Here is a 49720-nt window from a genome sequence, read left to right as displayed (position 1 = left end):
GTTCGCTTTCGTCCGGCCCAGCTCCCCGGCGAAACGCGCCACCGCCCAGCCGAGCTGGGCCGGGCCTTCCAGGCCGAACTCAGGGCGGCCCTGCTGGCGGCCCGCGAGGGCGATGTCTCCTGATCATCAAAAACACGAAAAAATTATCTTTGCCTGCATCCGTTTGTGCTCCTGGCGGGTAGTACAAGGGTGGCACCTGTTGCCGCGCCCGATACGACCGTCATAAGGAGACATGACATGCAAAAGCTTCACCGCAAGATGATCCCGGTACTGGCCCCGGCCCTGCTGCTCGGCCTCGCCTCCGCCGCCCACGCCATGGTGCCCGAGAGCATACAGGTGCCGGCAGGCCACCAGGTGGCCTGGGAAACCGTTGGCGTCGGTGAGATCGCCTACGAATGCCGCGACAAGCCCGACGCCCCCGGCGAACTGGGCTGGGTGTTCATGGGGCCGGATGCGGTGCTCAACGATCGCGCCGGCGCCGAGGTGGGCCGCTACTATGGCCCGCCCGCCACCTGGGAAGCGGCGGACGGCTCCAGGGTCACCGCCACCCAGCTGGCCGTGGCCCCGGCCGGCGAGGGCAATATCCCCTACCAGCTGGTGCAGGCCAACCCCGCCATGGGCGAGGGTGCCATGACCGGCGTCACCTATATCCAGCGACTGGACACCCAGGGCGGAGTGGCGCCGGCCACGGCCTGTGGCGAGGCAAACAAGGGCGAGCGCCAGATAGTCCGCTATCAGGCCGACTATATCTTCTGGAAAGCCGGCTAGAGCACCGATCAGTTTAAAAGGTGAGCAGTGCGATATCTCACCTGTAGGCGCCCGTTTACGCGGCGCAAACCGGCCAACGGCCTGGGGCGTGGATATTGGGCACCGGTTTGTGCCGGCTAAAGCGGTACCTACAGCGACGGCTACAGCGGTACAAACCGGCAGCTACGCAGAGCCGGGCTGCCTGATTTTTAAACTATATGGCGTTCTAGAGGGAGAGGGCGCCATCCGCCCAGATGTGGTCTACGCTTGAGTCTTATTAAGGGTTCGTTTGGCTACTTCGCGGATGGCGCCTCGCTTATGACAACACCGACACCAGATACGGATTACCAGGCCCTGCTGGCGGCCTGCGCCCGGGGAGAGCGCAGTGCCCTGCACCGCCTTTATGAGCGGGAAGGCTCCCGCCTGCTCGGGGTGGTGATGCGCATCGTGCGCGACCACGCCCTGGCGGAAGACATAGTGCACGACGCCTTGATCAACATCTGGCTGCGTGCCGACAGTTTCGATCCGCGCCGGGGCTCCGCCCGGGGCTGGATTTACAGCGTGGTCCGCCACCTGGCCCTGAATACGGTACGCAACCGGGGACGGGAACTGCTGCTGGATCAGGAACTGGCCGACAGTCTGGATGCCCGCCGCTCGTTCGAACACTGGCGGCAACGCCAGGACGATGCCACCTGGGCGGAATACGGCGGGCGCATCGAGCATTGCCTGGAGCAGCTCGAGCCCGAACGACGCAGCTGCCTACTCCACGCCTATGTGGACGGCTGCACCCATCATGAAATTGCCGGCCGCATGGGGGCCCCGCTGGGGACCGTCAAGGCCTGGATCAGGCGCAGCCTGGCGGCATTGCGGGAGTGCATGGCATGAGCGAGTTGCAGCGGCAGGATCCCGAACGCCATGCCCTGGCCGGCGAGTATGTGCTGGGCACCCTGTCCGCCGACGAGCGGAAAGGTCTGGAGCAGCGGCTGGAGAGCGACGAGCGCCTGCAACAGGCGGTGGCGGAATGGGAGGAGCGGTTGCATCCCCTGATCGCCCTGGCCGAGCCGCAATCGCCTTCCCCCCGGTTGTGGCCCCGGGTAGAGCGTACCCTGGATGCCCTGGGCCGCTGGCGCCCGCCTGTCCGCCCCCGGCACTGGTGGCAGCGGTTGGGCTGGTGGCGGGGACTGACCGCCGCCGGCCTGGCCATGAGCCTGTTACTGGCGGCCGTGCTGATCTTGCGGCCCCTGCCCGAGCCACGCTATGTGGTGGTGCTGGTGGCACCGGAAGAGAAGACGCCGGGCTGGCTGGTGCAGGCCCGGGATCCGCGGGAGGTCCAGTTGATCCCGCTGGCCGCGGTGGAGGTGCCGGCGGACAAGGTGCTGGAATTCTGGACCAAGGGCGACGACTGGAACCAGCCCGTCTCCCTGGGCCTGGTGGCGCCGGGTGAGCGGCTGCGCATCACCATGGATGAGCTGCCTCCCCTGGCGCCCAACCAGCTGTTCGAGCTGACCCTGGAGCAGACCGGCGGCTCGCCCACCGGCCTGCCCACCGGGCCCATCCAGTTTATCGGCCGGGCGGTCGAACTCTAGTCGCCGGCGGCACGGTGTTCGGTTCCGGCCTGGTCGCTCAGCCGGGCATGCCAGTGCCGGGTGCTGTCCGGCTTGCCGAACCAGTAGCCCTGAAAGGCGGTGCAGCCCAGCTCCTGCAGCCGGCTTGCCTGCTCGGCGGTTTCCACTCCCTCGGCGATCACCTGCAGGTCCAGGCTGCGGCCCAGGGCGATGATGGTGCGCACTATGGCTTCGTCGTTGGGATCCCTGAGCAGGTCGCGGACGAAGGACTGATCGATCTTCAGCTGGCTGAGCGGCAACCGCTTGAGGTAGCCGAGAGAGGCATAGCCGGTGCCGAAGTCGTCCAGGGAGAAACGCAGCCCCAGCCGGCGCAGTTGTTCCATCCGGCCGATGGTCTGCTCGATATCGTCGATCAGCAGGCTTTCGGTGATCTCCAGCTCCAGCCTGGCCGGGTCGACGCCGCTGTCCTGCAACAGGCGTTGCAGGCCGGCCACGAAATCCGGATGGCGGAACTGGCGTGGGCTGATATTGACCGCCAGGCCGAGCCGGGCCATGGCCGGCTCCCGGCGCCATTCGGCCAGCAGCCGGCAGGCCTGGGCCAGCACCCAGTCGCCCAGGGGGATGATGAGCCCGCTGCTTTCCGCCAGGGGAATGAAGTCGGCGGGAGAAATCCGGCCCAGCTCAGGGTGCTGCCAGCGCAGCAGGGCCTCCATGCCGGTGATCCGCTCGCCGGCGTCGACCTGGGGCTGCAGGTGCAGCTCCAGCTCGTCCCGTTCCAGGGCCAGGCGCAGATCGTGTTCCAGCCGGCTACGGCGATTGGCGTCGTCCTGCATCGCCTGGTTGAAGAAGTGCAGGGTATTGCGGCCATCGGCCTTGGCGGCAAACATCGCCAGATCGGCGGCCTTGAGCAGCTCGTCGATATTGCCCTGGGCGTCCGAAAACATGGCGATGCCGATGCTGGCGGAGCAACGGTGCTCCTTGCCCGCTATCTCGTAAGGCACGGCCAGCCGCTCGAGCAACTGCCGGACCCGGTCGCGGACCTGCATGACGGCGTCTTCCTGCCGGGGGCTCAGATCCTCCATGATCAGCACGAACTCGTCGGAGCCCAGGCGACCGGCGGTGTCGGTGCCGGCCAGGCTGTGCCGCAGGCGAGCGGCGGTCTGTTGCAGCAACTGGTCGCCGCAGTCGTGGCCCCGGGTGTCGTTGATGTCCTTGAAATTGTCGAGGTCGATCAGCACCAGGGCGCCCTGGTAGCCGGTGGCCTGGCTGCCGGCCAGGGCGTGGCGCAGCCGGTCCAGCAGCAGCCGGCGGTTGGCCAGGCCGGTGAGGGAGTCGAAAAAGGCCAGTTGATGCAGCTCTTCCTGCAGCCGGCGGTATTCGGTGATGTCGGTGGAAATGCCGCACAGGGCGTGGATACGGCCGTCGGGCCGGCGCAGGGGCAGCTTAACCGAGAGAAAGGTGCGCCGCTCCCCGTTGCGGCTCAGGCCGTTGACCTCCTCTCCGGCCACCCGCTCGCCCTGCTGCAGCACCCGCAAGTCGTTCTGTTGCAGTAGGGCGCAGGTTTCGGCGTCGAAAAAGCGCTCATCGCTCTGGCCGAGGATCTGCGCCGGCGTGACGCCGAACAATTCGCACACCCTGCGGTTGGCGTACTGGTAACGCAGCTGTTCGTCCTTGATGTAGATGCAGGCCTCCACACTGTCGAGGATGGTGTTGAGCCGGTGTTCGCTGGCCTGCAGGCTCAGGGTACGCTCGGCGACCTTGCGCCGCAGCAGCAGGTTGAAGCAGATGGCCAGCAGCAGGGCCGAGAGCAGCAGCCCCAGGCTCCACCACAGGGCCGGCGGCAGGGGGTGAGCCGGCCGGCCGCTCCAGCGCGTGAGTATGTCGAAATAGCGGGAGTCGTTGTCCGACTGCCAGCGCTGCAGATGGTGGTCGATGCGCGCCAGCAGGGCCGGATTGGTGCCGGCCGGCACGGCAAAGTAGAGCTTGCTCGGCTGGAACAGGATGGGGGAGGCCACCAGATCCCGGCTGGCCGCCTGCTGGTTGCCGATGAAGTGGTTGGCCGCGGCGGCGTCCGCCCGGCCGCTGGCCACGGCGTCGAACACCTGATCCAGGCCATCGACCGGCAGCCATTCCACCCGCAGGCCGAAGCTGTCGACCAGTTGGCCGAGGAACTGTTGCTGCACCGAGCCGCGCAGCACCGCCAGCCGCTTGCCGTCCAGCTCCAGCAGGCTGGCCAGGCGGCGGTGGGAGAGGGTATAGATCTGCGACCAGCTCAGCAGGGCCGGGGTGCGGTGAAAGTCGAAGCGGGTCGCCCGCTCTTCGGTAAAGGCCACGTCGGGCATCAGGTCGATGCGTCCCTCCGCCAGCCATTCCAGGCACTGTTGCCACTGGCAGGGTACCGGCTCCAGTTGCCAGCCTTCTTCCCTTGCGATTTCGCCGATCAGATCGCCGAAGATGCCGCTGGGTTGCCCCTGGGCGTCGGCCATGATCTTGGGGGAATTATGGTAGAGACCGAGGCGTACGGGCTGGGCCTGGGCCGGGGACAGCAGCAGCAACAGCAGCCATGGCAACAGCCGTTTCAGCGGGGTGTGCGGGAACATGATGCTCAAGGGTATCCCTATCCTCGTGCCGGTTATTTTTTGTGGGGGGGATTGGCTCCATTTATAACAGATCCTACGACTTTGGTCGGATATTTCGTCATGAAATGCGCGCTTTGTCCTAGGATATTTATCGTGGCCAGCCGGATCGCTGGCTCAGGCCGGGCCGCCCAGCCGGGCCTTCAGGGCCGGCTCCAACTGGGCCAGCCGTTGTTCCACCAACGGCAGTTGCCCGGCCGCCGCTTCCAGCTCGCCGTTGCGGGCCAGGGTTTCCAGCGCCAGGGCGGCCTCGCCCAGGGCACGGCCACCCACTACCTGGGCCGAGCCCTTGAGGGTGTGGGCCGCCCGGCGCAGCTCGGCGGCATCCTGCCGGGCGAGGGCCTCGGTCATGGCCCGCAGCAGGCCGGGCGCCTCCTGCAGGAAGAGCCCGGCCATCTCCGCCAGCAGGGCGGTGTTGCCCTCCAGCCGGGAGAGGGCGTCGTCCCAGTCCAGGATGGCGCCGGTATCCGGGGTTTCTGCTATTTCTGGCGCCTTGGCCGCCGCCACCGGGGCTTGGGGCGGCCCGCTCCGCCCTGCGGCCATGGCCGCCTTCTGCTCCACCGCGGCGTAGAGTTCGGCGGCGCGGAACGGCTTGGTGACGTAGTCGTCCATGCCGGCGGCCAGGCAGCGCTCCCGGTCTTCCTTGGTGGCGCTGGCGGTCATGGCGATGATGGGCACATGACCGCCCTGTTCGGCCTCCCGGACGCGGATGGCCCGGGTGGCGGCCAGGCCGTCCATCACCGGCATGTGGATGTCCATCAGCACCACGTCGAAGTTGTCCTGGGCCACGGCCGCAATCGCTTCTTCCCCGTTCTCGGCGAGCTTCACCTGGTGGCCCCGCTGGTGCAGCAGATCCATGGCCACCCGCTGGTTGGTGAGGCCGTCCTCCACCAGCAGCACCCGGCACGCCTGCGGCAGGGCCACCGGCTCGCCGGGTGGCGGCGGGGCCTCGGCCAGCACGGTACCCAGTGCCTCGCCCACGGCGTTGAGCAGTTCCGACTGTTTCACCGGCTTCATCAATTGGCGGGAGATGCGCAACTGCCGGCGCAGGGCGGTGTCGCCCGAGTAGCCCCCCGAGGACAGCATCAGGATGCGCAGCCCGGCCAGGGCCGGCCGCTCGCGGATGCGGGCGGCCAGCTCGAAGCCATCCATACCCGGCATCATGACGTCGAGCAGGGCCAGGGGGAAGGGGTCGTCCCCGCTCTGGTCGAGCAGGGCCAGGGCCTGCACGGCGCTGTGGGCCAGCACCGGCCGCATGCCCCAGTGTTGCAGTATTTCCTCGAGGATCATGCGGTTGGTGCTGTTGTCGTCCACCACCAGCACCCTGAGCCCGTGCAGGCCGGCGGGGGCGCTCAGGGGTTCGCTGCGCTCCGCCGCCAGGCCGAAGTCGGCATCGAAGGCGAAACGGCTGCCGCGGCCGCCGGGGCCACTGTCTACCCGGATTTGGCCGCCCATCATGCCCACCAGCTGGGCGGCGATGGACAGGCCCAGCCCGGTGCCGCCGCTCTGGCGGGTGGTGGAGCCGTCGGCCTGGGCGAAGGCCTCGAAGATGCGACGGCGCTGATTTTCGGGGATGCCGATGCCGGTGTCGCGCACTTCGAAGTGCAGACGGATACGGGTCTTCTGCCGCTTTTTCAGCTGCAGATCCACCACGATTTCGCCACTTTCGGTGAACTTGATGGCGTTGCCCACCAGGTTGACCACCACCTGGCGCAGTCGCACCGGATCGCCCACCAGCCGGTCCGGGATCTCGGCAGGGATGTGCACCGCCAGCTCCAGGCCCTTCTCGTCGGCACGCAGGGCCAGGGTCTGCAGGGTGTCGCCCAGGGTGTCGCGCAGCAGGAAGGGGAGGGCGTCGAGTTCAAGCCGGCCCGCCTCTATCTTGGAGAAGTCGAGGATGTCGTTGATAAGGCCAAGCAGGGTGTCCGCCGACTTCTCGATGATGGCCAGGTATTCGCTCTGCTGCTCGGTCAGCTCGGTGCGGGCCAGCAGCTCGGCCACGCCGATCACCCCGTTCATGGGGGTGCGGATCTCATGGCTCATGTTGGCCAGGAATTCGCTCTTGGCCAGGCTGGCCTGCTCCGCCAGATCCCGGGCCCGCTGCAGCTCCGCCTGGGAGCGGCGCAACTGCTCGGTGGTGGCCTGCAGCTCCTGGGTGCGCTCGGCCACCAGCTCCTCCAGGTGGTGGCGGTGGCGCTCCAGCTCGGTGACGTCGGTGTACACCGCCACATAGCCGCCGTCGCCGGTGCGGTGTTCGCTCACCTGGACGGCGAGGCCGTCGCTGCGGGTGAAGAAGTAGGGCCCCCGGGGGTGTCGGTGCCGTTCGAGTCGTTCGGCTATCCACTGCTCACCCGAGGCGTAGCCCAGCGGCAGGTGACCCCGCTTGACCACGTCGTGCAGCAGCGCCTCGAATTCCATGCCCACCGCCACCAGATCGTTGGGCAGGGCAAAATGCTCCTTGAAGCGGGAATTGAACAGCACCAGACGATCGTCGGCGTCGTACAGGGTAAAGCCCTCGGCGATGGACTCGATGGCCTCGGTCAGCTGATCCCGGGCCGACTCGGCCCGGCGCTGGGCCTCTTCGGTCAGCCGCACCTGCCGCTCGAGATCCTCGCGCTGCTCTTCCAGCTCGGTGATGTCGGTGTAGATGGCGACCACGCCGCCGTCTTTGGTGCGGCGCTCGCTGACCCGCAGCTGCAGGCCGCCGACCCGTTTGAGCTTGAATGGCGGCCCCGGATGGCGCCGTTGCGCCAGGCGCCATTCGAACCATTGCCGGCCGTCGTCCTCGCCGAACTCGAGCAGGTGGCGGTCCACCACCGCCTGGATCAGATCCCGGAAGGGCATGCCCACCCGCACTATGTCGGGCGCGGCCGAATAGTCGTCGCGAAAACGGGAGTTGAAGGCCACCAGGCGGTCGTCGGCATCGTACAGGGTAAAGCCCTCGGAGATGGACTCGATGGCCTCGATCAACTGCTGGTGGGCGGCCTCGGCCCTGGCCTGCAGCCGGCGGGTTTCCTGGTACTGCTGGGCCAGCTCCAGCTCGGCCTGGCGGCGGGCGGTGATGTCGGTGATAAAGCCTTCCAGCAGTTGCAGCCGACCGGCCTCGTCGAACACCCCGCAGCCCTGCTCCCACACCCATTTCTCCTCGCCGCCGCGGCTATGGATGCGGTATTCGAACTGGTAGGGTCGCTTGTTCTGAATGGCCTCCTGCACCTGTTGCCACAGGGTGGCGCGATCCTCGGGGTGGACCAGCTCGGCATAGTGGGGGCGGCCGGCGGTGACCTCTTCCGGCGCATAGCCGGTCAGGGCCCGGCAGCCCTGGCTGAGAAAGGTCATGGTCCACTGGGGGTCGTTCAGACCCCGGTAGGCGATGCCGGGCAGGTTGGCCATCAGGGTGGCCAGCCGGCGCCGGCTTTCCTGCAGCTCGCGGGCGGCGCCTTCCCGCTCCATCACCCGGCCCAGTTGGGTACCGATCTGGGCCATCAGTTCGAGCAACGGCGGATCGGGCTCCTGCACCCGGTCGGAGAAGAACTCCAGCACCGCCATGACCTGGCTGCCGGACAGCACCGGAAAGGCGGCGCCGGCCCGTACCCCGGTGTCCTGCCCCTGGTGGGCACGCTGGAAGTCCGGGTCCCGGGTTACGTCCGGGATCCAGGCGGGCTCGCCGCTTGCCAGCACCCGTTCCGGCAGGCCCATGCTGGAGCCATAGCGACTGGCCTCGGTGAGATTCTTGAACAGGCGGAAGCGCTCGCCGTCGCCCAGGTGCCAGAGCCGGGTCGACACCAGGCCGTCCCCGTCCGCGGAGGGATACCAGGCGTGCCCCAGGGGCCAGCCGGTGTGGGCGCAGACCAGATCGAGGGCGGTCTGCATCGCTTCGTCGACGCTGCGGGCCTCGTTGGCGGCGCGGGTGATGAGCTGGTTGAGGCGCAGCAGGGTGCTTTGGGTGCGGCGGTGGGCCATGATGTCGTCCCTCAGGGGAAGACGCCGCGCAGCAGCTTGGCCTCGGTCACCCGGGAGACCCCCTCGATCAGGGCCGCGGTGCGCATGTCGATGTGGTTGTCACCGGCCCGCTTGAGGGTGCGGTGGAAGGCGTCCAGCAGTATGGTCTGCAGCCGGGCGTTGATCTCTTCCAGGGTCCAGGTCAGGTTCTGTATGCCCTGCACCCATTCGAAGTAGGACACGGTCACGCCGCCGGCATTGCCGAGGATGTCGGGCAGCACGAAGATGCCCCGCTCGAACAGGATGTCGTCGGCCTCCAGCATGGTGGGACCGTTGGCCCCTTCCGCCAGCAGCCGGCACTTGAGCCTGTCGGCATTTTCCACCGTCACCTGGTTCTGCAGCGCCGCCAGCGCCAGCACGTCGCAGTCGAGTTCGAGCAGCTCCTGGTTGCTGATGGCTTCGGCATCCGGGAAGCCGGCCAGCACCCGGTGCTCGGCCACATGGGCGAGCAGGGCGTCCACCGACAGGCCATTGGGATTGAACAGGCCGGTGGAGACGTCGCTGACCCCGACCAGTTTGACCCCGGCCTCGGCCAGGAAGCGGGCGGTGTAACTGCCCACGTTACCGAAGCCCTGTACCACGGCGCTGGCCCGGGACAGATCCAGCCCCAGGTGCTCGGCCGAGGCCTTGATCAGGTAGACCAGGCCGCGGCCGGTGGCTTCCTTGCGGCCCAGGGAGCCGCCCAGCACCACCGGCTTGCCGGTCACCACCGCCGGCACCGCATGGCCCACCTGCTGGCTGTAGGTGTCCATCAGCCAGGCCATCACCTGCTCGTCGGTGCCCATGTCCGGCGCGGGGATGTCCCTGTCGGGGCCGATGATGTCGATGATCTCGGCGGTATAGCGCCGGGTCAGGCGCTGCAGCTCGCGCTTGCTCAGGCTGGTGGGATCGACCCGCACCCCGCCCTTGGCGCCGCCGAAGGGCAGCTTCATCAGGGCGCACTTCCAGGTCATCCACATGGCCAGCGCCGCCACCTCGCCCAGGTCCACGTCCTGGTGGTAGCGGATACCGCCCTTGGTGGGGCCCATGGACAGCACGTGCTGCACCCGGTAGCCGAACACCGTCTCGACCTGGCTGCGATCATCGCGGAAAAAGGGGAAGGACACTACCTGGGTGCGCTGGGGAAACAGCAGCCGCTGGCGGATATTGTCGTCCAGATCCATGTACTGGGCGGCCTTGAGGAACTGTTGCTGGGCCAGGCGGAACATGGGCGAGTCCCACTCGCCGCCCCGGGCCCGCGCCCGGGACAGGGTATAGCGGATGGAGCGGCTGAGGGCGGTGCTCTTGAGGTTGGACTTGACCAGGTAGTCGTAGGCGCCGGACTCCACCGCCCGCGCCGCCAGCTTGACGTCGTCCAGGCTGGTGAGGATCACTACCGGCACCTGGGGCGCGGCAAGGCGCACCCGCAGCAGGGTTTCTAACTCCTGGCTGTCGGGCAGCACCAGATCAAGCAGTACCAGGTCCACGTCGTTGCGGGCCAGGCGGGCGAGGCCGTCGGCCAGCCGCTCCACCGCCTCCACCTCGCACTGCAGCTGGGGATCGGCCGTGAGCAGTTGCTGGATCAGCCGGCGATGGAGCGGGTTGTCTTCGATCAGCAGCAGACGAACGGGCAAGTCGAGCATGGGGCGCCTCGCAACGCTAGCGGACGGGCGGGGCCCGGAGCCGGTGTCGTATAGGTTTAAGCGTAGGCCAGCATCGGCGGCAGCGCCGGATCCAGCTCCTCGCGACGCCAGTCCAGCGCCTCGAGCACCCGTTCCAGCCAGCGGGGCGGTACCGCCTTTTGCTCCGGCTCGACCGAGGTCAGCGCCGCCAGCCACTGCTCGCCGTCCCGGAACACCTCGACCGGCACCTCGCCCACCGCCGTCTGCAGCCGGTAGCGGCCGGCGCCCGCCGTCTGGCCCAGCACCACACCGGCGGCGATGGTGGCGTGGCCGCAAAAGCTGATCTCCCGGAGCGGGCTGTAATAGCGGATATGGCGCTCGGTTCCGTCGAGCGGCGCCACGAAGGCGGTTTCCGAATAGCCGACCTCGGCGGCGATGCGCTGCATGGGGGCGGCGTCGGGCAGGGCCTCGCCCAGCCAGACGCCGGCGGGATTGCCGCCGGCCGGGCTGGTGCTGAAGGCCGCCAGGCGATAAAGCTGCTCGTTCATCGATCATTCTCCTGTGGTGGTGACAGGCGCATTTTGACATTAGCCATCCTTAAGACAACTGCTATATTCTAGCCCTAAGACTTAGCTGAGCTTACCCTTAAAGATGCCCGTATCCCCGCCCCTCAACACCCTGCGCGCCTTCGAGGCCGCGGCCCGGCTCAACAGCTTCAGCGCCGCGGCGGGTGAGCTCCACCTGACCGCCGCCGCCATCAGCCACCGCATCAAGGAACTGGAGCAGGCCCTGGGCGTGCCGCTGTTCATCCGCCAGGCGCGGGGCGTGCGTCTGACCGAGGCCGGACGCCGCTACCAGGCCAGGATCGCCGACGCCTTCGGCATCATCGCCAGTGCCACCACCGAGCTGAGCCAGCCCCCGCTGGCCGGCCCCCTGGTGCTCTCCCTGCCCCACGGCTTCTGCCGGCACTGGCTGTTGCCGCGCCTGGCCGGGCTGCTCGCGCGTCATCCCGGACTGAGACTGACCCTGCAGGCCGAAGACCGGCTGGCGGATCTGCGCACCGGCCAGGCGGATCTGGCCATCCGCTTCGGCGCCGGTGACTACCCGGGGCTGCCAAGACGGGCGTTGGCGGGCGACTGCGTTACCGTGGCGCGCCGCCCGGCCCTGTACCGTATGCTGACCTGGTGCGCAACGAGACTGCGCGGCCTGATGCCGAAGAAACTGGGCCCCTGGACCCGCTGCCGCACCGCCCCCCAACCCGCCGCCAGAACCCTGCGCGAGCTTATGGCCGAGAGGAACAAGTAATGTCGAACGCCCGTCACGCCATTCTCGACCGGCTGCGCCAGGCCCAGGCCCAGCCGCTGCCGGTAAACGACCCGGACTATCCCATCTGGAACCAGAGCGGGCAGGCAGAGATGCTGGCCCGCCTGACCGAGCTGCTGGAGCAGAACCACGCCGAGGTGCGCCACCTGCCCCGGGCCGAACTGGTCGCCACCCTGAAAACCCATGTGGAACAGGCCGGTCTCCAGCGCGTCGCCACCGGCACCGGCGGCGACTTCTTCGGGGAAATAAGCCAGGCCCTGGCCGGCACCGCCGAACAGCTACTGTTCGACCGCCCTCTGGAAGCCTGGAAGGACGAGCTGTTCAACCGGGTGGACGCGGGCATCACCGGCTGCCACGGCGCCATCGCCGCCACCGGCAGCCTGGTGCTGTGGCCAGGCCCGGACGAGCCGCGCACCCTGTCGCTGGTGCCGCCGCGCCATATCGCCATCCTCAAGGCCTCCACCCTGCACCCCAACCTGCCGGCCATGATGGCCGCCCAGGGCTGGCACCAGGGCATGCCCACCAACCTGCTGCTGGTGTCCGGCCCGTCCAAGACCGCCGATATCCAGCAGACCCTGGCCTACGGCGCCCACGGGCCCAAGGAACTGCTGGTGCTGATCCTGGAGGACGCATAATGACCGCGCTCATACCCCAACAGACCCTGGCCTATGGCGCCCACGGGCCCAAGGAACTGCTGGTGCTGATCCTGGAGGACGCCTGATGGAGCCCCGTTACCAACAACTGGCCGAAGCGCTGGCCGGCTTCCTGCCCGCCGGGCGCATCATCCAGGACCCGTCCCTCTGTCTGGCCTACGGCACCGACGCCAGCTTCTACCGGCTGGTCCCCAAGATGGTGCTGCGCCTGGCAAGCACCGACGAAGTGGCGCGGGTGCTCGAACTGTGCCGCCAGCACCGCATTCACTGCACCTTCCGCGCCGCCGGCACCAGCCTGTCGGGCCAGGCGGTGTCCGACTCGGTGCTGATCACCCTCACCGACGACTGGCGCAGGCACAAAATTATTGATAACGGCCACCAGATCGCCCTGCAACCCGGGGTGATCGGGGCCGACGCCAACCGCTACCTGGCCCCCTTCGGGCGCAAGATAGGGCCGGATCCGGCGTCCATCAACAGCTGCAAGATCGGCGGCATCGCCGCCAACAACGCCTCCGGCATGTGCTGCGGCACCGCCCAGAATTCCTACCAGACCCTGCACGGCCTCAGCCTGGTGCTGGCGGACGGCACCCGGCTCGACACCCGGGACCCGGCAAGCCGGGCCCGCTTCGCCGGGCAGAAGCCCGAACTGCTGGCCGGTCTCCAACGACTGAGCGAGGAGGTCAGGGCCAACCGGGAGCTCTGCGAACGCATCCGCCACAAATACCGGCTGAAGAACACCACCGGCTACAGCCTGAACGCCCTGGTAGACTTCGAGGATCCCTTCGACATCCTGGCCCACCTGATGATCGGCTCCGAAGGCACCCTCGGCTTTATGGCCGAGGTCAGTTATCACACCGTGCCGGATCACCCCTTCAAGGCCTCCTGCCTGCTGGTGTACCCGGAGATCGAAACCACCTGCCGGGCGGTGACCGCCCTGGCCGGCACCGAAGTGGCAGCGGTGGAGCTGATGGACGGCCGGGCGCTGAAATCCATCGCCGACAAGGCGGGCATGCCCGGCTTTATCCGCGAGCTGGATCTGGAGGCCGCCGCCCTGCTGGTGGAAGTGCACGGCGCCGACGAGGCCGAGCTGCTGGCCAAATGCGATCAGGCGATGGCGGCGGTGGCCGGCTTCGAACGCCGCAACGAGGTGCCCTTTACCCAGGACAAAACCCGCTGCACCACCCTCTGGGCCATGCGCAAGGGCATGTTCCCGGCGGTGGGCGCGGTGCGTGAAACCGGCACCACGGTGATCATCGAGGACGTAGCGTTCCCCGTGGAACAACTGGCACCGGCGGTGCGCAGGCTCACCGAGCTGTTCGACCGCTTCGGCTACTCGGAAGCCATCATCTTCGGCCATGCCCTGGCTGGCAACCTGCACTTCGTGTTCACCCAGGGCTTCGACTCGCAAGCCGAGCTGGACCGTTACGGCGGCTTTATGGACGCCGTGGCCCAGTTGGTGGCGGTGGAATACCAGGGCTCACTCAAGGCCGAGCACGGCACCGGCCGCAATATGGCGCCCTATGTGGAGCTGGAGTGGGGCCAGGACGGCTATGCCCTGATGCAGCAGATCAAGACGTTGTTCGATCCGGACGGCATCCTCAATCCGGGGGTCATCCTCAACGACGACCACCAGGCCCACCTCAAGGATCTCAAGCCCCTGCCCGCCGCCGACGCCATCGTCGACAAGTGCATCGAGTGCGGCTTCTGCGAGGTGGTGTGCCCGTCCCGGGATCTCAGCCTGACCCCGCGCCAGCGCATCGTGCTGTTCCGCGAGCTGCAGCGCCGGGCCGCCAAGGGCGAAGCCACCGAAGACGGCCTGGAGCAGGTGTTCCAGTACCAGGGAGTGGACACCTGCGCCGCCACCGGACTGTGCGCCCAGCGCTGCCCGGTGGGCATCAATACCGGCGATCTGGTACGACAACTGCGCACCGCGCGCTACCGCAAGTTCGAGCCCATCGCCCGCTGGACCGCGGATCACTTCGCCGCCACCACCACCCTGGTGGGCCTGGGCCTGAACTCGGCCGCCCTCGGCCGCCGGCTGCTGGGCGAACGAAACTTAAGCAAGCTCAACCGGGGGCTGCGCAAGGCCAGCAAGAACAAGGTGCCGCTGTGGCTGCCGGAGACCCCGGCCGCCAACCGGCACCGGCCCAGCGCCAGCAGTCCGCATGAAGGACGGCCCAAAGTGGTCTACTTTCCTTCCTGCGCCAGCCGCACCCTGGGCCAGTCACCGGGCGCCAAAGACGGCCGCTCGCTGACCGAGGTTACCCAGGCGGTGCTGGAGCGGGCCGGTTTCGATGTGCTGTTGCCCGCAGATCTCACCAGCCTGTGCTGCGGCCAGCCCTGGCAGAGCAAGGGCATGCTGGCGCTGGCCGACGACAAGGCCACCGAGCTGGAAGCGAAACTGTGGCAGGCCTCGGAGCAGGGCCGCTGGCCGGTGCTGATGGATACCAGCCCCTGTGCCAAGCGCAGCCGGGAGCAGACCGGGCTGCCGCTGGCCATCTTCGAGCCGGTGCAGTTCATCCTGGAACAGGCGCTGGACCGGCTCGAACTGAAGCCGGTGCAGGAGACGGTATTGCTGCACATCACCTGCAGCAGCCGGCACCTGGGGCTGGCCGACAAGATGCTGGAGCTGGCCAAACGCTGCGCCGCCCGGGTGGTGGTGCCGGAGCACATCGACTGCTGCGGCTTCGCCGGCGACAAGGGCTTCACCACCCCCGAACTCAACGCCTCGGCCCTGAAGCCGCTGCGCGCCCAGGTGCCCGCCGGCTGCACCCGGGGAGTGAGCAACAGCCGCACCTGCGAGCTGGGCCTCAGCCACCACAGCGGCGTCAACTACGAGTCCATCCTCTATCTGGTGGACGAGGCAAGCCGGTAAACGGGAGCTGGAAGCCAGACGCTTGACGCGATCAGCAGTCCTTGCGCGACTGCTGATCCCGTGCCCTCCCTCGGCCCCGCTGTCACTCAGGAAAACGACATCCACACCCTGCTCGAACTGCACCGGCAGCATTTCGACAGCGCTGCCCTGGAGCAGCTCGGGCAACAGGAGCTGGACGGCCTCAACGAACTGCTGCGCCGGCAGCTGCGCGAACTGGAAAGGCAATACGACGACGTCTTCATCGACCAGAGCCTGGAGTCGGCCATCTGGAATCGCTTCCGGCACCTGGGCAGCACCTCCAGCGACCGCAGGTTCGCCGAGCACGCCAGGGAGCTCAGGGCCGATATCCGGCACAACAACAAGCTGCTCAAGCAGCTGACCACCCTCAAGGATGTGCAACAGCTGCTGCGGGAAGACAGGGCCCTCGGCTACTGAGTCCCTTTATCACCGCTTAACCGTCGTCGGTTCCGTATATGGGCTCCCGCCTTCGCGGGAGTGACGACGGCTATATCACCCTAGAACACCGATCAGTTTAAAACGTGAGCAATGCGATATCTCACCTGTAGGCGCCCGTTTACGTGGCGCAAACCTGCAAAGGGCGGGAAATGCGGAAATTGGGCGCCGGTTTGTGCCGGTTCATGCCGGCTAAAGCGGCATCTACAGCAGCTCGGTGCCACCCTCATGCGGGCGGGCCGTCGAGGTTTTAGTTATTCCAGCTCCACATCCGACAGGGGCACGCAGCAGCAGGCCAGGATAACGCCCGCTTCCCGCTCCGCCGCCGACAGGGCCGGGGCCTCGGGCTGCGCCACCTCGCCGGATTTAAGGTTCTGTTTGCAGCTGCCGCAGATGCCGGCGCGGCAGGACCAGGGCAACTGCAGGCCCTGGCCCTCGGCCTGGGTCAGCAGATCCTGCTGGTTGTTACCGGTGAACTCCCGCCCGCCGATGCGCACCCGCACCGCTTTTGTTTCACGTGCAACATCGGCGGCGACCGGGCCACCGAAGCTCTCCTGGTGGATGCGTCCCGCCGGCACTCCCAGCGCCAGCAGCCAGGCCCTGGCCTGGCGCATAAAGCCCGCCGGGCCACATAGGTAGACCTCCCGCTCGGCCAGCGCCGGCACCGCTGCCAGTTGGCCCAGCTCCAGCCGGCCACCCAGGCCCCGCTCCGGCCTCGTCAGCACCAGATCGAGCCGCAGGCCGGGGTGGCGCCGGACCAGCGCCTTCAGCTCGGCGGCGGCGGGAATGTCCGCCTCGGCGCGGCACAGGTGCAGGAAGTGCACGTCCTCCAGCCGCTCCAGATCCGCCATGGCCCGCACCATGGACAGCATGGGCGTCACTCCCGAGCCCGCCGACAGCAGCAGGTAGCGGCCGGCGGGCTTGAGGTAAAACTCCCCCGCCGGGGCATGGGCCAGCAGGGCATGGCCGGGCTGCAGCGCCTCGGCCAGCCAGTTGGACACCACCCCGTCGGGCTGGCGCTTGACGCTGATGCCGTAGCGGCCGGGTCGGGTCGGGCTGGAGCTCAGGGTGTAGTGGCGCAGATGGCGGCGGCCATCGATGTCCAGCGCCACCGGCAGGTGCTGGCCGGGCCGGTAGTCGGCCAGGGGCTTGCCGTCCATGGCCTCCAGCCAGTAGGTGTCCATGTCCCGGGCCAGGGGCTCGCGCTCCACGCACACCAGCTGCCGGCGCCTGGGCGCCGCGTCCGGGTAGATGGGGGCGCTGGCGTATTCCAGCACCTCCACCCGGTCGCCCAGACGGATCTCGCCCTCGTTCAGCGGCACCAGGTTCTGGCCGAAATAGACCTCGCCGTCTTCCCCCCGGCGGTAACGGCTCAGGGTGGCAAGCGGCTCCTTCATGGCGTTGAAGCGCTCGGAGCCGGGCTCTATGGTGGTCATGATGCAGCGGCTGCAGGGCTTGGCCACCAGGAATTCCACCTCGCCGATGCGGATGCGGCGCCAGCCGTCCTCCTCGAAGGGGCGCCCGCCCCGCACCACCAGGTTGGTGCGGAACTGGGACATCTCCAGCCGGGCATCGGCACGCAGGTTGAGATCGGCCAGCGACCCTTCCGAGATCAGCAGCAGGGGATAGCCGTCGGCAAAGCTGACGCCGGTACCCAGCTTTTCCCGGTAGCGGTTGGAATGCTGGCCCAGCCACAGCAGTTGCACCGGCTCTTCCAGGATGGCGCTGAGCCAGGCATCGTAATCGGCGTGGGTACTCCAGGCGGTGAAGCTGTCCCCCCAGACGCCGGTGGCGACCGGCTGCAACTGGAACTGCTGGTGGCGTACCGACAGCGACTGGTCGCCATACTTCAGCTCCAGGCCGCCGGCCACCGGCGTCACCCCGACCCCTTGCAGCCGGGGATGGGTGCGGGCGGTGACGAAGGTGCCGTCCGGTTTGGCCAGCATGTAGCGGCGATCGCCGCGCAGCCCCTCGCGGGACACCCAGGCATCCGGCACCGCCAGCCCGGCCGCCGATTTGATCGGATAAAGATTAAGCCCCGTGATCACCGCCATATTATTCCACCCTTTCTATCCCAAAAAGTTTACATCCGCGTATCAATCGGTAATGGTTGGCGTTTATCGCCATTCTTGTGGTATCAAAGGAGTACAAATGTCTATCGAACGCCAGCAAATCGGCCAGCGCATGAGCCGCATCGTCAAGCACAACGGCACCCTCTACCTGTGCGGCCAGGTCTGCAAGGATGCCACTCAGGATATCACCGAACAGACCCGCACCATGCTGGAAAAAGTGGATGAACTGCTGCTGGAAGCCGGCTCCAGCCGGGAGCATATCCTCTCCGCCACCCTCTACCTGAAAACCATGGCCGACTTCGCCGCCATGAACGCGGTGTGGGACGCCTGGGTGCCCGAGGGCCATGCCCCCGCCCGCGCCTGCGTGGAAGCCGCCATGGCCCGCCCCGAGCTGCTGGTGGAGATCTCGGTGATCGCCGCCGAGCGCTAGGCCCCTTCCTGCTCCAGCCAGCGGTACAGGGTGCGCCGGGTCACCCCCAGGATCTCGGCCGCCCGCTGCTTGTTGCCCTTGGTCTGCTGCAGCACATAACGCATATAGTCCCGCTGCAGCTCGCTCAGCGGCGGCAACTGCTCCCGGGCCCTGTCCTGCCAGTCGGCCACGGCGGGGGCCGGCGGCTCGGCCCCCGCCTTCAGCATCCGGGCCGGCAGGTGGGCCGGCTGGATCCACTCTTCCTCGCAGAACACCAGGGCCCGCTCCACCGCGTTTTGCAGCTCGCGCACATTGCCCGGGAACGGGTAGCGGTGAAACAGCTCCAGGCAGTCCGGGCCGAATCCCCGGACCGCCTTGCCGCTGCGCTCGCGCCCCTGCTGCAGGAACAACTGCGCCAGCCGCTCTATGTCCTCTCCCCGCTCGCGCAACGGCGGCACCCGCAGGGAGAAGGTTTCCAGCCGGTAGAACAGATCCTCGCGGAAGCTGCCCTCCGCCACCTTCTGCTCCAGATCCCGGTGGGTGGCGGCGATGATGCGCACATCCACCCTGATCTCCCGGTCCGAGCCCACCGGGCGCAGGGTGCCTTCCTGCAACACCCGCAGCAGCTTGGCCTGCAGCTCCAGCGGCATCTCGCCGATTTCGTCGAGCAGCAGGGTACCGCCGTCGGCCTCCCGCAGCAGGCCGGTGCGCGCCTTGCTGGCGCCGGTAAAGGCACCGCTGGCGTGGCCGAAGAACTCGCTTTCCAGCAGTTCGCCGGGAATGCCGGCGCAGTTCACCGCCAGAAAGGGCCCGCCGGCCCGGCCGCTTTCCCGGTGCAGGGCCCGGGCCACCAGCTCCTTGCCGGTGCCGCTCTCGCCCAGCACCAGTACCGGGCCCTCGGCGCCGGCCACCTGGCGGATCTGCTGGAACAGCCGGCGCATGGGCAGGCTCTGGCCGAGGATATCGTGAAAGCGCTCGCCCTTGAGTACCCGGTCCAGCTGTTGCTTCAGGCCCCGGTGCTCCAGCAGCCGGGCCACGGTCAGCAGGCAGTGGTCCATGTCGAAGGGCTTGGTGAGAAAGTCGTCGGCGCCGGCCTTGAGCGCCGCCACTGCCTGGGACACGGTGCCGAAGGCGGTGATGATCAGCATGGCCGGTGCCGGCACCAGCCCCTTGACCAGGGGCAACAGGCTGAGGCCGTCGGCCCCGGGCAGGCGCACGTCGCTGATCACCAGATCCGGTGCTTCCCGCTCCAGTTCAACCCTGGCCTGCTCCGCCGAGCCGGCGTGGCGCACCCGGTAGGACTCCGCCTCCAGCTCTTCCTGCAGCAGCTCGGCCAGGGCGGAGTCGTCTTCAATCAGCAGTATGGATGCCTTGGGCATGGGAACTCCTCGCAAGTGTCAGTATCACCCGGGCACCGCCGCCCGGGGCCGTGGTGAGCGTCAGGCCGCCGTCCAGCTCGGCCATGATGTTGTGCACTATGGCCAGCCCCAGCCCGGTGCCCTCGCCCTTGGGTTTGGTGGTAACGAAGGGTGCCACCAGTTGCTCGGGGTCGAGGGCAAAGCCGGGGCCGTCGTCGGAGATCTCGATGGCAAGCCGCCCTTCCTGCTCCCGTACGGCAACCGCTACCCGGCTGCGCGCCGCCTGCAGGGCGTTGCGCAGCACATTGACCAGGGCCAGCTCCAGCCGGGCACCGTCGAGCCGCAGCCAAAGCGGTTTTCCGGAGGGCGGCAGGCTCAGCCCGGCGACGGACCACTGTTCGTGCCGTACGGCGGCGGCGCTCTGCGCCAGCAGCCGGTGCAGCTCCACCGGCTCGTTCTCCCGGGACTCGGGCCGGCTGAAGTCCAGCAGCTGGCGCACGATGCGTGACAGGCGCAACACCTGGCCGCGAATGGCCTCCAGCTGGCGCCGGGCCTCGGGTTCCCCGGCCTGTTTCTGCAAGCGCCGGGCCCGGCCGTCGATCACGTTGAGCGGGGCCCCCAGCTCGTGGGCGATACCGCCCACCACAGTGCCCACCGCCGCCATCTTCTGCTGGTGCCGCAGGCGCCGGTTGAGCGCCCGCTCCTGGGCCTGGTGGTTGCGGATTTCCCCCAGCATCTCGTTCAGCCCCTGGGCAATGCGGCGCAGTTCCTGGGGGCCGGCCAGGGCCGCCCGCTGTTGCCAGTCGCCGGCCTTGACCCTGTCCATCACCGTCACCAGGGCGTTGACGTGGCGCCCCAGCCCCCGGTAATGGCCCCAGATCACCACCCCCAGCATCAACCCCCCGATGGTCAGCCAGCCAATCCAGGCGGTTCTGGCCATTTGGGCGAAGGACTGCTCAAAGTCCTTCGCCCGGCGGGTGATCTGGATAAGGCCGTTGATGCGGCCGCCGGCGTCGGTCAGCGGCACGAAGTGGGAAAACACGTCCCGGCCCGCGGTCCGCTGATACAGCTCCTGCTGTTCCCCGGTCCGCATCACCCGGGTGGCCGCCGGGCTGTTGCGCAGGCTGAGGTCGGCGATGCCGGACGAGGCCAGCACCTTGCCCTCGGCATCGAACACCGAGGCGCCGTACACCTGGCCGATGGAGAACACCGCCGACAGGGTGCGCTCCACCCCTTCGATATCGTCGTTGGCGAGGGCATCGCCGATGGGCCCGCTCACCGCCCGGGCGATCAGCTTGATGTCTTCCTTGAGCCGCTCGCTCTGGGCCAGGTTGACATGATGCAGGGTCAGGCCGACGCCCAGCGCCAGGATCAGCCACAGCGGCAGCACCACATAGAGCAGCACCCGCCGGCCTATGCCTCCGCCGCCGACCCCGTCTCTTATCCGGTAGTACATGGGCTCTGTATCATCCTGTCTCGAATGGATAGTTCACACTATGACAAAAAGACACAGACCCGGTCTGCCGCGGCGGCGCCCACTACGACAGCAATCCTCGCACCAATAAAAATAATCATACAAAACAAATAATTAAAATCGAATCCTGGAAGTTGGCACGATCCTGGCCTTAGTCAGGGGGAATCAACAACGCCAATCGAGGAGTTTATGATGAAAAAGACCCTGACCGCTTCCGCCCTGTTGTCCGCCCTGCTGCTGGCCACGGCTCCGGCGATTGCCCAGACCGATGCCGCCATGCCGCCGGCAGCGGCCCAGCCCGCCGCCAGCATCGATGACGCCCAGTTGGAAAAATTCGCCACCGCCCTCAACAAGATCAGCCAGTTGCAGGAAGAGGCCATGGCCAAACTGGGCCAGGTGGAAAACCAGGAGCAGGCCCAGGTCATCCAGCAGGAAGCCAACGAAAGCATGGTGGATGCCGTGACCGAGTCGGGCCTGTCGGTGGAAGACTACAACCAGATTGCCAACCAGCTGCAGACCGACCCCGCCCTGCAGCAGCGGCTCGAGGCCCTGCGCTGAGCAAAGCCGGGATGGTATGTACGAGCCTACATGGACGTACTTGCGGCGTGCCGGCGGAGTCGGTGCCGGTTTGTGCCGGCTGAAGCGGCACCTACAGCAGCACCTACAGTGGTAGCTACGGCGGTGGCTACGCAGAGATAGCGCTACCGCTTCAAGCCGATTACACCGTCAGGTGCCGCTTGACAAGTTCGTCGGACAGCTCGTCGATCCCGCCCTCGGCCACCTGCCGGCCCCGGTCCAGGATCACGAAGCGATCCGCGTACTTGCGGGCGAAGGGCAGTTTCTGCTCCACCAGCAGCACGGTGAGGCCGTCTTCCGCCATCAGCCGGCGGATCACCTGGCCGATATCGGCGACGATGTTGGGCTGTATGCCCTCCCCCGGCTCGTCCAGGATCAGCAGCTCCGGCTCCAGCACCAGGGCCCGGCCGATGGCCAGCTGCTGCTGCTGGCCACCGGACAGATCCCCGCCCCGGCGCTGGCGCATCTCCCTCAGCACCGGGAACAGCTCGTAGACTCGCTCCGGAATGCGGCGCAGGCCGTCGCCCCGGGCCGCCAGGCCGGTGCGCAGGTTTTCCTCCACCGTCATCAGCGGGAAGATCTGCCGGCCCTGGGGCACATAGCCCAGCCCGAGCCGGGATCTGTCCTCCAGCCGCTTTTTGGTGAGCTCGGTGCCATCGTCCAGGCGGATGCTGCCGCTCTTCGCCGCCACCTCGCCCATGATGCACTTGAGCAGGGTGGTTTTGCCCACCCCGTTGCGGCCCATCACGCAGGTGCAGCGGCCGCGGGGGATGTCCAGGCTCAGATCCCAGAGGGTGTGGCTTTCGCCGTAGAATTGATTCAATTTGTCGACTGTCAGCATCAGGCCACCTCGGCGCCGCTTTCTTCCCCCAGGTACACCTCGACCACCCGCGGGTCGTTCGATACCTGGTCCATGGTGCCTTCGGCCAGCACCGAGCCCTGGTGCAGCACCGTCACCTTGCGCGCGATGGAGCGCACGAAGCCCATGTCGTGCTCCACCACCACCACCGACTGCTTGCCCTTGCCGGCAAGCTTGGTCAGCAGCTCGGCGGTCAACTCCATTTCCTGCTCGGTCATGCCCGCCACCGGCTCGTCCACCAGCAGCAGCCGGGGCCGCTGCATCAGCAGCATGCCGATCTCCAGCCACTGTTTCTGGCCGTGGGAGAGGATGCCCGCCAGCTCGTGAGCGGCGGCCTTGAGGCCAATAAGCGCCACCACCTCGTGGATGCGATCCCGCTGCGCCGAACTCAGCCGGGCGGCCAGGGTGGGCAGCACCCGCTTGTCGGCGGCCATGGCCAGCTCCAGGTTTTCGATCACCGTCAGCTCCTCGAACACCGTCGGCTTCTGGAACTTGCGGCCTATGCCGAGCGTGGCGATCTCCGGCTCCGACAGCCGCAGCAGGTTGTGCCTGCTGCCGAACCACACCTGGCCCCGGTCGGGCCGGGTCTTGCCGGTGATGATGTCCATCATGGTGGTCTTGCCGGCGCCGTTGGGGCCGATAATGCAACGCAGCTCGCCGTCGTCGATGGTGAGGTTGAGGTTGTTGATGGCCCTGAAACCGTCGAAGCTCACGCTCACGTCCTCCAGGTAAAGGATGGGGCCGTGGCGCACGTCCACCGGCGACACCTCGGGTACCATAAAATCGAACACCTGATCCCGGCGGGCCAGGGATTTGAACATGTTCATGCGCTTGCCTCCTTGGGTGCAGCGGAAGGACGGCGGCGGGCCAGCAGGCCGGCGATGCCCCTGGGCAGCAGCACGGTGGCCACCACGAAGAGGCCGCCGAGAGCGAACAGCCAGGCGTCGGGCATGACCCCGGTGAACACCGTCTTGGCGTAGTTCACCAGCAGGGCCCCGATCACCGCGCCGTAAAGGGTGGCGCGGCCACCCAGGGCCACCCACACCACGATTTCGATGGAAAACAGCGGCGAGAACTCGCTGGGGTTGATAATGCCCACCTGGGGCACGTAGAGGGCCCCGGCCACCCCGGCCAGCATGGCGGACACCACGAACACGAACAGCTGCACCCGCTCCACCCGGTAGCCGATAAAGCGGGTGCGGGCCTGGGCATCACGCGAGGCCACACACACCCGGCCCAGCTTGCTCAGCACTATGGCCCGGCACAGCCAGTAGCCCAGCGCCAGGGCGATGCCGGAGGCGATAAAGAGCCCCACCCGGGTGGCGTCGGCGCGCAGGTCGAAGCCCAGCAGTTCGCGGAAGTCGGTGAGGCCGTTGTTGCCGCCAAAGCCCATCTCGTTGCGGAAAAACGCCAGCATCAGGGCGAAGGTCAGCGCCTGGGTGATGATCGACAGATAGACCCCGGTGACCCGGGAGCGGAACGCCAGAAAGCCGAACACCAGCGCCAGCAGTCCCGGTGCCAGCAGCACCATCAGAAAGGCGAACCAGGCCATGTCGAAGCCGGCCCAGTACCAGGGCAGGCTGTCCCAGTTGAGGAACACCATAAAGTCCGGCAGCTGGGGGTGGCCGTACACGCCCCGGTCGCCGATCTGGCGCATCAGGTACATGCCCATGGCGTAGCCGCCCAGGGCGAAGAAGGCGCCATGGCCCAGGCTGAGGATGCCGAGGTAGCCCCACACCAGGTCCACCGCCACCGCCAGCAGGGCATAGCTCAGGTACTTGCCGAGCAGGGTGACGGTATAGGTGGAGACGTGCAGCGGGTGCCCCGCCGGCAGCAGCAGGTTGGCCAGGCTCACCAGCAGCAGGGCCGCCAGCAACACCGCCAGAAAAACCCGGGTCTGGCGTTCTTTAAGGGGTTGGGTCAACCACATGCGTTATGCCTCCGCCGCCCGGCCCTTCTGCGGGAAGAGCCCGCGCGGCCGTTTTTGAATAAACAGTATGATGAACACCAGCACCATGATCTTGGCCAGCACGGCCCCGGCCCAGGGCTCCAGGATCTGGTTGACGACCCCGAGCGAGAGCCCGGCCACCAGGGTGCCCCAGAGGTTGCCCACACCGCCGAACACCACCACCATAAAGGAATCAATGATGTAGTTCTGGCCCAGGTTGGGGCCCACGTTGGTCAGTTGAGACAGGGCCACCCCGGCCAGGCCCGCCACGCCGGAGCCCAGGCCGAAGGTGAGGATGTCCACCCGGGTGGCGCGGATACCCATGGCCCTGGCCATGGCGCGGTTCTGGGTCACGGCGCGCACCTCCAGCCCCAGCCGGGTGCCCTTCATCACCCATATCAGGCCGGCGAACACCAGCAGGGCGAAGCCCAGCACATAGAGCCGGTTGAGGGTGAGCGACAGGGCGTCGTTCACCACCAGGGAGCCGCTCATCCACTCGGGGGTGACCACGGTGCGGTTGAGCGGGGAGATCAGGGTGCGCACCAGCTGCTGCAGGATCAGGCTGACGCCGAAGGTGGCCAGCAGGGTTTCCAGCGGCCGTCCCTTGAGGAACCGGATGACGCCGCGCTCGATGGCGATGCCGGCCAGCGCCGCCACCAGGAAACCGGCGGGAATGGACAGCAGCAGCGCCAGCCCCGGCTGGCCCGGCAGCAGCTGTTGCAGCATCCAGGTGGTGTAGGCGCCGAGCATGATCAACTCCCCGTGGGCCATGTTGATCACCCCCATGACCCCGAAGGTGATGGCCAGGCCGATGGCCGCCAGCACCAGCACCGAGCCCAGGCTGAGGCCGAAGTAGAGGGTCTCGGCGGCGCGGTTGAGCCTGAGGTTCTGCTCGATGCCGGCCAGCGCCTTGCGGGCCGCCTCGGCCAGCTCGTCGTCGCCCTGTGCCGCCCGGTTGAGGGCGATGCGCGCCTGGTTGTGCAGGCTGCCGGCCAGCGCCTCGATGGCGCTGATGTCGCCCTGCTCCAGCCGGTGGATGGCCAGGGCCTGGGTCAATCGCCGCCGGGTCTGACCGTCGGCCTCCTCCGGGATCAGCGCCGCCAGGGTGGGCGCCAGTTCGGCATCCACCTCGCCCAGCAGCCGCTCGGCCGAGGCCCGCCGCAGGGCCGGGTCGTCCGCGTGCAGATCCAGCACCGCCAGGGCGCTGCGCAACTGGTTGCGCAGGCTGTTGTTGATGCTGATCCGGCTCAGTTCCCGGCGGCCCAGGCTGCCCAGAGGCTCATGACTGAGCGCATCGACCACCGGCCACTGCCGGCCGCCGGTGCTCATCACCAGCACGAAGCGCCGGTCTTCCTTGCCGCGTTGCAGGCGGCCGTCGAGCAGCGCCGCCAGCCAGTCCCGCGCCCGCGGATCCCGGCTGGCGACAATGGCGTCGATGGCCTCGCCCTTGGCCTCGAAGGCGCGCACGTCCAGCGCCTCGAGCAAGGCCTGGCCGGCATCAACCTGGGCCGCCACCGGCAGCGCCGGCGCCAGCAACCCCGCCACCAGCCACAGCCTGACCATCAGGATCCTGAATATCTTCATGGTGTTATCCTTTGTTTCCCAAGGTTTCCGGGTCACAGAATGGAACGCAGGCGGGCCGCCTGCATTCGCGCACGGCGCGAACCCTCGGATCAGCCCTCCACATCGCGGAGTTACAAGGGTTCGAGGCAGAACAGGCATCGCGGGTTGCGCCGTGCCTTGCCCCACCCCGGTGCCCCCTTATGCGGGCGGGCCGCCCGCGCCCCAAGGGGGCATGCCACCCCCAAGTCATGGCAGGGATCCGCCAGAAAGCTTCCGGCTTCCCGCTCTCAGCTTCCGGCTTAATTCCCCAGCGCCGCCTGGGCTTCCGCCACGGCCTGGCTGCCGCCGCACTTGCCGGTGGTCACGTTGTAGTTGCCGCAACGCATGGGCGCGGTCCAGTCGGCCACCAGATCCCGGGAGCCGGGCAAGTAATCGGACCAGGCGTCGCCCATCACGGTACCCGCGGTCTGCCAGACCACCTCGAACTGGCCATCGTCCTGGATCTCGCCGATGAGGACCGGTTTGGTGATATGGTGGTTGGGCAACATGGTGGCGTAGCCGCCGCTCAGGTTGGGCACCGTCACCCCTATGATGGCGTCCTTTACCGCGTCCACCTCGGTGGTACCGGCCTTGCGCACCGCCTCGGCCCACATGTTGAAACCGATAAAGTGGGCCTCCATGGGGTCGTTGGTCACGGCGTCGTCGTTCTTGGTAAAGGCGGTCCAGGCATCGATAAAGTCGCCGTTGGCGTCGCTATCCACGCTCATAAAGTAGTTCCAGGCCGCCAGGTGGCCGACCAGGGGTCCGGTGTCGATGCCGGACAGCTCCTGCTCACCCACCGAGAAGGCCACCACCGGGATGTCGGCGGCGTCGATGCCCTGGTTGCCCAGCTCGCGGTAGAAGGGCACGTTGGCGTCGCCGTTGATGGTGGACACCACGGCAGTCTTCTTGCCGGCGCTGCCGAAGCGCTTGATCTCGGCCACGATGTTCTGCCAGTCGGAATGGCCGAAGGGGGTGTAGTTGATCATGATGTCGGCCTCGGCCACGCCATGATCCCTGAGGTAGGCCTCGAGGATGCGGTTGGTGGTGCGCGGGTACACGTAGTCGGTGCCGGCCAGCACCCAGCGCTCCACGCCCAGTTCCTTCATCAGGTAGTCCACCGCCGGAATGGCCTGCTGGTTGGGCGCGGCGCCGGTGTAGAACACGTTCTGGGAGGATTCCTCGCCCTCGTACTGCACCGGGTAGAACAGCAGGCCGTTCAGCTCTTCCACCACCGGCAGCACCGCCTTGCGCGACACCGAGGTCCAGTTGCCGAAGATCACGTCCACCTTCTCCTGGGCCAGCAGTTCCCGCGCCCGCTCGGCGAACAGCGGCCAGTTGGAGGCCGGATCCACCACCACCGGCTGCAGTTTCCTGCCCAGCAGGCCGCCGGCGGCGTTCTGCTGCTCGATCAGCATCAGTACGGTGTCTTTCAGGGTGGATTCGCTGATGGCCATGGTGCCGGACAGGGAGTGCAGCACCCCGACCTTGATCACGTCATCCTGGGCCTGAGCGGTAAAGGTGGCCAGGCCGGCGGCCAGCAGGGCGGTATAACAGAGGGATTTTTTCACGATAAGCTCCTTGTGCTGAAACACTTTTTTCGATTGCCTGCTTCGCTTGAAGCAAAGGCTGTGCCAGCACAGAAGCATCTGCCAAAACAGTGATATACCCATTATTGGGTACCCTGTTTTCTCCCCTTCCCCTCCAAAAAGGTGCAATACCGGGAGGGCGAGGCAGGGCCCGCACCAAAGTTGGGCGGGCCGGAAAAAATAAAAGCCCGGAATACCGGGCCTTTAGACGGGGTGAAGCGAACCGCTCGCTTACACCACGCCCTGCTCGATCATGGCGTCGGCCACCTTGCGGAAACCGGCGATATTGGCGCCCAGCACCAGGTTGTGGGGCTCGCCGAACTCGGCGGCGGTGGTGCTGGCGCTGAGGTAGATGTTCTTCATGATCACCTTCAGCTTCTCGTCCACCTCCTCGAAGCTCCAGCGCTGCATGCTGGCGTTCTGGGCCATTTCCAGCTGGCTGGTGGCCACGCCGCCGGCGTTGGCCGCCTTGCCCGGGCCGTAGCAGATTTTGGCGTCGAGGAAGACTTCCACCGCGTCCTGGGTGGAGGGCATGTTGGCGCCTTCGGACACGGCGATCACGCCGTTGGCCACCAGCGCCTGGGCGTCGGCCTCGGTTAGCTCGTTCTGGGTGGCGCAGGGGAAGGCCAGCTGGGCCGGGATGCGCCATACCGCGTGGCCGTCGGCCGGGTAGTCGGTCACCGGGATGAATCTGGCGTCCGGATGGGCCGCCAGGTACTCGCTCAGCCGCGCCTTGCGCACTTCCTTCAGCTCTTTCAGGGTGGCCAGGTCGATGCCGGCCTCATGATAAAGGGTGCCGCTGGAGTCGGAGCAGGTCACCGGACGGGCGCCCAGCTCATACAGCTTCTCGATGGTGTAGATAGCCACGTTGCCGGCTCCGGACACCAGGCACTGCTTGCCCGCCAGGCTGTCGCCCTTGTCCGCCAGCATGTACTGGGCGAAGTAGACGCAGCCGTAGCCGGTGGCCTCCTTGCGCACCAGGGAGCCGCCCCACAGCAGGCTCTTGCCGGTGAAGACGCCGTCGTAGTTGCCGGTGAGGCGCTTGTACTGGCCGAACATATAGCCGATTTCCCGGGCACCCACGCCGATGTCGCCGGCGGGCACGTCGGTGGTGGGGCCGATATGGCGGTACAGCTCGTTGATGAAGGACTGGCAGAAGCGCATGATCTCGCCGTCGGACTTGCCCTTGGGATCGAAGTTGGCGCCGCCCTTGCCGCCGCCGATGGGCAGGCCGGTGAGGGCGTTCTTGAAGATCTGCTCGAAGCCGAGGAACTTGATGATGCCGGCGTTCACGCTGGGGTGGAAACGCAGGCCGCCTTTATAGGGCCCCAGCGCCGAGTTGAACTCGATGCGGTAGCCCTTGTTGACCTGGACCTTGCCCTGGTCGTCCACCCAGGGCACCCGGAACATGATCTGGCGCTCGGGTTCGACCATGCGTTCGATAATGGAGTGCAGCTTGTACTTCTCGTTGGTTTCGAGGATGGGCTGGAGCGAATCCAGAACTTCCTCTACCGCCTGGTAGAACTCTGCTTGTGCCGGACTGGTTTTCTGGAGCTTGACGATGGTGTCGTGGATATACGTCACGATATCTTCCTTGTTGTTATCTTGTTGATCTTTTCATCTGGGATACATATTAAGACCCGCTGGTATTGATATATGGATACAGTCATCCGGTCAATGGTTGACGAGTAAATAATTATTGCTAAAAAAGCGAATATTTATTCCTTTTTGCGCGCCGCTTCCCCGCCCGCCCCACCAGCTCGTTGGTAAATCGGTCTATGCTTGATCCAGAAAACAGGGGAGCAAGTGTATGGATGCCAACGAAGTGATTTCGTCCCCCGACGACAGCCGCCTGGGCCAGGCCCTGATCGAACAGGGCCACATCAGCGAAAGGGAATTGCAACGCCTGGAACGCATGCGCCAGGGCCAGGCCGACGGCGGCAGCCTCGCCACCCTGCTGCTCAACCTGGGCATGATCTCCGAGCGGGAACTGGCCCGCTGCCTGGCCGAGCTGACCCGGCTGCCGCTCACCACCGCCGAGGAATATCCCCTGTCCCCGCCACTGGACACGGCCCTGTCCTACCGTTTTTTGAAGGAACACCACCTGATGCCGCTGCGCCAGGAGCCGGACGCCCTGGTGCTGGCCATGGTCGATCCCCGGGACGACTTCGCCGCCCGGGCCATGGCCATGATGTGCCGCCAGCCGGTGCGGCTGCAGGTGGGGGTGAACTCGGAGCTCGCCGCCGCCATCGAGCGGCTCTACGGCGAGGGCCAGAGCAAGATGGGCGACATCCTCTCGGCGGTGCAGCAGGAAGAGGAAACGGAAGAAAGCATCGCCCAGCTCAAGGACATGGCCAGCGAGGCGCCGGTGATCCGCCTGGTCAACCTGATCATCCAGAAGGCGGTGGATCTGCGCGCCTCCGACATCCATGTGGAGCCTTTCGAGAACCGGCTCAAGATCCGCTACCGCATCGACGGCGTGCTGCAGGAAAGCGAGGCCCCGCCGGTGAACATGACCCCGGCCATCATCTCCCGCATCAAGATCATGGCCCGGCTCAACATCGCCGAACGCCGCCTGCCCCAGGACGGCCGCATCGAACTGAAGATCCAGGGGATGGAGCTGGATATCCGGGTGTCCACCGTGCCCACCATGCACGGCGAAAGCCTGGTGATGCGGCTGCTCAACCGGGAAAGCGTGGTGCTGGACTTCGACGCCCTGGGCTTCGCCGAAGACACCAAGGCCCGGCTGCAACAGGTGCTGAGGATCCCCCACGGCATGCTGATGGTCACGGGCCCCACCGGCAGCGGCAAGACCACCACCCTCTACACCGCCCTCAACCAGCTCAACACCACGGAGCGCAAGCTGATCACGGTGGAAGACCCGGTGGAATACCAGCTGGAGGGGGTCAACCAGATCCACGTCAAGCCGAGTATCGGGCTCAGCTTCGCCAGCGCCCTGCGCTCCATCGTGCGCCAGGACCCGGACGTCATCATGGTGGGGGAAATGCGCGACCTGGAAACCGCCCGCATCTGCGTGCAGTCGGCCCTCACCGGCCACCTGGTGCTGTCCACCCTGCACACCAACGACGCCGCCAGCAGCGTGACCCGCTTGCTGGAAATGGGGGTGGAGGACTACCTGCTCACCTCCACCCTCAATGCGGTGATCGGACAGCGTTTGGTGCGGGTACTCTGCCCCCACTGCAAGGAAAGCTACCAGCCGCTGCCGGAGCTGGTGCGGGAGCTGAAACTGGCGCCGCCGGCGGCGGGCGAGCCCCTCCGCCTGTTCCGGCCGGTGGGCTGCGCCCGCTGTGCCGGCACCGGCTACCACGGCCGGCTGGCGATCCAGGAACTGCTCACCATGAACGACGATATCCGCAAGCTGGTGCTGAGCCACGCCGACGCCGGCAAGATCCAGGAGGCCGCCATCCGCCACGGCATGAGGACCATGTACGGCGACGGCCTGCACAAGGCCCTGCAGGGGATCACCAACGTGGAAGAGGTGATCCGGGTTACCCAGGAGGCCTGAGATGGCGCTGTTCTACTTCAAGGCGGTCAGCCAGAGCGGCGAGGTACAGGAAGGCCGGCTCGAAGGCGCCGATCAGCAGGCCATAGTGCTGCAGCTGCAACAGCGGGGCCTGATCCCGCTTAGCGTGGAGCCGGCCGACGGCCGGAGCGCCGCCTCGTCCGGGCTGGGACTGAGGCTGGGCCGCAAGCGGGTGGGCGAGCGCCAGATCCAGGCGCTCACCCAGGATCTGGCCGCCCTGCTCAAGGCCGGCGTTCCCCTGGAGCGGGCCTTCGGCATCATGATCCAGGTGCGCGACAAGGGTGACGACATCCGTCTGCTCGGCCAGATCCGCGAGGGCATACAGCGCGGCCAGACCCTGTCGGCGGTGCTGGCGGAGCAGGACGCGGCCTTCTCCCCCTTCTACCTGAACATGGTCAGGGCCGCCGAGGTCTCGGGCAACCTGGAGCAGGGCCTGTCCGACCTGGCGCTGTACCTGGAGCGCAGCCGCCTGCTCAGGGAGAAGGCGATGTCGGCACTGATCTACCCCATCATACTGCTGCTGGTATCGGCGGTGTCGCTGCTGATCATCCTCACCTACGTCATCCCCCAGTTCCAGCAGCTGTTCGCCGACATGGGCCAGGCCATGCCCCTGGCCACCCGGGTGGTGATTGGCGCCGCCGAGTTCCTGCGCGACATGGGGCCCTGGCTGCTGCTGCTGATCCTGCTGGGCCTGATCTACGGCCGGCGCCAGCTGGCCAAACCCGACCAGCGCCTGGCCTGGGACGGCCTGTTGCTGCGCCTGCCCCTGGCCGGGGAGCTGATCCGCCGGCTGGAGGTGGCCCGTTTCAGCCGCAGCCTGGGCACCCTGATGAAGGGCGGCGTGCCCCTGCTCAGCGCCCTGAACATCGCCCGCGACACCGTCGGCAACCAGTTGCTGGCCAATACCCTGATGGAAGCCGCCGGCAGCCTGAAGGAAGGTCGCCGCCTGGCCGAACCGTTGCAGGCTTCGGGCCAGTTCCCGCCCCTGGCGATACAGATGATCCGGGTGGGCGAGGAAACCGGCCAGCTGGAGGACATGCTGCTCAAGGTGGCCGACACCTACGACCGGGAAGTGGAAAACGCCATCCATCGTCTGTTGACCATACTGGAGCCGGTGCTGATCGTCGGCCTGGGCGTGGTCATCGCCGGCATCATCATCTCCATTCTGGTGGCCATTCTCGGCATCAGTGAACTGCCCATATAGGGAGGCAACAGTGCGTTACAACAAGACGAGAAAATCACGATTCGGCTTTACCCTGCTCGAACTGCTGGTAGTGCTGGTGATCCTGGGCCTGCTGGCCAGCCTGGTCGGACCCCAGGTGCTGCGCCAGTTGGCCGGCTCCAAGACCAAGACGGCACAGTTGCAGATCAGGGAACTCGGCACGGCGCTGGATCTGTACCGGCTGGAGGTGGGCCGCTATCCCACCACCGCCGAGGGCCTGGACGCCCTGCTCAGCGCCCCCGCCAACGCCCGGGGCTGGAACGGCCCCTACCTGACCAAGAGGACCATTCCCAAGGATCCCTGGGGTTACGACTACCAGTACCGCTCGCCCGGCCAGCACGGGGAATTCGACCTGTTCAGCCTGGGCTCGGACAACCGGGAAGGAGGCACGGGTGAGGCGCAGGACGTGGTCAGTTGGGAATAGGGGCTTTACCCTGCTGGAGCTGCTGGTGGTGCTGACCATTTCCACCCTGGCGCTGGCGGTGGCCCTGCCCCGCTTCGCCGCCCTGCTGCCCGGGGCCGAACTGAAAAGCTACAGCCGGCAAACCGCCGCCCTGCTGCGGCTGGCCCGTAGCCAGGCCATCGCCACCGGCGAAGAGGTCGCCCTGGTGCTCGACCAGGAAGGCCGCCAGAGCCGGCTGTCCGGGCGGGAGGCGCCCTATCCCTGGCCGGAACAGGTTGAACTGCGGCTGGCGGAAACCACCGAGCCCGGGCAGCCGGGCATCGTCTTCTACCCGGACGGCACCAGCAGCGGCGGCACCCTGGTGGTGGCCGGATCCGGCCAGGATTACCGCATAGAGGTGCACTGGCTGACCGGCAAGGTGGCCTTCCATGACTAGGGGCAGGGCCCGCCCCGGCCAGGGGGGATTTTCCCTGCTGGAGGTGCTGGTCGCCTTTGCGGTGCTGACCGTCACCCTGGGGGTGCTGCTCAACATCTTTTCCCTGGCCATCCGCACCACCCAGAGTGCCCTGGAGCAGCAGAAGGCCATGCTGCTGGCGGAATCGAAACTGACCGAACTGGACGCCGGCAGCCGCCTGCGGCCGGGCCGGGAGCAGGGCTGGTTTGACGACCACTACTGGTGGGAAACCCGGGTGGAGGAGTTCGACCTGCGGGGGCTGATGGAAAACGACTCCATGCTGATGCCCTACCGGATGGAAGTGGTGGTGGGCTGGGGCCGCGACCAGCAGTATCGGCTCAGCACCCTGCGGCTGGTGCGGCTGGAGGCCCGATGAAGCGACAAGGCGGCTTTACCCTGCTGGAGCTGGTGGTGGCGCTGACCCTGCTGACCCTGCTCTCGGGGCTGATGTTCGGCGGCTTCCGCCTCGCCGGCCGGGCCTGGGAGACGGTCGAGCGCCACAACGACCGGCTCGGCGAAGCGGTGCAGTTGCAGCTGTTCCTGCGCAACCTGCTGTCCCGGGCACAGCCCAGGGACATCTGGGACATACGCCAGACCCAGATGCTGTCGTTCCAGGGCGGCGAGGATTCGCTGCTGTTCCTGGCTCCCCTGCCCCGGAAAGACGGTGGTCCGGCGCAGCCGGCCTGGTTCTACCTGGCGCTGGACCAAACCGATCCCGACCATCCCCTGCTGCTGCTGAAAACCCAGCCGTTCATTGCCGACGGCAACCCGGAGCAGCAACAGGAGCTCGAGCCCTTCGACTGGTACCGGCTGCTGGACGACTTCCGCCAGCCCGAGCTGCTGCCGCCCCTGCTGGCGCTGGAGGTGGGCGAACTGACGCTTCAGTACCTGCCCCGGGAAGAAGACAACCGCCTGCCCCACTGGCAAACGGACTGGCTGGAGCAGGCACAACTGCCGGCCTTGATCCGGCTGCAGCTGGACTCGGACTGGCCCGCCCTGATCATCTCCCCCGGAGACCGCCGCTATGAGATCAAGGATGAATACTAGGCAGCGGGGCATCGCCCTGGTCAGCGTGCTCTGGGTGCTGATCCTGCTGACCCTGATGGCGACCGGGCTTTCCCTCAACAGCCGCAGCCAGGCCCAGCAGAGCCGCTACCTCACCCATGCCGCCCAGGTTCGCCACGCCGCCGACGCCGGGGTGCAGCTGGTGCTGCTGGCGCTGGCCCAGCCCCAGGAGCACCAGCCCTGGCTGGCCGACGGCAGCCCCTACCTGATACGGCTGGACGACATCGATATCCGGGTGGCCCTGTTCAACGAAAGCGGGCGCATCGATCTCAACGCCGCCGGCCCCGAGCTGCTCGACGGCCTGCTGGCCACCGCGGACCTGGACGACGGCCTGCGCGCCCAACTGGTGGACGCCATCATGGACTGGCGCGACGGCGACGATCTGCGCCGGCTGCATGGGGCCGAATACGACGACTATCTCGCCGCCGGGCTGGACTACGGCCCCGCCAACGCCCCCTTCCCGTCGGTGGAGGAAGTGCTGCGGGTGCTGGGCATGACGCCGGAGATCTACCGCCGGATCCGGCACAGCCTGACCATCCGCAATCCGCGCAACGCCATCAATCCCCTCTATGCGCCGCGCCAGGTGCTGCTGGCCCTGCCCGGCGCCGACGAAACGACCGTCGATCAGTTTATCGAGGACAGGCGCCGGAGCCATGAGGACGGCCTGCCGCCCCCGGCGACCAACGTCTTCCCCCGCCAATTCCTCTCTGGCGGCGCCCCCGGGGTCAACTACACTATTCATACTGAAGCTCGTATGAATACGGTTTACCGCTACCACCTGACGGCCAGCCTGATCGACCGTCGCGGCCAGGCCATGGTGGAACAGGTCACCCAGGAATCCATCCCGCTGTTCACCGAGCCGGACGACTAACGGAGATTCCCTATGGACGGGGAGAACATAGTACAGAAGCTGAACCATTACGGCCGCCGGCTATGGCAATCCTGCTCCCTGTTCTGGCAATGGTGGAGCCGGCAGCTGCTTAGCCTGCTGCCTCCGCACCTGAGCCGGCGCCTGCTCGGCCAGAAACAGCGCCTCGCCATTTATCCCGGACAGGACGGCTACCGGCTGGCGCTGGAGCCCCAGGGCGAACAACTGACCCTGACCGGTGCGCCGGCCCAGGCCGACGCCCTGGACAGGCTGCTGAAGCAGGCGGACAGCACCCGCCTCTGCCTGCCCGCCGGCGAGTTGCTATTCACCCGCATCTCCCTGCCGGCGGCCACCGCCGGCAACCTGGCCAATGTGCTGCGTTTCGAGATGGACAGGCACACCCCATTCAGTGCCGATCAGGTCTATTTTGGCTTCAAGACCGCGCCCCGCGAGAAAGACAACCCCCAGCTCCAGGTCAGCCTGCTGCTGGCGCCCAAGTCCCAGGTGGACCCAATGCTGGCCGAGCTGGAAGAGTTGGGCCTGGCTCCCGCCACCCTCCATGACGCCGACCACCCGGAGGCGCCGGCCATACCGCTGCCGGTGACCCGAAGCGCGGCGGCACTCAAGGCCGGCCGGATGAAGAACCTGAACGGCGCCCTGGTGCTGGTGATGCTGTTCCTGCTGATAGCGGTCCCCCTCTATCAACGTCAGAATCGCATCGACTCGCTCGACGCCCAGTTGAATATTCCCAAACAACGAGCGGAGCAGGCTGCCGCCCTCAAGCAGCAGCTGGAAGAACTGCAGCAAAGCCGCCAGTTCCTGGCCCGGGAAAGGACGAGCCGGCCCGCCGTGCTGCCGCTGCTGGACGAACTGACCCGCCAGTTGCCCGACCACACCTGGCTCAGCCGCTTCGAACTGCTCGACGGCGCGGTGCAGATCCGCGGCGAGTCGGCCAATGCCTCCGAGCTTATCGGCCTGCTGGAAGCCTCCCCCCTGTTCTTTGATGTGCGCTTCAGCTCGCCGGTGACCAACAACCCGGCCACCAACAAGGACCGCTTCATGATCGACGCCCGCTTCGGCGAGGAGGCATCCTTATGAACCTGAACGCCCGGCAGCAGCAGGCGGCGGCCCTGGGGCTGCTGGTGCTGGTGCTGGTGCTGGCCTTCAGCCTGGTCATCAACCCCCTGCTCGGGCTCTTCCTGCAACAGGGCGCCACCATCGCCCAGCTGGAGGATCAGCTTAACCGCTACCAGCGGCTGTCCGCCGAGCTGGAGCAAACCGAGCAGGCGCTGCAGCAACTGCGGGCCGATACCCCAGACACCGGCCTCTACCTGCCGGAACGGCGCCCGGCGCTGGCCTCGGCCTGGCTGCAGCAACACCTGAACCGCCTGGTAAGCAACAGCGGCGGCCAGCTGGTGAGCGTGCAGAACGCGCCCCTCGGCAGCGAGGCCCCCCTGCCGGGGGTGATGCTGAGGGTACACCTGCGCGGCGAGCTGGACCAACTGGTGCCCCTGCTCCACGCCCTGGAGTCGGGCCGGCCCGCGCTCTTTATCCAGGGCCTGGTGATCACCGCCAATCCACGCCGCCCGGCCGTCCAGATCAACAGGAACATAGTGATACGCCGGCAGGATCCCCGATTGCGGCAGATCCCCTCGCTCGACGTTCGCTTCGATCTGATCGGCTACACCCAGAGGGAGGCGCTATGAAGCCCTGGTTGCTATTGCTGGCCCTGCCGGCGCTCTGGCTGCCGGCCAGCCGGGCCCAGGACGACGGCGCCCCGGCGCCGGGCTACCCCCCCCTGGAGCAGTTCGACGAGATCATCAACCGGCCGCTGTTCGACGAGAGCCGTCGGCCCCAGGCCGGTACCGACGACGAGGATCCCGTCAGCGAAAGCGCCGCCGCCATGCGGGAAAAGTGGCGCCTGACCGGGGTGGTGTGGGAAGGCGACCAGCAACTGGCGCTGTTCAGCGAACGCCAGGGAGAAGGGCGGGCCCGGCTCAAGGTGGGCATGTACCTGGATGGCGGCTGGCAGCTGGAGGAAATAGCGACGGACGCCGTGACCCTGAGCGATGGCGTCCAGAGCTTGCGCCTGGATTTGTGGGAGCCCCGGCTGCCCTCCAGCCGCCCCCTCGCCGACGAGCCGGCCGCCGAGGTTCCTGCCGGGCAGGAAGGCACCCCGGAAGCCGCGCCGGCCGAGCCCGGCGATGGCAATGGCGATACCGTCACCGAACCGGACAACAACAACGAACAGGGAAGTAGCGGGGAATCATCATGAGCAAGTTTCACCAGAGCAAATGGCTGTGCATCGGCGTCTCCTGCACCCTGCTGATCGCCTGCACCACCCCCACCGGGGACAGGGGCGCCCTCGACAAGCCCTGGGGCCAGGCCAGGGTGACCAGCAGCTATGATCCGGTGCGCCTCCCTCCCCGGGACGAAGAATTAATGCCCACCCCGGCAGACACCGCCACGGGGCCGGCCGAAAGCCCGGGTACCCGCAGCGAAATCTACCGCGGCTCGGGCAACTTCGTCCGGCTGGGGCAAACGGAAGAGGCCCCGCCTCCCGCGCCCGGCGACATCACCCTCAACTTCCAGGGCTCGGACATCGCCGAAGTGGTGAAGACCATACTGGGCGACATCCTGCAGCTCAACTACTCCCTCGACGAACGGGTGCGCGGCCAGGTGTACCTGCAGACCAACAGCCCCATCCGCGAAGAGGCCCTGCTGCCGACCCTGGAAAGCCTGCTGCAGACCCACGGCGCCGCCCTGGTGCACAGCCAGGGCCTGTTCAGCGTGGTGCCGGCCAGCGAGGTGCCGTCGTCCGCCCTCAACCCCCGGCTGGCGCCCACCGCCGAGCGGGGCTACCAGATGCTGATATTGCCGCTGCGCTACATCGGCGCGCGGGAAATGGAGAAGATACTGGAGCCGGTGAAGCCACGCCAGGGCGCCATGATGGTGGACGACAGGCGCAACATGATCACCCTGGTGGGCACCCGGGACGAGCTGCTCAACATCCGTGAAACGGTCAACCTGTTCGACGTGGACCAGCTGCGCGGCATGTCGGTGGGGCTGTTCCGTCTGCAGGCCAGCAGCGCCGACGTCATTGCCGGCGAGCTGCAGGCGATTTTCGGCGACGAGGCCGAAGGCCCGCTGGCCGGCATGGTGCGCTACCTGCCGATAGAACGGCTCAACGCCCTGCTGGTGATCACCCCCCAGGAGCGCTACCTGACCGATGCCCGGGTGTGGATAGAGCGGTTGGACAGGGCCGAGAACCCGCGCGGGCTGAACATGTACGTGTACCATGTGCAGAACGGCAAGGCCGATCACCTGGCCGAACTGCTCAACCAGCTGTTCGACAGCCAGCGCCGCAACCGGGGCGATTCCCCCCTGCCGCCGGCCAGCGCCCCCGGGGATGACGGCGCCCCGCTGCAAATCGCCACCGGCATCAACGCCGCCAACCTGGACGTGGGCGAGGTGAGCGTGATCGCCGACACCGAACGCAACGCCCTGGTGGTGATGGCCGCCGGCGCCGACTACGCCAAGGTGGAGCAGGCCATCAAGCGGCTGGATCAACTGCCGCTGCAGGTGCTGGTGGAAGCCACCATAGTGGAAGTAAGCCTGGAGGACGAACTGCGCTATGGCCTGCAGTGGTATTTCAAGAACAACCTGGGCGGCGGCCGCACCGGCGCCGGCGGCCTGGGCCCCATTCCCATCCCCACCGCCACCAGCCTGGCGGCCTCCAGCGCCAGCTACGAGGTGTTCAGCGCCAGCGGCACCCGCGCCCTGCTCACCGCCCTGGCCAGCGACTCCAAGGTGAACGTGATCTCCTCCCCCTCGCTGATGGTGCTGGACAACCAGAAGGCCCAGATCCGGGTGGGCGACCAGGTGCCGATCCGCACCTCGGAAACCACCAACCTCAACAGCGACGTGGGTAACGTCACCAGCACCATCCAGTACCGGGACACCGGCGTGCTGCTGGAGGTGACCCCGCGGGTGAACGCCGGCGGCATGGTGGTGCTGGAGCTGATCCAGGAGGTGAACGACGTGGCCGCCACCACCACCTCCAATATCCAGTCGCCCACCATCACCCAGCGCAAGATAGACACCCGGGTGGCGATACAGAGCGGCGAGACCCTGGTGCTGGGCGGCCTTATCCGCGAAAACAAGAACCAGGACAGCCAGGGCGTGCCCGGCATCCGCCACGTGCCGGTGCTGGGCTGGCTGTTCGGCAGCAGCGGCACCAACATCAAGCGCACCGAGCTGGTGGTGCTGATCACCCCCACCGCCGTGGCCAACCCGCAGGACGCCCGCGCCGTCACCCAAGAATACCGCCGCAAGCTGCAGGGGGTGGCGATGTAGCAAGGTGTGGAAGGCAGGCGGCCCGCCTGCCTTCCCGCGCAGCGGGAAACAAAGGTAGCCGGCGCATTAGCCGCCGGCCGGGCGACACCAGGAGCACCAGATCCGGCTCGTGTCACACCATCGATACAGCGCCATTCTTTTCCTTTCCCTTAAAACTCAAACAGTTAGCTTTATCCCTCCGCCAAGCGTAACACCAGCCTAACACTTCCTTGCATTCCCCCTCCTTGATAAACAGAAAAATCCTTACTTTTCAAAAACCTGAATAGCAGGCATGGAAAATGCTGTCTTGGGGTATCTCTCTTAAGCCGGAACATCCCCGGAGAGCCTCTGCCGTATGCAGGCTCCGGGCGGCCTTGTAGGGAGGGTACTAGAGAGCACGAAATAAGTGCCGACCCTTGCGGCAATAGTGCCACAGAGCCGGAATTGTTATTTCAAGTCCTAGATCACATCAGAGGAGAAAGGACATGAACAGCTTACTATCCCGCTGTATAACGTCGTTCAGGGGGCTGCTGCATCTGCTCGCCCTGCTGATGCTGACGTTTATCAGCTACCAGGCTTTTGCCATAGCGCCACAGCACGTGACCCTCACCTTCGAGGGTTGCCGTGGCAGTACCTCCAGCTATATCCCAACCCCGGGGGGCTTTATATGTAACGACAGCGAGTACACCACGGGCAACCTGGGCAAGGGCTGGAACGAACTGGATCTGGTGCCCCACCGCCTGACTACCTCCCTGGGTAGCCAGACCGCGGCCACCACCACCTATAACCTGGCGGTTGCCGGCGATCATGAAAGGTCTGTCAGTGGCGGCGTCGCCATCGGCTGGGACTTTATTTCAATACCGGTGGTTAACACCGCCCTGTCCCACGCCAGTTGCCAGATCTCCGCCGGTAATATGCAGAAAACCGCCAACAATGCCAGCATCTACCGCCCCATAGAGATCACCCAGAACAAGGGCACCACCTGCGTCTTCGACTGGGTACAACGGCTGGCGCTGGGGTCCCACCTCTATCCGGGATCCTCGCTGCACTCCAACACCCTCAACGAGAACCTGGGTACCGCCGGTGTGGGTAACCGGGATATCTCCATTCCGGTAAAAGAGATACTGCCGCAGACCCTGGCTAAAAACATGTCCGCCACCAAGGACACCTTCTTTGCGTGGAACATCGTCAAGGATGCGAACCCGGCCAACCTGCACTTCTTCAATACCTGTGATGAAGCAAACGAGCTGAGCCAGGATACCTTTATTACCGTCACCTGGACCAAGATGGAAACCGAGGGCGGCAACGTCACCATTGTGACCAACATCACCGCCACCAACCCCTCGCACCGGGACATCATCATTCACCTGACCGATACCATCTACGGTAACCTCGGAGCCGGTGAAGTGGTCCTGGACACCAAGGTCTTTGCCCCTGCGGTCATACCGGCGGGCAGCAGCCTGACCCAGAGCCACGAACTGGTACTGCCGGAACATCAGGCCGGCGTCACCGGCTTGCGGGACGTGGCGGTCGCCACCTATGAGGATCCCATCTTCCCCGATGTGGTTATCTCCGGCGAGCTGACCGCGGAAGCCTCCACCGGCATCACCCCCAGCGGCAATACCGTCAACGACAGCGCCGTTATTACCGATGTGGAAAATATCACCGGTGCCGGCCTGAGCTTCTCCGTGGTGCAACACAGCGGCGCCTCCGGCAGCTTCAGTGGCCCGACCGTTGGGGTTACCAGCTCGACCTGGGTATCCGATGAACAGTTCGATAGCGGCTTTGCCGTCTTCAAGAAAACGGTGCACCTGGATGAACCCAGGATCATCACCGATGGCGAGCTGTCCGATACCGCCACCCTGCTCGGCTCCGATGGTTTCGAAAAAGAGGCCAGCTTCAGCGTAGGCATCACCGCCGAGGCCGAAGTCGAGCTGACCATCGACAAGTCCATCGCCAACATACTGCAAGGAGCGGAAAGCGCCACCTTCTGGTTTGATGTCTACAAGGTGGAAGGATTGATAGAAACCCTGGTCGACAGCGTCTCCATCACCTTCAACGCCGGCGAGACCAACAAGTCCGTCACCGTTTCCGGGCTGGAACCCGGCGACTACAAGGTGATTGAGCAGCCCGCCGCCGGTTTTGCCGTGCAGCAAAATAACCAGGAAGTGAGCATAGACCTGCCCGCCTGTTTCGGCATGGTCGAGTTCCTCAATAACGCCGTGCCGGCCAAGGCGCAAGTGGTCAAGGTCACCCTTCCCGCCGGGTTCGAGGACGGCTGGGAGTTCACCCTGAGCGGTAACGGCGTGAATGAAACCAAAACAACAGCCGGAGGCATGATACTGTTCGACGCCCTGCTGGGCGAAGGCAACTACACCATAGTGGAAACCCCGCAGGATGGCTGGGATCTGACCAAGATCACCAACCACGACGGCAGCCTGGGCAGTTGCAGCTTCAGCGTCACCCTGCCCGCCGATGCCGACAAGGTGTTTGCATGTACCTTTGAAAACACCGCCCGCAGCACCCTGATCGTGGAAAAAGTGGTAATAGGCAATCCGAACCTGGATCCTAACGGCACCTTCCACTTCACCGCCGACAGCGATGCCCAGGATCTGCTGCTGGACAGCCTGACCACCACCGCCTTCAATACCCCGGTATCGAAGAGCTATGAGGTCAAGCCCGGCTCCTATGACCTGAGCGAAGACGACCCCAGCGCCAACAACTTCAGCCTGGTGGCCATAGCCTGTAAGGACGAAAACGATGTGGAAACCGGCCAGGTCAACGTTGGTCAACTCTCGGTATTCGATGTAGCGGTTGCACCGGGCGCCGTGGTCACCTGTACCTTCACCAACGAAAAACTGGCGGCTCCCGGCTTTATCGAGATCAGAAAAATCTCGATCGGCGGCGTCGACACCTTCGATTATGAAGACAATGTCGACTCGGCCGACAGCACCGGCAGCTTCAGCCTGACCACCGAAACCGAAGGCGTCCCTGTTTCACACTTCTTCAACATTGTGGAACCCGGCGTCTACCTGGTGACCGAGCTGGATCCGACCCTGATCGGTTATGACCTGACCGACCTGGAGTGTGAGGATCCCAAGTCCGGCGTCAACAATGTCGGTACCTCGACCGACCTGGCCAGCCGCACCGCCACCATCAGCGTGGACGACGGCGAAACCGTGGTCTGTACCTTTACCAACACCAAGCGGATCATGGTAGATCTGTTGAAGCTGTTCAACGGCGTGGTCAACCCGGCCATGGACGTTAACTTCCGGCTGTATGAAGGCCCCGGTGGCTTCGGCGGCACCCTGCTTGCCAGCGACAATACCTTCGACAACCTGGATGGGCTGCTTACCTTCGGTGGCATCAAGCTGAAAGCCGACGGCACCTACACCCTGTGCGAACTGGACATTCCCGCCGGCACCACCGCCAACTGGTACCTGGATACCGACGGCGACGGCGTGGGCGATATGGCGCTCAGCCCCTACAACCCGGATAATCCGGAAGACGAGGGCAACCGCTGCATCGACTTCGGCGTAGGCACCGATCTGCTGGTGGAACCGGGCGACACCCTGCATCTGGTGGTGGACAACGTCAAACCGGAAGGCGATCGCCGCACCCCCGGCTACTGGAGCAACTGGAGCACCTGCACCAACGGCAACCAGGTGAAAACCGCCGAGAAAAACGGTGGCTCGGCCAATGGCTACTGGCTGCTGGACGATGTACTGCCGCTCAGTGTCGGCAATGTGCTGCTTGATGAGGATGATTGTGTAAACGCCGTGAATATACTGCGTCACCGCAGTCTCACTACCGGCAAGGTCATGGCCAGTTTCGCCGACTTCAAGCTGGCCCGCTCCTTACTGGCCGCCAAGGCCAACATCGCGGCCGGCGCCAGCCAGTGCGCCAACACAGCCGCGACCATCGCCGCCGCCGACGCCCTGCTGATCGCCGTGGGCTATGATGGCGTAAATGGCAAACTGCGGAACAGCAAGAACGATGGCTACAGCGAAGCCCTGCAACTGCACGGCATCCTCGATGCCTATAACAACAATATCTGCTTCTAAAGCAGCATAAACAAAAACGGCGGGCCTTTGGGCCCGCCATTTTTATTCTTTTTCGGCGCCTATTTATTGCGACCGTTACCCTTGCCAGTCGACCCGCTGCTTTCCTGTGTCTGCAGTTCTATATAAACGGTAGCGCTGGCACTATCACCCCGACCATCGGAGATGGTATAGCCGAAGCTGTCCGTCGTCTTCAGGTTGTTCCTGGGACTGTAGCTCAGGGTACCGTCGCCATTGATGGTGACGGTACCACGAGCCCCCTGCGTCACCGATACCACCGTCAACTTGTCTCCATCCGGATCATAATCGTTGGCCAGCACGGCTATCTTTACCGGCTCCAGGCTGGTCAGCACCTGGCTGTCGTCCACCGCCACCGGGGGGCTGTTTTTGGCCTCCGGCTCCTGCACCGCATTGACTGTTACCGTCACGCTGGCGCTGGCGCTACCGCCCCGTCCATCGGAAATGCTGTAGTTGAAGCCGGCGGTGCCGCTGAAGCCACTGGCTGGCGTGAAGGTCACGGAGCCGTCGGCATTGAGCCTGGTGCTGCCATTCTTGACTCCGCTTATCGCACTCACGCCGATGGCATCGCCATCCGGATCTGAGTCGTTGGCCAGTACCTTGATGGTCACAGCGCTATCCTGCTGGGTACTGGCGCCGTCATTGACCGCGACCGGTGAGTTGTTCACCGGCTCGGTGGGCTCCGGGGCAGGCTCGGTCATATCACCGTCCACCACGTAAGTGACGCGGGCCGACTGACCATGGGCACCGCTCTGTGCCGTCACCCGGATATCATAGAAGCCGGGGGCCGCACTGGTATCCGAAGTCACTCTCAGGCTGGTCGTCTGAGTTTCACCCGGCGCCAGGGTCAGGCTGCCACTCAGGGTGAAGGCGGACCAGCCATCGGGCCCCTGGGTGTGGAAGTTAAAGGTATTGTTGCCGCAACCACTGCTGTCGTTATTGGTCAGGCTAACGCTGTAGGTCACCCGGGTACCGGCTTCTACCCACTGGCTTTCTCCCGGGCTGATGCTCAGGGTAGGCGCAGAGGGCAGGCAAACACTGCCCTGGCCGCTGCCGTTCAGCCAGACGGAAACGCCGGCCCGGCTACCGTCGACCCAATCGGTAGTGACACTGACCCCGGCCTTGTCGTCGGCAAACAGCAAACCCGCTTCCAGTGCCGGATCGCTAAAGTCGGAATTACCGCTGCGGCTGCCGGGCGTCATGTCCAGCAGGTAATTCGAGCCCCTCTGTCCCTGCACCCCTGTGCGTACCACCAGGCCGTTCTGGATATTGGCGTTGGAGGCCAGCACGGCGTCGAACCCGACGGGCTCGCGGAACTCCGCGTAATACCAGGACTGATTACCCTTGTCGTCCACACCGCGCGGTATCTTCAATACCCGGGGTCCAGGGCGATCGGAGGCATAGCCTTCCAGCGTGTACTGGCCGCTCTTGGTCACGGTGATCACCTCGTCGGCGTCGAACCAGTTCAGCCATTCTTTCTGAAAGGGGCTGTAGTGCCCCCTGCCGGCGCCCATGACGTCCACACCATCGCCGTACTCCACATGCTGGCAACTGCCACCGATTACCTCGGCGCCGCATTCCAGGCCATGGGCATGGCCCAGACCCAGGTTATGGCCAAACTCATGCGCCACCAGGTTCCAGTACATACGGCCATTCAGCAACATGGACGAGGTGTAGCCCCCCACGGAGGCGGAGCCGGAAAACGCGCAGGCGGTCGTGTAGGGAAAAGCGTAAACAAAACGATGGTAGGCGGTCAGATCCACACCGGCCGCCTCGGCCTGGTTCCGCGCCTCGCGAATGATATCGCCGGACACGCAGCTGCTCTTGCTTAGAGGCAGGGTGAACCAGCCTTTGACATCGCCGCTAAGCCAGGTTCGGCCATTGGAGTTTTCCTTAATGAAATTGTTAGTTTCATTAAACACCACCGAGCTGACCTGCTCCCGGGTCCAGGGCATGGAGGTGTCATCGGCAAAATTGACCAGCAGCACCAGGGTTTTTTGCTCTCCCATGGCCGCCGAGCTGGCAAGGGCATCACCTCCGTTGCTGCCTCCATCGGTTCCGCCATCCTGGGCCAGAAACAGCAGGTTCTGCCCGGCTTCGGTCACGAAGAGCTGATCCTCCGACTGCCCTTCACCACTGAGCAACAACCCGTTGGCCTGCACCCGCTTTCCAGTTTCCAGACCCGCTTGGACAACATCCATATGCAGGCCTACCCGCTCACCCCGCTCGGTGATCAGGTGATATCGCAGTTGATGGCTACCGTCCTCAAAGTCCAGATAGCTCTGCTCTATTACCCCTTCGATAAGATGTTTCTGCTCGAGCTTCTCCCGTACCCGGGGAGGCATGCCCTTGACCTTGTCAGCCGGCAATAACACCGGAAACACCTCGGCCGGCGCCTGCTCGGCCAGTGCCAGCAACAGCTGCCGCCGTTCTTCAACCAGGGACAGCATCAGGTTGTCGTCCTGTCTTCCCCCCGCTTTCGCCATATTATTTAGCGACAGTGTGTACGCCATGGCCAAACGTTTGGGTTCACTCGAGGCTTCACTATGATGAGACGGATGTTGATGATCATGATGATCCGGCGCGGCGAGGGCGGGCAATGAGATGCTCAGCACAGCAGCAATACCGCCGGCCGCCAGAATACGGGCAATAGCAGGCCTGGAGAGGCGCATTGGTTTCTCCCAAAAATTAAGCACAAAAGTCCCTGCCCCTTAAACGGAGCCATTCAAATCTTTAGTAACGAATTGCTTACCAAGACGGCAGCCAAACTGCATTTGATTCAGGCCGGCAATAAGAAACTCAAATGGTTCTCTCTTGACCGGACGGCGGGCACTATAGCACGGGGGTTTGGCGACTTTTTATTCCCTATTGGTATAAAAACACGCACATCGTCTAAATAAAAAGCAAAAGGAGCCTATTGGAAATGATAACGAAATGTTAAGTTACGGATATTAATGGCATTATTAAACTGTTTATTTTTTAATCACTTAGGTTTCACCCACTACGGCTAACCTGGAGTTAAAGTCAGTTTTTGTCATACACATTCTCAATTGAAACATATTCAGTCAGCGCATAGGCATCAGAACAGACAGCTCAGCTTCTTGCATCATTACCGATTATCGACTAACGAGGCCTCATTTAAAGCCATCACCGAGATCCCTTCTTTTATTTATGCCTTTCGGCAGTCTCTTATGGTTAACAGTTTTCAATATCCATAAATCCTTTATAAATCAATGGATATCGCCATCCCTTGCGGATAGGGTGTATCAAAAGCGTAACAGTCGGTGTTTCCCCACACATCAAAAAAACAATAAATCACTTAAAAATCAAAATAATACATTTATGGCACAGGTGTTGCTGAAAGTACCTTGTCTTGTCCGGCTAACGGTTTTTATACCGCGCTTTCCTTGGGTAGCCCCCATGCCATTGGGAGCCTGCCTCGTCGGCAAGGTTGACACAGGGAGGTGTATTTACTGGCTCCCATCCCAATTCGGATACCAGTAAAGCCGGACAGTGGTTTAGCTGTGCATAACAACCTGGCCATGGGCCTCTTGTAAATTTCACGCTCTCACCAGGCTGAATCCGACGCCGGGCCTTCGGAAGGATCGAATGTCCGGGACTCTCGTGCGCCGGGGCCAGTAGCCCCGGCTTGGAGGTGTAACATGCGAACACTTAGCCTTATAAGCAGGTTCCCAGCCTGGATACTGGGAGCCTTGTTGTGTATGGGGTCGCTACCGGCCTTATCCAATAACCATGTAACTCCCGTAGATCAACTCGGCTTATTTGAGCTGGATGGTGATGCCGTTCAGGATAATCTGCCCCCTCCCCCAGATGATTGGGAAACCCTTTACAACAACGGTCAGAATAACGGAGGATCTCCCGGAGTTTTTACCGGTATTAATCCCGACCCGGCTTCTCCCCATGTCATCTTCTCCGGGGGTGTGAAGGACATCCAGGATGTCTCTACCGAACAAAAGGGGACAAAAGCCTGGTCCTGGACCACCGGCTCGGTACCCGACAAAAACGACATCACCAACGCCTATGCGGCCTCCTATACCGATGGCGCTACTGGGGATCGTATCATCTACTTCGGTGCCGACCGCATCAGCAACAACGGCGACGCCTTTATGGGCTTCTGGTTCTTCCAGGATGAAGTCAAGCGGATCGATGGCGGCACGTTCAGCGGCAAACACCGCGACGACGACGTGCTGGTACTGGTCAACTTTCCCCAGGCCAACAACGCGGTGCCACTGATCCAGGTGGTGAAATGGGACAGCAGCTGCGATGGCAAGGGCGCCAACAAAATCGTACAGAACAATCCGGTAAACGGTGACTGTGTGGCCAATAACCTCCGCTTGGTCGCCGGCACTTCCGGCGCCGGCGCCATCTGCGGCAACGGCGGCATCCCCGAGGCCTGCGCCATTACCAACCCCGGCACCATTCCATCGCCCTGGCCCTACACCTCCAAGGACGGCTTCGTCAACCAATTCCCCTACGAAACCTTCTTCGAGGGGGGTATCAACATTACCGCCTTGCTGCCGGAAAGCGATGGCTGCTTCGCCAGCTTTATGGCCGAAACCCGTTCTTCCAGCTCCTTTACCGCCGACCTGAAGGACTTTGTGCTGGACGAGTTCCCGGTATGCTCCACCGAGATCACCACCGAGATCCACTCGGGCAGCAATCATGACATTGATATTCAGAACACCGCCATCGATGCCGGCACCGGTGTCCACGACCTGGCCCTGATCACCTTCAGTGGTCCCAGCGGCCTGAATGTGCTGGGTACCGTCACCTTCGACACCTTTGCCGCCACCTGTAGCGAACTGCTGGATGGCCAGGGTGAGCCGATTGTGCCCCTGCCGGACAGCCTGAACACCTACGTCGTCAACGTGGACTACGACCTGGCAGGCAACAATACCCTGATGGTGGAAACCAACGGCTGGACCAACGGCAACACCGGCGGCAACGTCGCCCGGGTCGATACCGATTTCCCGGCACCGGGTCCCTTTGCCTACCTGGTCCGGTTCGAGAGCGCAACCAGTGGCATCCCCGACTCCGACTATCACTGCGAACAGCTGAACGTGAACCAGCTGACTCCCACCGTGGTTACCCGTATCCACGAAGGTTCCGTCTCGGTTGTCGGTCATGCGGACGTGGATATCCAGGGCGGCACCGTCCTGGTGGGCACCACTATCCACGACCTGGCCGAAGTCACCGGCGCCAGCGGCCTGCTGCCAACCGGCACCGTCAGCTTTGTCTTCTACGACAACCTGACCTGTGACGGTAACGTACTGGCCACCCACGGCAACAAAGCCCTCAGCGGGGCGGGAGTGGTGGCCACCGCCGAGTCCAACGACTTCAGCACCGTGGGCTATCTCTCCAACGCCGATACCCGGGGCCTGTCGATCAAGGCCAGTTATGGCGGAGACACCAACTATGCCCCGGCCCAAGCCGCCTGCGAACCGCTTACCGTCAGCAAGCGCAGCCCCGGTATCGAAACCCATGTAATACTGAAGGATCAGGCCAAGGTGGTCGGGGATGGCAATACCATCGCTAATGTGGGCGACCCCACAGGCTCAGTCAGGTTTGAGGTTTACCTTAACGATGCGTGTGAGGGTACTCAAGCTACCGGCAGCCCCTTCACAGTCCTCATCCCTGCAACCCAAACAAATGGTGAATGGATAGCCAAGCTGGCCCAGGAGTTTATTGTCAGAACCGCAAACGGCACTGAGCTAAACGCCAGTGTCGCCTTCAAGGCCACCTATCTTGGGGATAACAATTATAAATCCGTCACTCATGGATGTGAGGTGGTCACCGTTGATCTGCCGGCCAGGACTACGGCCCCCCTACCTAATTGATACATTGATAACAGATAAGGGCCAACCATAGACAGGATCTTAAGCGGTAAGAGCATGAATTAGATAGAAAAAAGGCTTCAATTGTGATCTGATGTTAGTCGCCAAACAAAACACAAACCACAAAGAAGCCGATGACTATTATCCATCTAAAAC

Annotated in this window: 36 protein-coding genes; 22 read left to right on the top strand and 14 right to left on the bottom strand. The window is 65.1% G+C overall.

Annotation, left to right across the window (positions count from 1 at the left end; all coding sequences use genetic code 11):
* Positions 1–237: 237 nt before the first annotated feature.
* The 3 genes from CGX12_RS06340 to CGX12_RS06330 all read left to right on the top strand — a co-directional run bounded on the left by CGX12_RS06340 (position 238) and on the right by CGX12_RS06330 (position 2333).
* Positions 238–768 (top strand): DUF3455 domain-containing protein, encoded by a 531-nt coding sequence (locus CGX12_RS06340; RefSeq protein ID WP_094039049.1) that lies wholly within the window; start codon positions 238–240, stop codon positions 766–768.
* A 297-nt stretch (positions 769–1065) separates the two neighbouring features.
* Positions 1066–1632, top strand: a complete 567-nt coding sequence (locus CGX12_RS06335; protein ID WP_094039048.1) for a sigma-70 family RNA polymerase sigma factor — start codon at positions 1066–1068, stop codon at positions 1630–1632.
* Positions 1629–2333, top strand: a complete 705-nt coding sequence (locus tag CGX12_RS06330; protein ID WP_094039047.1) for an anti-sigma factor — start codon at positions 1629–1631, stop codon at positions 2331–2333. The genes CGX12_RS06335 and CGX12_RS06330 overlap by 4 nt, the downstream gene beginning before the upstream one ends.
* Here the strand turns inward: CGX12_RS06330 and CGX12_RS06325 are convergent.
* The 4 genes from CGX12_RS06325 to CGX12_RS06310 form a co-directional block, all read right to left on the bottom strand.
* A complete protein-coding gene (locus CGX12_RS06325; protein ID WP_094039052.1) occupies positions 2330–4912 on the bottom strand; it encodes an EAL domain-containing protein in 2583 nt (860 codons plus the stop codon). The genes CGX12_RS06330 and CGX12_RS06325 overlap by 4 nt on opposite strands.
* Positions 4913–5065: 153 nt before the next feature.
* The gene (locus tag CGX12_RS06320; protein ID WP_094039046.1) at positions 5066–8908 is read right to left on the bottom strand and encodes a response regulator; all 3843 of its coding nucleotides are present in this window, start codon (positions 8906–8908) and stop codon (positions 5066–5068) included.
* Between the two features lie 11 nt (positions 8909–8919).
* Positions 8920–10569 carry a Glu/Leu/Phe/Val dehydrogenase dimerization domain-containing protein gene (locus CGX12_RS06315; RefSeq protein WP_094039045.1) on the bottom strand — a complete coding sequence of 550 codons (1650 nt, stop codon included), beginning with the start codon at positions 10567–10569 and terminating at the stop codon, positions 8920–8922.
* 56 nt (positions 10570–10625) lie between these two features.
* Positions 10626–11096, bottom strand: coding sequence for a PhzF family phenazine biosynthesis protein (locus CGX12_RS06310; protein WP_094039044.1), 471 nt, complete (start codon positions 11094–11096; stop codon positions 10626–10628).
* A 103-nt stretch (positions 11097–11199) separates the two neighbouring features.
* Here CGX12_RS06310 and CGX12_RS06305 point away from each other — a divergent pair, with 103 nt between their 5' ends.
* The 4 genes from CGX12_RS06305 to CGX12_RS06290 all read left to right on the top strand — a co-directional run bounded on the left by CGX12_RS06305 (position 11200) and on the right by CGX12_RS06290 (position 15834).
* Complete coding sequence (locus CGX12_RS06305; protein ID WP_094039043.1) at positions 11200–11853, top strand: LysR family transcriptional regulator; 654 nt, start codon at positions 11200–11202, stop codon at positions 11851–11853.
* The gene (locus tag CGX12_RS06300; protein WP_094039042.1) at positions 11853–12506 is read left to right on the top strand and encodes a LutC/YkgG family protein; all 654 of its coding nucleotides are present in this window, start codon (positions 11853–11855) and stop codon (positions 12504–12506) included. Before CGX12_RS06305 ends, CGX12_RS06300 begins: the two co-directional genes overlap by 1 nt.
* Before the next feature lie 85 nt (positions 12507–12591).
* Positions 12592–15399 carry an FAD-binding and (Fe-S)-binding domain-containing protein gene (locus CGX12_RS06295; RefSeq protein WP_094039041.1) on the top strand — a complete coding sequence of 936 codons (2808 nt, stop codon included), beginning with the start codon at positions 12592–12594 and terminating at the stop codon, positions 15397–15399.
* 60 nt (positions 15400–15459) lie between these two features.
* Positions 15460–15834 (top strand): hypothetical protein, encoded by a 375-nt coding sequence (locus tag CGX12_RS06290; protein ID WP_094039040.1) that lies wholly within the window; start codon positions 15460–15462, stop codon positions 15832–15834.
* A 272-nt stretch (positions 15835–16106) separates the two neighbouring features.
* Here CGX12_RS06290 and CGX12_RS06285 read toward each other — a convergent pair whose 3' ends face one another.
* Positions 16107–17906 carry a hybrid-cluster NAD(P)-dependent oxidoreductase gene (locus tag CGX12_RS06285; RefSeq protein WP_094039039.1) on the bottom strand — a complete coding sequence of 600 codons (1800 nt, stop codon included), beginning with the start codon at positions 17904–17906 and terminating at the stop codon, positions 16107–16109.
* A 97-nt stretch (positions 17907–18003) separates the two neighbouring features.
* Here CGX12_RS06285 and CGX12_RS06280 point away from each other — a divergent pair, with 97 nt between their 5' ends.
* Positions 18004–18354, top strand: coding sequence for a RidA family protein (locus CGX12_RS06280; RefSeq protein ID WP_094039038.1), 351 nt, complete (start codon positions 18004–18006; stop codon positions 18352–18354).
* Here the strand turns inward: CGX12_RS06280 and CGX12_RS06275 are convergent.
* Entirely contained in the window at positions 18351–19712 is a 1362-nt protein-coding gene (locus CGX12_RS06275) for a sigma-54-dependent transcriptional regulator (RefSeq protein ID WP_094039037.1), read from the bottom strand. The genes CGX12_RS06280 and CGX12_RS06275 overlap by 4 nt on opposite strands.
* Positions 19684–21147, bottom strand: coding sequence for an ATP-binding protein (locus tag CGX12_RS19515; RefSeq protein ID WP_142995583.1), 1464 nt, complete (start codon positions 21145–21147; stop codon positions 19684–19686). The genes CGX12_RS06275 and CGX12_RS19515 overlap by 29 nt, the downstream gene beginning before the upstream one ends.
* Positions 21148–21357: 210 nt before the next feature.
* Here CGX12_RS19515 and CGX12_RS06260 point away from each other — a divergent pair, with 210 nt between their 5' ends.
* Positions 21358–21723: a DUF4168 domain-containing protein gene (locus tag CGX12_RS06260; RefSeq protein ID WP_176442014.1), complete on the top strand. Its 366-nt coding sequence runs from the start codon at positions 21358–21360 to the stop codon at positions 21721–21723.
* A gap of 160 nt (positions 21724–21883) precedes the next feature.
* Here the strand turns inward: CGX12_RS06260 and urtE are convergent, their stop codons facing one another.
* From urtE to gdhA, 6 genes are all read right to left on the bottom strand, one after another.
* The gene (urtE, locus tag CGX12_RS06255) at positions 21884–22582 is read right to left on the bottom strand and encodes an urea ABC transporter ATP-binding subunit UrtE (protein WP_094039034.1); all 699 of its coding nucleotides are present in this window, start codon (positions 22580–22582) and stop codon (positions 21884–21886) included.
* Positions 22582–23427 carry an urea ABC transporter ATP-binding protein UrtD gene (urtD, locus tag CGX12_RS06250; protein ID WP_094039033.1) on the bottom strand — a complete coding sequence of 282 codons (846 nt, stop codon included), beginning with the start codon at positions 23425–23427 and terminating at the stop codon, positions 22582–22584. The genes urtE and urtD overlap by 1 nt, the downstream gene beginning before the upstream one ends.
* Positions 23424–24530: an urea ABC transporter permease subunit UrtC gene (gene urtC, locus CGX12_RS06245; protein ID WP_094039032.1), complete on the bottom strand. Its 1107-nt coding sequence runs from the start codon at positions 24528–24530 to the stop codon at positions 23424–23426. Before urtC ends, urtD begins: the two co-directional genes overlap by 4 nt.
* A gap of 3 nt (positions 24531–24533) precedes the next feature.
* Positions 24534–26132, bottom strand: a complete 1599-nt coding sequence (urtB, locus tag CGX12_RS06240) for an urea ABC transporter permease subunit UrtB (RefSeq protein ID WP_094039031.1) — start codon at positions 26130–26132, stop codon at positions 24534–24536.
* A gap of 278 nt (positions 26133–26410) precedes the next feature.
* On the bottom strand, positions 26411–27721 hold the full coding sequence (urtA, locus tag CGX12_RS06235) for an urea ABC transporter substrate-binding protein (protein ID WP_217898134.1): 1311 nt from the start codon (positions 27719–27721) through the stop codon (positions 26411–26413).
* 249 nt (positions 27722–27970) lie between these two features.
* Positions 27971–29323: an NADP-specific glutamate dehydrogenase gene (gene gdhA, locus CGX12_RS06230; RefSeq protein ID WP_094039030.1), complete on the bottom strand. Its 1353-nt coding sequence runs from the start codon at positions 29321–29323 to the stop codon at positions 27971–27973.
* A 226-nt stretch (positions 29324–29549) separates the two neighbouring features.
* Between gdhA and gspE the strand changes: the two genes are divergently transcribed.
* The 12 genes from gspE to CGX12_RS06170 all read left to right on the top strand — a co-directional run bounded on the left by gspE (position 29550) and on the right by CGX12_RS06170 (position 43694).
* Positions 29550–31265: a type II secretion system ATPase GspE gene (gspE, locus tag CGX12_RS06225; protein ID WP_094039029.1), complete on the top strand. Its 1716-nt coding sequence runs from the start codon at positions 29550–29552 to the stop codon at positions 31263–31265.
* A 1-nt stretch (position 31266) separates the two neighbouring features.
* Positions 31267–32487, top strand: coding sequence for a type II secretion system F family protein (locus CGX12_RS06220; RefSeq protein ID WP_094039028.1), 1221 nt, complete (start codon positions 31267–31269; stop codon positions 32485–32487).
* A 10-nt stretch (positions 32488–32497) separates the two neighbouring features.
* On the top strand, positions 32498–32929 hold the full coding sequence (gene gspG / locus CGX12_RS06215; protein ID WP_094039027.1) for a type II secretion system major pseudopilin GspG: 432 nt from the start codon (positions 32498–32500) through the stop codon (positions 32927–32929).
* Complete coding sequence (locus CGX12_RS06210; protein ID WP_094039026.1) at positions 32898–33344, top strand: GspH/FimT family pseudopilin; 447 nt, start codon at positions 32898–32900, stop codon at positions 33342–33344. The genes gspG and CGX12_RS06210 overlap by 32 nt, the downstream gene beginning before the upstream one ends.
* Entirely contained in the window at positions 33337–33738 is a 402-nt protein-coding gene (locus CGX12_RS06205; protein ID WP_094039025.1) for a type IV pilus modification PilV family protein, read from the top strand. Before CGX12_RS06210 ends, CGX12_RS06205 begins: the two co-directional genes overlap by 8 nt.
* On the top strand, positions 33735–34409 hold the full coding sequence (locus tag CGX12_RS06200; protein ID WP_094039024.1) for a prepilin-type N-terminal cleavage/methylation domain-containing protein: 675 nt from the start codon (positions 33735–33737) through the stop codon (positions 34407–34409). Before CGX12_RS06205 ends, CGX12_RS06200 begins: the two co-directional genes overlap by 4 nt.
* The gene (locus tag CGX12_RS06195) at positions 34399–35298 is read left to right on the top strand and encodes a type II secretion system minor pseudopilin (protein ID WP_232513353.1); all 900 of its coding nucleotides are present in this window, start codon (positions 34399–34401) and stop codon (positions 35296–35298) included. The genes CGX12_RS06200 and CGX12_RS06195 overlap by 11 nt, the downstream gene beginning before the upstream one ends.
* Positions 35299–35310: 12 nt before the next feature.
* Positions 35311–36393, top strand: a complete 1083-nt coding sequence (locus CGX12_RS06190; protein ID WP_094039022.1) for a type II secretion system protein GspL — start codon at positions 35311–35313, stop codon at positions 36391–36393.
* Positions 36390–37001, top strand: coding sequence for a type II secretion system protein GspM (gene gspM, locus CGX12_RS06185; protein ID WP_094039021.1), 612 nt, complete (start codon positions 36390–36392; stop codon positions 36999–37001). Before CGX12_RS06190 ends, gspM begins: the two co-directional genes overlap by 4 nt.
* A complete protein-coding gene (locus CGX12_RS06180) occupies positions 36998–37570 on the top strand; it encodes a hypothetical protein (protein WP_176442013.1) in 573 nt (190 codons plus the stop codon). Before gspM ends, CGX12_RS06180 begins: the two co-directional genes overlap by 4 nt.
* The gene (gene gspD, locus CGX12_RS06175; protein ID WP_094039020.1) at positions 37567–39651 is read left to right on the top strand and encodes a type II secretion system secretin GspD; all 2085 of its coding nucleotides are present in this window, start codon (positions 37567–37569) and stop codon (positions 39649–39651) included. The genes CGX12_RS06180 and gspD overlap by 4 nt, the downstream gene beginning before the upstream one ends.
* Positions 39652–40115: 464 nt before the next feature.
* Positions 40116–43694 (top strand): MSCRAMM family protein, encoded by a 3579-nt coding sequence (locus CGX12_RS06170; protein ID WP_094039019.1) that lies wholly within the window; start codon positions 40116–40118, stop codon positions 43692–43694.
* Between the two features lie 59 nt (positions 43695–43753).
* Here the strand turns inward: CGX12_RS06170 and CGX12_RS06165 are convergent, their stop codons facing one another.
* Positions 43754–46381, bottom strand: a complete 2628-nt coding sequence (locus CGX12_RS06165; protein WP_094039018.1) for an Ig-like domain-containing protein — start codon at positions 46379–46381, stop codon at positions 43754–43756.
* 1050 nt (positions 46382–47431) lie between these two features.
* Here CGX12_RS06165 and CGX12_RS06160 point away from each other — a divergent pair.
* Positions 47432–49567 carry an Ig-like domain-containing protein gene (locus tag CGX12_RS06160; protein WP_142995582.1) on the top strand — a complete coding sequence of 712 codons (2136 nt, stop codon included), beginning with the start codon at positions 47432–47434 and terminating at the stop codon, positions 49565–49567.
* Positions 49568–49720 lie beyond the last annotated feature (153 nt).

The organism is Zobellella denitrificans (assembly GCF_002237365.1).
GTDB classification, from domain to species: domain Bacteria; phylum Pseudomonadota; class Gammaproteobacteria; order Enterobacterales; family Aeromonadaceae; genus Oceanimonas; species Oceanimonas denitrificans.
Note: the sequence above shows the minus strand (reverse complement) of the source record. Positions and strands in the feature narration are given on the sequence as shown.

Excerpts from the sequence above, each read along its gene's own strand:
- CGX12_RS06340 (WP_094039049.1), top strand. The coding sequence starts at position 238 with ATGCAAAAGCTTCACCGCAAGATGATCCCGGTACTGGCCCCGGCCCTG.
- CGX12_RS06335 (WP_094039048.1), top strand. The coding sequence starts at position 1,066 with ATGACAACACCGACACCAGATACGGATTACCAGGCCCTGCTGGCGGCC.
- CGX12_RS06330 (WP_094039047.1), top strand. The coding sequence starts at position 1,629 with ATGAGCGAGTTGCAGCGGCAGGATCCCGAACGCCATGCCCTGGCCGGC.
- CGX12_RS06325 (WP_094039052.1), bottom strand. The coding sequence starts at position 4,912 with ATGTTCCCGCACACCCCGCTGAAACGGCTGTTGCCATGGCTGCTGTTG.
- CGX12_RS06320 (WP_094039046.1), bottom strand. The coding sequence starts at position 8,908 with ATGGCCCACCGCCGCACCCAAAGCACCCTGCTGCGCCTCAACCAGCTC.
- CGX12_RS06315 (WP_094039045.1), bottom strand. The coding sequence starts at position 10,569 with ATGCTCGACTTGCCCGTTCGTCTGCTGCTGATCGAAGACAACCCGCTC.
- CGX12_RS06310 (WP_094039044.1), bottom strand. The coding sequence starts at position 11,096 with ATGAACGAGCAGCTTTATCGCCTGGCGGCCTTCAGCACCAGCCCGGCC.
- CGX12_RS06305 (WP_094039043.1), top strand. The coding sequence starts at position 11,200 with ATGCCCGTATCCCCGCCCCTCAACACCCTGCGCGCCTTCGAGGCCGCG.
- CGX12_RS06300 (WP_094039042.1), top strand. The coding sequence starts at position 11,853 with ATGTCGAACGCCCGTCACGCCATTCTCGACCGGCTGCGCCAGGCCCAG.
- CGX12_RS06295 (WP_094039041.1), top strand. The coding sequence starts at position 12,592 with ATGGAGCCCCGTTACCAACAACTGGCCGAAGCGCTGGCCGGCTTCCTG.
- CGX12_RS06285 (WP_094039039.1), bottom strand. The coding sequence starts at position 17,906 with ATGGCGGTGATCACGGGGCTTAATCTTTATCCGATCAAATCGGCGGCC.
- CGX12_RS06280 (WP_094039038.1), top strand. The coding sequence starts at position 18,004 with ATGTCTATCGAACGCCAGCAAATCGGCCAGCGCATGAGCCGCATCGTC.
- CGX12_RS06275 (WP_094039037.1), bottom strand. The coding sequence starts at position 19,712 with ATGCCCAAGGCATCCATACTGCTGATTGAAGACGACTCCGCCCTGGCC.
- CGX12_RS19515 (WP_142995583.1), bottom strand. The coding sequence starts at position 21,147 with ATGTACTACCGGATAAGAGACGGGGTCGGCGGCGGAGGCATAGGCCGG.
- CGX12_RS06260 (WP_176442014.1), top strand. The coding sequence starts at position 21,358 with ATGAAAAAGACCCTGACCGCTTCCGCCCTGTTGTCCGCCCTGCTGCTG.
- urtE (WP_094039034.1), bottom strand. The coding sequence starts at position 22,582 with ATGCTGACAGTCGACAAATTGAATCAATTCTACGGCGAAAGCCACACC.
- urtD (WP_094039033.1), bottom strand. The coding sequence starts at position 23,427 with ATGAACATGTTCAAATCCCTGGCCCGCCGGGATCAGGTGTTCGATTTT.
- urtC (WP_094039032.1), bottom strand. The coding sequence starts at position 24,530 with ATGTGGTTGACCCAACCCCTTAAAGAACGCCAGACCCGGGTTTTTCTG.
- urtB (WP_094039031.1), bottom strand. The coding sequence starts at position 26,132 with ATGAAGATATTCAGGATCCTGATGGTCAGGCTGTGGCTGGTGGCGGGG.
- gspE (WP_094039029.1), top strand. The coding sequence starts at position 29,550 with ATGGATGCCAACGAAGTGATTTCGTCCCCCGACGACAGCCGCCTGGGC.
- CGX12_RS06220 (WP_094039028.1), top strand. The coding sequence starts at position 31,267 with ATGGCGCTGTTCTACTTCAAGGCGGTCAGCCAGAGCGGCGAGGTACAG.
- CGX12_RS06205 (WP_094039025.1), top strand. The coding sequence starts at position 33,337 with ATGACTAGGGGCAGGGCCCGCCCCGGCCAGGGGGGATTTTCCCTGCTG.
- CGX12_RS06200 (WP_094039024.1), top strand. The coding sequence starts at position 33,735 with ATGAAGCGACAAGGCGGCTTTACCCTGCTGGAGCTGGTGGTGGCGCTG.
- CGX12_RS06195 (WP_232513353.1), top strand. The coding sequence starts at position 34,399 with ATGAATACTAGGCAGCGGGGCATCGCCCTGGTCAGCGTGCTCTGGGTG.
- CGX12_RS06190 (WP_094039022.1), top strand. The coding sequence starts at position 35,311 with ATGGACGGGGAGAACATAGTACAGAAGCTGAACCATTACGGCCGCCGG.
- gspM (WP_094039021.1), top strand. The coding sequence starts at position 36,390 with ATGAACCTGAACGCCCGGCAGCAGCAGGCGGCGGCCCTGGGGCTGCTG.
- CGX12_RS06180 (WP_176442013.1), top strand. The coding sequence starts at position 36,998 with ATGAAGCCCTGGTTGCTATTGCTGGCCCTGCCGGCGCTCTGGCTGCCG.
- gspD (WP_094039020.1), top strand. The coding sequence starts at position 37,567 with ATGAGCAAGTTTCACCAGAGCAAATGGCTGTGCATCGGCGTCTCCTGC.
- CGX12_RS06170 (WP_094039019.1), top strand. The coding sequence starts at position 40,116 with ATGAACAGCTTACTATCCCGCTGTATAACGTCGTTCAGGGGGCTGCTG.
- CGX12_RS06165 (WP_094039018.1), bottom strand. The coding sequence starts at position 46,381 with ATGCGCCTCTCCAGGCCTGCTATTGCCCGTATTCTGGCGGCCGGCGGT.
- CGX12_RS06160 (WP_142995582.1), top strand. The coding sequence starts at position 47,432 with ATGGGGTCGCTACCGGCCTTATCCAATAACCATGTAACTCCCGTAGAT.